Raw genomic sequence first — 55800 nt, forward strand, 5'->3', positions numbered from 1 at the left:
CATTCAAATCTGTCCCCTTTTCATGCAGAGGTTATCCGCAGCCAAAGCGACAAGCACGACAATGTTCAAAACTGCAAATCCATCAGCGCCGGCAAAATGCCCAGGACACAACGCCGGTACACAGCCCGCAAAGCAACGGCATGGCCAAGAGCTTCGTGAAGACTATCAAGCGTGATTACGTGGCCCATATGCCGCGGCCAACCCGTGAGACCGCATTACGCAATCTCGCGATTGCCTTCGAGCACTACAACGAGCAGCAACCACGCAGCGCCCTCAAGTACCGATCTCCTAGAGAGTTCAGACGCTTAAAAATGGCATCAAGTTAACGGGGGGCTGGTGCCCGGTTTTGTAGAGGCTAGTCCAGTGGGCTCCCCGTTTAAAAAGAGAGGCTTTACGCCCCCCTTTATTGTAGAGACCCGCTTAAATCGCTTCTATCTTGAATGCCTTATGATCCTCTCCCTAGTAATACTGAATATGAACAGGAGTATCCTCTGCTTATTAAGGAGTAACCCCCATGAGCTGCAGAGCAAAATGTTGAGTAAAATCACCAAAATTAGGTGTAGTAAGGATTGGTGTCCCGTCCGTTAGAGGAAGGCGAACGCGTAGATAGCTTCTGCCTTGTACTATATTGCATATATAATAAATCCCGCTACTAGAGGGATCTACGTCCGAAAAAAGCCACTTTTGATCATCGCTTCCGCTGTAAGTTCTAAGGAATACTTTTTCTTGGCTTGCTACATAAGTCATGTATAGGTGACTATCTGGGGAAGACCGAATGTGATAAAACTCGCTCCCCCCCTCCTTCTGGGGATGAAGCGTCCACAATGAGCGAGGAGGAGGACTGCTATCATGAGTCATAAAAATCTGGTCACCGGTTGGAGCGTAAGTATACATATAAAACTGCGTATCCACCATGGAGACTATTTTTACTATTATCTCCGCTTTTATTTCCGCCCGGCTTGATATAGTTTTAAGTGTTTGATCTGTAGTTGCAGGTTTAGGGGTGTCGGTACTTTTGTTCATGACAGTTCTCCTTGGCTTACTGATTCTTGCTGATTGAGGTAACAGCAATGAAGACAGCAATGGCGAAGAACTAAGGGGGCTTGCCAACGACTGGCTGACACATAATACCTACCCTCAAGTGTAGCCTCCTTGACGAAAGGCGCCAGAAAGCGCGAGCAAGGTTTTCGCTAATAGGTAACAGGGCTAGGATGGAGCATTCAGAACGAAAGGAATGTAGCGCCCCATAGCCCGGTTGCTTGGGGGAAGACCGAGAAACGTCTACGGATTCGCCTGCATGATGGCGAGTCTGCCTCCGAGCTCAGCCTATTCATCGATGCGCTTCTTGAAAGAAAGAATGCCGCCGGCATCAAGAACTCAGTCCTGATCACCAACCAATCCGGCCTGCGAATAAGCTACGCCATGCTGCTCAACAGGTGGGATGAGGCCCGTGAGAACGCGGCGGAAAAAGCAACAGCAGAAGGTGATACGGCCCTGGCGGCGACCATCCGCCAGTTTCAGTTCCGGGATATCCGTCCAAAAGCCGCCAGCGAAATCGACCATGCCAGCAGGTTGCTTGGACACTCGACCGAAGAGATGACGAAAAAGGTCTACCGTAGGGTTGGCGAGATCGTCAATCCGACAAAATGACGTCGAGTTGCGGAACTCCTACCAATAGTTGCGGAACTCTTTTCATTTTTCTGGCATTAAAAAAGCCCCATAAATCGTTGATTTACGGGGCTTTGAATAGTGGAGGCCGAGGTCGGAATCGAACCGGCGTAGATGGATTTGCAATCCACTGCATAACCATTTTGCTACTCGGCCTCAGGTCGAATCGAGCGCCCTTGCAAGACTGGCTTGCCGCAACTCCTTGATTCTTCAGCGTTCGATACGTTGCCGTCCGTGCTGATGGCGCGCATTATGTCCTAGTTGAATGACACTGGCAACCCCCTGAATTCTAATAATTTTTAGGTCAGCCTCGGTATTTCTGCGCGGCGCTCAATTGCACCAGACGCGCCGCCAGTGCCTTCGCTTGGCTGGCCACATCCGTCACCGCCGTGCTCTCCCACCACATGCCCCGTAACGGCGGGCCCATGGCGAACAAGCGGGTGGAGATATCGCCCTCGGCATCCACCACCGCGCCACCGACATCCGCCGCAATCCCCAACGCCAGCGGCCCTGGCCGAATCAGTCGCCGCGCCAGCAATTGCTGGGGCAATGGGCGGTCTACCCGGCGCCAGTCATATTCAATGCCGGTGGAGTTGATCAAGGCTGCGCCCGTAACCGTACGTGTCTGCGCCTCTCCCCGTGGCCGGATGGAAATACTCACCTGCCCCTCCCGTGGCTCATCCAGCCCCTTGAGCGACGCCGCCTCGATGGTCAACCGCCCTTCCTTATAAAGACGCTCCACCAACTCGGCACTCAAGGGTGGCGAACGGTGATGATGGCTCTCCCACCACGGCCGCACATGCCGCACGAACTGCCGACGCTGAACATCGCTGGCCTGGCTCCAGAGCCGACCGATATGCGCCCGCACCGTGTCCAGCGGCGCCTGCCAGTCAATCCCGGTCTCCAACGCGAAGGTGCATTGGCGACGGACCTCACGCAGCAACTGCAGTGGGCTGCGAATACTGTGATCGGCCGCCAGGAAATCCACCCAGCTCGGCGGCTGACGTCGCACATGGGGCAACAGCCCATGCCGGGAAATAACCCGGATCGGCCCACGATGCCCAGCCTGCTCCAGGGAAACCACGGCATCGACCATGGTCAGGCCGGAACCGATGATCAGCACCGTCCCTTGTGGATCGAGTCGTGACATGGTCGCCACATCCCAAGGGTCCACCGCCGCCGCATTCAAACCGCTGGATTGCTTCTGCCGCGTACGCGCCGCCGGGAACATGCCGGTTGCCAACACCGCGCTGGCACCTTGCAGTTGCCGGCCATCGGCCAGCGTCAGCACCACTGCGCTACTGCCGGTTTGCAGATCGACCACTTCGCCCCGCACATGCTCGGCTGTCGATCCCCAGGTCGCACCCCGCTCCCGGGCTTCGGCCAGGCGCTGCTGGACGTAAAGACCAAAGATCCCCCGGGGCATGAACAGCTCGCTGACCGGCACATGCTGCTGATCCGACTCAGGCCAACCACCGTCCGCTATATAAGCCTGCAACCATTGCGTCAGGTCATCGGCATTGTCCGGGTCGACGCTCATCCTTGCCGCATTGCCGTTCAACGTATGCCCCAGCTCCGTGGCGCTGTAGGCCTCACCCCGTCCCAATTCGGCACGCGGCTCGACGATCAGGATCCGTCGCCGGCCTTCCAGGCGCAGCAACTGCACCGCCAGCATCGCGCCACTCAGGCCCCCGCCGATGATCAACACATCGGCAGCCGGGATGGCGTCTGTCGCCTGTCCGCTCAGGGTTTCACTCATTCTTCACTCTCTTGTCAGTGCTTGCCCAGGTAGAAGTCGTGCAGGTCGCCCCTGGCCAGCAATTCATCCGCCGTACCGCTGAGCACTACCCGACCGGTGTCCAGCACATGGGCCTGGGTCGCGTATTTGAGCGCTACATTAATGTTTTGCTCGGCAATCAGAAAGCTGACCTGCTGCTCACGATTGAGCTGAGCCACGATCTCGTAGATTTCCTGAACGATAATAGGCGCCAGTCCCATGGATGGCTCGTCGAGCAAGACTAAAGTGGGTCGCGTCATCAAGGCCCGACCAATGGCGACCATCTGTTGCTCGCCCCCGGAAGTCAGCCCGGCCTGGGTCTTGCGCTTGGTTTTCAGGCGCGGGAACCAGGCATAGATCCGCTCCAGGTCTTCCAGCATCTGCCGTCGACTCAGCCCGCGGACAAACCCGCCACTGCGCAGGTTGTCCTCCACCGTCAGTTGCCCAAATACATGCCGCCCCTCCAGCACATGCACCAGGCCGTCACGCACGCGCTGGCTAGGGTCGACCGCCAGGCTGTCACGCCCCTGGAAGTGGATGCTGCCGCGCGTGACCTGCGCCCGCTCAGCCCGCACCAGCCCGGAGATCGCCTTGAGGGTGGTGCTTTTGCCCGCACCGTTGGCCCCGAGCAAGGCGACGATGCCGCCTTTGGGCACATTCAGGGAAACCCCGGACACTGCCAGGATCGTCCGGTCATAGATCACCTCGATGTCCGAAACCTGCAACAGCGGCGCACCACTTGCTTCAAGCGCGGGCTGGCCCATGGTTTATTCGCCCGCCGCGCAGGTGCGCGGGGTCAGGTGTTTTTCTGCCGCGAAGGCTGCCGATTTCTCGTCGATCAAAGGCCGCAACAACGCCCGATCCGCCGCGATCCAGTCGCTGACCAGGCTCCAGTGGCTGCCGTCCCATTGCTGGACCCGCGCCGAACCGCCGCCTTCATGGTCGCTGCAGGACAGTTTCAGGTTCTGCATCAGGCCGTAGAAGCCCATGGCCTTGAGTCGCGCATCGTCGATATCCAGGTGTTCCAGGCCCCAGCGGCCTTCTTCGCCATGCAGCGGCCGCTTGCCGAACTTGGCCTGCCCGGTGCGAATGGCTTCCACCGCAATCGCCGCGTTCACCAACCCGGAGTTGTAGTAGACGCTGCCGAAGTTGCTCTTGTCCTTGAGGTCACTCTTGCCCTTGTCGAGGATGTATTGCTTGATCCGCTTGTGGATCTCGAAGTCCGCGCCCGCCGGGTAAGGCGTCAACGCCAGGTAACCCTTGGCCGCCGCACCTGCCGGCAACACATCTTCGCTGGAGCTGGCCCAGATATCACCGACGATATGGTCCACCGGGAAGCCAAAGCGCGCAGCGGTCTTCACGGCCACCGGCGTCGATACACCCCAGGTCCGCAGGAACACCCAGTCCGGATTGAGCTGGCGAATCTGCCGCCATTGCGCCGACTGTTCGTTGCCCGGATCGGCAACCGGAATCTGGATATTCTCGAAACCGTATTTTTCCGCCAGCAGTTTCAGCGGCCCGAGGGTTTCGCGGCCATAGGCCGAGTCGTGGTAGACGGTGGCGATCTTCTTGCCCTTGAGCTTGTCGAAACCGCCTTCGCGCTGGGCGATGTAGTTCACCAGGGTCGAGGCTTCGCTGTAGAAGGTCAGCATCACCGGGAAGTTATAGGGAAAGACCTTGCCGTCGGTGGCCTCGGTGCGGCCGTAACCGAGGGTGATCAGCGGGATCTTGTCGACTTCCGCGCGCTCGCTCAAGGCGTAGGCCGCGGGTGCGCCGTTAGGCTGATAGACCGCCACCGGCGCACCATCCAATCCATTTTTGAAGCGCTCGTAGCACTCGATGCCCTTCTCCGCCGTCCATTCGGTTTCACACTCCTGCCAGACCAGCTTGACGCCGTTGATCCCGCCTTCCACCTCGTTGATGTAGTTGAGGTAGTCGATCATCCCGGCCCAGACCTGCACGCCGCTGGAGGCATAGGCGCCAACCCGGTAGGTGGCCAGGGGAAAGAATTGCTGGTCGGGCGAGGCCTGGGCCATCGGCGCCGCAGTGCCGAGAACCGTCAGGGCCAGGGCCGCAGCCGTCAGTGAACGTTTAAAAAGTGCACGCATGGTGGAATCGTTCTCCAGGGATGGGAAGTCGGGAAGTCAGAAGCGCAACGGCCAGTGCAGGAGCCGTTCGCGGGTGTTGCTCAGCAGGCGGATCAGCCCGTCCGGCTCCTTGATCAGGAACAGGATGATCAGCACGCCAAAGATGATTTTTTGCAGGTTCTGCAACTGCCCGGCATCCACCGCACCGCCGAGCAAGGCCTGGCCGAGGTGGCTGAGGAGGATCGGCAGCAGGCAGATAAAGGCCGCGCCGACAAAGTTGCCGGCGATGCTGCCCATGCCGCCGATAATGATGATGAAGAGGATCTGGAACGACCGATTGATATCGAAACTGCCGGCGCTCGCGGTGCCCAGGTAGGCGAACGCCCACAGCGCACCGGCAATGCCCAGGTAGAACGAACTAACGGCAAAGGCCAGGCGCTTGTAGCGCGCCACCGGAATGCCGATCACCGCCGCGGCCGTATCCATATCGCGGATCGCCATCCAGTTGCGCCCGGTCTGGCTGTTCACCAGATTGCGCGCCACCCAGGTCAGCAGCAGTACCGTGACCAGGGTCAGCAGGTAGCGGCCTACCGGGGTATTCAGGTCATGTCCGAGCAACGACAGGCTCGGCGCGGAAATGGTCCCGGACGAGCCGTAGTTGTAGAACCAGGGAAACTTGACGAACAACCACTCGAGGAAAAACTGCGCGGCCAGGGTGGTGACCATCAGGTAGAAACCCTTGATCCGCGAACTGGGCAGGCCGAACAGCAAGCCCACCAGGCCGCTGATAATGCCGCCGCCCAGCAGCGCCACGGGCAGGCCCAGTTCCGGCAGGCGCAACAGAAAGCCATAGGTGGCAAAGGCCCCCACCGCCATGAAACCCGCCGCGCCGACCGAGGTCTGCCCGGTGTAGCCGGTCAGCAGGTTGAGCCCCAGTCCTGCCAGGGACAGCACCAGGAACGGGATCAGGATCGCACTCAGCCAATAGTCGTTGCCCACCAGCGGCACGACGCCGAACGCCAGCACCAGCAGGCCGAGCAATGACCATGGCAGGCGCCGCTCAATCAGCACCCAGGGTGCGGTTTCACTCATTACGGGAACGGACATGCTTCACACTCGCTCGATGGCCCGCTCGCCGAACAGGCCGGCCGGGCGGATATACAGGAAGGCCAACGCCAGGACATAGGCGAACCAGGGCGTGATGCCGCCGCCGATCAGCGGCCCGATATAGACTTCGGCGAGGTTCTCGGAGGCGCCGACGATCAACCCGCCGACAATCGCCCCGCCGATCGAGGTGAAGCCGCCGACGATCAACACCGGCAAGGCCTTGAGCACCACCAGCGACAGGGAAAACTGCACCCCCTGGCGTGCGCCCCAGAGCAGGCCCGCCACCAGGCCGACACAGCCGGCCACCGCCCAGACGATCTGCCAGATGCGATTGAGGTTGATGCCGATGGACAGCGCCGCCGTGGTGTCGTCGGCCACCGCCCGCAGCGATACGCCGATCCGGGTCTTGTTGAACAGCAGCGCCAGGACCACCACCAGGACCACCGCGGCAGCGGCGGCAATCAGGTCGAACTGGCTGAGCATCACCCCGTGGACAAACAGCGGCACGTCGTCGATGCCCAGGTCCAGCGCGCGGACCTGGGAGCCCATCAGCCCTTGGGCCAGGCCTTCGATAATGAACGACAGGCCCAGGGTCGCCATGAACAGGGTGATCTGCGAACGGTTGACCAAAGGCCGCAATACCAGGCGCTCGATCAGCAGCGCGCCGATCACCATCACTCCGACCGTCAGCAGCAACGCCAGGGCGAACGGCACGCCTTGGTCGTGAAGACTGACAAAGGTCAGCGCGGCAAACAACAGCATCGAGCCCTGGGCAAAATTGAACACGCCACTGGCCTTGTAGATCAGCACGAAACCGATGGCGACCAGCGAATAAAGGGTACCGGCGAGTAACCCGCCGATCAGGGTTTCAAGGAAAAACGTCATCAGTGCACCGCTCCCAGGTAGGCCGCGATCACCTCGGGATTGCCTTGCACTTCGGCCGGCGTACCGTCGCCGACCTTGCGCCCGTAGTCGAGCACTACCACATGATCGGACAAGCCCATCACCACCCCCATGTCATGTTCGATCAGCACCACGGTGGTACCGAGGTCGCGATTGACGTCGGCGATAAACCGCGCCATTTCCTGCTTTTCTTCGGCGTTCATGCCGGCCATGGGCTCGTCCAGCAGCAACAGCGTGGGGCCGGCGATCAATGCCCTGCCCAACTCCACGCGTTTTTGCCGGCCATAGGACAAGGTGCCCACCGGCACATCGCGCACGGCCTGCAGTTCAAGCAACTGGAGAATGTGTTGGGCCTTGAGGCGAAAGGCCTCGGCTTCCCGCCGCGCCCGGGGCAGGCCCAGGGCCTGCTCGAGAAAGTGGCTGCGCATATGCCGCGACAGCCCGGTCAGGAGGTTGTCGATCACACTCATCTTCTTGAACAGCGCATTGTTCTGGAAGGTCCGGCCAATACCGCGACGGGCCGCGTCCAGGGGATCGATGCGACGAAAGCGCTGCTGCTCGAAGACGATCTCGCCGCTGTCGAAGCGGTAGACCCCATTCAACAGGTTGAGCAACGAACTCTTGCCCGCGCCGTTGGGCCCGATCAGGGCGCAGATCTCACCGCGCCGCACTTCGAATGACAGTTCGTTGATAGCCTTCACGCCCTTGAACGACAGCGACACGTCACGCACTTGCAAAATCGGTTCGAGCGTACTCATGCGCTTTTCCGTCCAGGGGCATCGACCCGCCATTGATTGAAGGCCGCCGGGACGTTCGAGGGCGTCGCCGGTTGCCAGATGTATTGCAGGCGCTGAAAGCCCAGCAGGCGCCGCACACGTTGCTTGAGCAGGCGGGCCACGAGTCGTTCGGGATGGGCCAGGGCCCATTCGCACAGGCGCCGGCGCCAACTGCCTGCAGGCGCCAGGCGTTGTTCGATTTCGTCGGCCAGCACTTGCAGGCGCTCCGCTGACAGCAACAGGCCGGACGGCGCGAGTTCACGTCGATCACGGCTGGCGCTGTCGCGGCTTTCCGGGAAGGCCAGGCTGTGGCCGGTGTTCAGCCATTGCTCCAGCACCACACTCAAGCCGCCCTGCCATTGGCTATCTTCTTCACTCCACAGCTGAGGTTGAGCGCTTGTTGCACGCCACAGCACCAGCGGGCGCGGCTCCTGGTTGTCGCCACTGAGGCTGGCGAAGGCGAGTACGCTTTGCCTCGGAGAACCCGGCTGGCGTCCCGGCAACTGATTGGCGACCAGCACCGCGGGGGCAGCGCTTGAATCACCGGCCGCGAGCCATTCGAGCAGTTGCTGGCGGCTGTCGACAAAGCCGTGGCTGGGGTGCAGGCGCCAGAAAGCCTGACCGAGGGCTTCGGCGCTCAGGTCCGGGGCCAGGCTGAAGACCTGACCGCCGATGGAGTGGGCCGCCAGCGCCAGCAGCAACAGGTTCGGCTCCAGGGCGCCGCTGACGACCAGGCGCGAGTCGGCAGTCAAGCCGTGCTGGCGCAGGCCGTCGGCCAGGCGCTCGACTTCGCGCAAGGCATCGATCCAGCGCCAGCTGTGCCAATGCCCGTGGCGCTTGTGGCGCAAGGCGCTCTGCAATGGGCTGACCTGGGCCCAGTGGCGCAGTTGCTCAAGGGCACCCGTAAAGATCGAAACCGTTTCAGGGTGCGGCGGATGGATGACGGGCGGACGTTTCAGTTCATGCACGCTCATGGCGGAACCTCGTTCAGTCGTTTGGCGTGCGGTGGTCCGCTGGCGGTTGTGAAATACAGGTTTGTCGGCCGGGAATCAGGCCGAACGCAGGCTCTTCTCCCGCAACGCCGCCAGATCCCGATACCCCGCCCCCGGATGGATATCCGCCAGCTTCGGTCCCGCGCCGAACAGCTTCTCGCGCAAGGTCCCCGGTGCGTATTCGGTCTTGTACACACCACGCTTCTGCAACTCCGGCACCAGCAAGTCCACCGCGTCGACAAAGGTCTCGTGGGTCAGCGCATAAGCCAGGTTGAAACCGTCGACATCGGTCTCTTCAACCCACTCCTGCAACAGGTCCGCCACGGTTTCCGGGCTGCCGACAAACAGCGGCCCAAACCCACCGATCCCGACCCAGTCAGCCAACTCATTGGGCGTCCAGATCCGATTCGGGTCTGCCGTGGAAAAGGTCTCCACCGCCGACTGGATGGCATTGGTGTGCACATGCCGCAGCGGTTCATCAGGCTTGAACTGGCTGAAGTCGATCCCGGTCCAGCCCGAGATCAGCGCCATGGCGCCCTCGTAGCTGACATAGGATTTGTATTCCTCGAACTTGGCCTTGGCCTTGGCATCGGTCTCGCCAAGGATCACCGTCTGCAGGTTGAAGATCAGGATGCTTTTCGGGTCCCGACCCGCCTCGGCCGCACGCCGACGGATATCGGCCACGACTTTTTTCAGCAGCACCTTGGACGGTGCGGCGACAAACACGCACTCGGCATGCTCGGCGGCGAACTGCTTGCCCCGGCTGGACGCGCCGGCCTGATACAGAACCGGCGTGCGTTGCGGCGACGGTTCACACAGGTGGATACCCGGCACCTGGAAGTGTTTGCCGACATGCTGGATCTCGTGGATCTTGCTCGGGTCGCTGAACACCTTGCGCGCCCGGTCGCGCAGGATCGCGCCGTCTTCCCAGCTGCCTTCCCAGAGTTTGTAGCAGACCTCCAGATACTCCTCGGCATAGTCGTATCGGGCATCGTGTTCGGTCTGGGCGCGTTGGCCGAGGTTCTTCGCACCGCTTTCCAGGTACGAAGTGACGATGTTCCAGCCGGCGCGGCCCTTGGTCAGGTGATCGAGGGTGGAAAGACGTCGGGCAAAGGGATACGGGTGCTCGAAGGACAGCGAAGCGGTGAGACCGAAGCCCAGGTGCTCGGTCACCAGCGCCATGGGTGGGATCAACTGCAAGGGATCGTTCACCGGCACCTGGGCCGCCTGGCGAATCGCCGCGTCGCCATTGCCGTTGTAGACGTCATAGATGCCCAGCACATCGGCGATAAACAGGCCGTCAAACTTGCCACGCTCAAGGATCTTCGCCAGGTCGGTCCAGTATTCCAGGTCCTTGTACTGCCAGGAGCGGTCACGTGGGTGAGCCCACAGGCCGGGCGACTGATGGCCGACGCAGTTCATGTCGAAGGCATTGAGGCGGATTTCACGGGACATCGACAGCACTCCTGGCACTCGGTGGAACCACGCCATTGAGGCGCAAGTCACCGATCAATCGGTATTTGAGATGCAACGGATCCTGGAGCGGATCATGGCTGGGCGACCAGTCGGGGCGTTGGCCGGTCAGTTCCAGTTCGACCTGGCCGACCTGCGCCAGGGCTTCGGCGATGGCGATGCTGGCTTCAGCGACGGCGATGGTCTTTTCAGCCTCGTCCTGGGTGCCAGCGGCAATGCGTTCGGCGCGCTCCAGCAGGGCCGCCGCCACGTCGATGCGAATCTGCAGGTCGCCGAACTTGCCGATGACCTGGTGATCGGCGGCCAGTTGGGCATGGGCGCGCACGACGCCGAGGGTCCGTTCCAGGGATTGGCGGGCGTTGTGCAGGTCGCTCGCCACCCGTGCCAGGGCGGGCTGGTGGCTGGCGGGATGAGTCAATGCGTTCATCGTGAGCTCCTAGTTCCAGGCGTGCCGGGCCGGCTTGACGCCGTTGAGCAGGTAGTTGCCGATCAGGTGGTATTTCCAGCGCGCCGGGTCATGCAGGGTGTGGGTGCGGGCGTTGCGCCAATGGCGATCGAGGTTGTGCCTGGCCAGTACCGAACGGGTACCGGCCAGCTCGAAAATCTTGCTGCTGGCCAGCAACGCGATTTCGGCGGACAGCACCTTGGCCTGGGCCACCACCACGGAGGCCAGGGCAACGCTGTCTTCGCTGGGTTGCGCCAGGGCGTGGTCGACCGCCAGTCCGGCCTTTTCCAGGATGGCTTCGGTGCCGTGCACCCGCCATTCCAGATCGCCGATCGCGGCCTGGGTGAACGGGTCCTGCCAGCCGTGTTCCTGCTGGCTGTCGATCCACGGCCGGGCCTGGCGGGCATGACGCTTGGCTTCTTCGAGGGCACCGACGGCAATGCCGGTGTCGACCGCCGCCTGGATGATCTGGGAAATCGGGCCGTTGGCGGTGGGCAGGTCAAAGGCCTTGTGCGCCGGAATCACGCTGCTGCGCGGCACCTTCACGTCGTTGAACAAGGCATTGCCGCTGGCGGTGGTGCGCTGGCCGAAGCCATCCCAATTGTCGACGATGGTCAGGCCCGGGGAGCCCTGCTCGACAAAGGCGATCTGCGCATTGCCGGCCTCATCGAGGCCGACCACCGGGACGATATGGGCGAACAAGGCGCCGGTGCAGTAGAACTTTTCACCGTCGATATGTGCGCTGTCACCGTCGAAACGGATACGGGTGTCGAAGGTGCCGGCGTTCTTGCTCTTGGCTTCGGAGAAGGCATTGCCGAAGCGATAGCCTTGCAGCACCTTGGTGAAGTAGTAGTGCTTTTGTTCCTCGCTGGCGGTTTGCAGGAGGATATCCAGCACACCGAGATGGTTCTGCGGGATCTGGCCGAGGGATGAATCGGCAGCGGAAATGATCTTGATGACTTCCGCCACCGTCACATAGGAAACGCCGGCACCGCCGTAGGCTTTGGGAACCGTGATGCCCCACAGGCCACTGGCGGCGAATTCATTGAGCTCGGCGGCGGGCAGGCGGCGCTCGCGGTCACGGACGCCGGCTTCGACGGCAAAACGTGCAGCGAGGGTTCTGGCCGCGGCAATGGCCTCTTCATCCGAGCGGATGATATGGGCGGTGTAAGCAGGTTTGGCGACAGTTGTCATAGACCGACTCCAGAGTCCTTGAAAATGCAAAACGCATATCAAGGACATAGCAGGAGTCGTGCCTAAAAATAAAAACCATTATTTTCAGGTAGTTAAGACAAAAACCTAGAATTTATCACAGCTGTAAAACAGCAAACTGTCCAGACACTGTTGCCCTGGCAACAGTCGGTACGGGGTTTACCATGCCAGCCAGAGATTGAAATGAAAACCTGGGAACACCGCAAACCTGTAGGAGCTTGGCTTGCCAGCGAAGAGGCCCTTGAGGTCGCCAAAAGCTTCGCGGGCAAGCCCTGCTCCTACAGGTCCGTGCGGCCCTGCCTACAACACCACATTGCGGATAAACCGCACGGCCACTTCGCCATCGTTGCGATAGCCATGGGGCTGGTTGCTGGGAAACATGAAGAACTCCCCCGCCGCTACCACCCGCGGCAGTTCCCCGAGCATCACCGTCAGGCAACCTTCGAAGACGTAGATCTGCTCGCTCCAACCATCGTAGTCCGGCTCCGAGTCATACCGTTCGCCCGGTTCCAGGCGCCACTCCCAGAGTTCGACTTCACGACTCGCCATGGCCTTGGCCAGCAGCACCGCCTTGCTCCCCGGAATCACCCCGGCCCAGGCCACCTCGTTGATCCGACTCGGGTCGCGGGCATCCGGTGCCTGGATCAGGTCGCTGAAGGCCACACCCAAGGCCTCGGCCACCCGATCCAACGTGGTCAGGCTGACATTCTTTTCCCCCGCCTCGATCGCCACCAGCATACGGCGGCTGACCCCGGACTTTTCCGATAACGCGGTCTGACTCAACTGAGCCTCATGACGCAGGCGACGCACGTTCAAGCTGACGTGTTGCAGCACCGAAGCCCGTTGCGAAGTTTCTTTGTGCACTATATTGCTCACTTGGTTGGTTTGCGCAGTATACTGCCCAGCTTCGGCGCATTGTGCGTCTCACCCGGATAGTGTGCAAGGCCATGACTGCGGCGAACTCCAACACCTCGTTTGCCTCGACCCTGCGGTTCAGCAAGGCCGAGTGCGTGCTGATCCTGATCACCATGGTCTGGGGCGGCACCTTCCTGCTGGTGCAGAACGCCATGACCGTCAGCGGCCCGATGTTTTTCGTCGGCCTGCGTTTTGCCGCGGCGGCGTGCATCGTTGCCTTGTTCTCAGCCCGCAGCCTGCGGGGCATCACGGCTTTCGAACTGAAAGCGGGGTTCTTTATCGGCACCGCGATCATGCTCGGCTACGGGCTGCAGACCGTGGGCCTGCAAAGCATTCCCAGCAGCCAGTCGGCGTTTATTACCGCGTTGTACGTGCCCTTTGTGCCACTGCTGCAATGGCTGGTGCTGGGCAAGCGTCCGGGGCTGATGCCGAGTATCGGGATCATGCTGGCCTTTACCGGCTTGATGCTGTTGTCCGGGCCCAACGGCGCGAAGCTGAATTTCAGTTCCGGGGAAATCGCCACGGTGATCAGCGCCATCGCGATTGCCGCAGAAATCATCCTGATCAGCAACTATGCCGGCAGGGTCGATGTGCGGCGGGTGACCGTGGTTCAATTGGGCACGGCGTCGATCCTGGCGTTTCTGATGATCGTCCCGACCCAGGAGGCATTGCCGGAGTTTTCCTGGCTGCTGCTGGCCAGCGCCGTCGGCCTCGGGGCCGCCAGCGCGGCGATCCAGGTAGCGATGAACTGGGCGCAGAAAAGTGTTTCGCCGACGCGCGCCACCTTGATCTATGCCGGGGAGCCGGTCTGGGCGGGGATTGCCGGGCGTCTGGCGGGTGAGCGATTGCCGGGGATTGCGTTGCTGGGAGCGGCGTTGATTGTCGCGGCAGTGATCGTCAGTGAGTTGAAGACCAAGGGCAAACAGCGCGCCGAGGCGGTCGAAGAAACCACGGAAGCCGAAGGGCTGGATCCGAACAAATAAACAGGGCACATCAGGTATTTACCACCTACCTTGTAGGATTCTGCCACAGGTTCCTAGTTGGTGATCTCCAGCGCGCCACGTATGATCCTTCGCAAACTCCTGCAGATTAGAAGCCTATGTCCCTGATAGTTCTACTGCTTCTGCCTTTTATCGGCAGCTGTCTGGCGGCCTTGCTGCCGCATAATGCACGTAATAGCGAATCCATCCTGGCCGGTGTCATCGCCCTGGCCGGCACCCTGCAGATGGCGCTGCTGTACCCGCAGATCGCCCATGGCGGCGTGATTCACGAGACCATCAACTGGCTGCCCAGCCTGGGGCTGAACTTCGTCCTGCGCCTGGACGGCTTCGCCTGGCTGTTCTCCATGCTGGTGCTGGGTATCGGCACCCTGGTGTCGCTGTACGCCCGCTATTACATGTCGCCGGAAGACCCGGTGCCACGCTTTTTCGCATTTTTCCTGGCCTTTATGGGCGCCATGCTCGGCCTGGTGCTGTCCGGCAACCTGATCCAGATCGTGTTCTTCTGGGAACTGACCAGCCTGTTCTCGTTCCTGCTGATCGGCTACTGGCACCACCGCAGCGACGCCCGTCGCGGTGCCTATATGGCTCTGACGGTCACCGGCGCCGGCGGCCTGTGCCTACTGGCGGGAGTCTTGATTCTCGGCCATGTGGTCGGCAGCTATGACCTGGACACCGTGCTGGCGGCCGGCGATAAAATCCGCGCCCACGTCCTCTACCCGGTCCTGCTGCCGCTGATCCTGATCGGCGCCCTGAGCAAGAGCGCGCAGTTCCCCTTCCACTTCTGGCTGCCCCACGCCATGGCCGCGCCGACCCCGGTCTCGGCCTATCTGCACTCGGCGACCATGGTCAAGGCCGGGGTGTTTCTCCTCGCCCGACTGTGGCCGTCGCTCTCCGGCAGCGATGAATGGTTCTGGATCGTCGGTGGCGCGGGCGCCGCAACCCTGATGCTCGGCGCCTATTGCGCCATGTTCCAGAACGACCTCAAGGGCCTGCTGGCCTACTCGACCATCAGCCACCTGGGCCTGATCACCCTGCTGCTGGGCCTGAACAGCCCGCTGGCCGCCGTGGCCGCGGTGTTCCACATTCTCAACCATGCGACCTTCAAGGCCTCGCTGTTCATGGCCGCCGGTATCATCGACCATGAAAGCGGCACCCGCGATATCCGCAAGCTCAGCGGTCTGATCAAGCTGATTCCGTTCACTGCGACCCTGGCGATGGTCGCCAGTGCCTCCATGGCCGGGGTGCCGCTGCTCAACGGCTTCCTCTCCAAGGAAATGTTCTTCGCCGAAACGGTGTTCATCAATTCCACGGCCTGGGTCGAAACGGCCCTGCCGGTCATCGCCACCGTCGCCGGCACCTTCAGCGTCGCTTACTCGCTGCGTTTTACCGTCGATGTGTTCTTCGGCCCCAAGGCCACCGACCTGCCCCACACGCCCCACGAGCCACCACGCTGGATGCGCGCGCCGGTGGAGCTGCTGGTGTTCACCTGCCTGCTGGTGGGGATTTTCCCGGCCCAGGTGGTCGGCTCGATCCTCGCCACCGCGGCCCTGCCGGTGGTCGGCGGGGTCTTGCCCGAGTACAGCCTGGCGATCTGGCACGGCCTGAACGCACCGATGATCATGAGTCTGATCGCCATGTCCGGCGGCGTGCTGCTCTACCTGTTGCTACGCAAACAACTCAAGCGTGGCCGTTTCAGTCGTCCGCCGCTGATCGGTCGCCTCAATGGCAAGCGCCTGTTCGAGCGCTGCCTGGTGATCATCATGCGCTACGCCCGGCGTATCGAACGCCGGGTCAGCACCCAGCGCCTGCAAACCCAGTTGTTCCTGCTGGTGCTGGCGGCAGTGGTCGCCGGCCTGATCCCGATGCTGCACAGCAGCCTGTCCTGGGGCGACCGGCCGAAGATCCCAGGCTCCATCGTCTTCGTCACCCTCTGGTTGCTGGCCATCGCCTGCGCCCTGGGCGCCGCCTGGCAAGCCAAGTACCACCGGCTGGCGGCCATGATCATGGTCAGTGTCTGCGGCCTGATGACCTGCATCACCTTTGTCTGGTTCTCCGCGCCGGACCTGGCCTTGACCCAACTGGTGGTCGAGGTGGTGACCACGGTGCTGATCCTGCTGGGGCTGCGCTGGCTGCCTCGGCGTATCGAAGAAGTCTCGCCATTGCCGAGCAGCCTGCGCAAGGCGCGGATTCGCCGCCTGCGCGACCTGTTGCTGTCGGTCGGGGTCGGTGGCGGCATGGCACTGCTGTCCTACGCCATGCTGACCCGCCAGACGCCCAACGATATCTCCTCGTTCTACCTCAGTCGCGCCCTGCCCGATGGCGGCGGCAGCAATGTGGTGAACGTGATGCTGGTGGACTTCCGCGGCTTCGACACCCTCGGTGAAATCACCGTGCTGATGGCCACCGCCCTGACCGTGTTCGCCCTGCTGCGACGCTTCCGTCCGCCGAAGGAAAGCCTGGAGCTGCCCAACCAGCAGCGCCAACTGGCCCCGGACGTGGTCACCGATCTGGTCAACCCGCGCAGCGCCAGCGATACCGCCCTGGGCTTCATGATGGTGCCGGCGGTGCTGGTGCGCCTGCTGCTGCCGATCGCCTTCGTGGTCTCGATGTACCTGTTCATGCGCGGCCATAACCAACCGGGCGGTGGTTTTGTCGCCGGCCTGGTGATGTCTGTGGCCTTTATCCTGCAATACATGGTCGCCGGCACCCAGTGGGTCGAGGCGCAGATGAGCCTGCGGCCGTTGCGCTGGATGGGCACCGGGCTGCTGTTCGCCACGGTCACGGGCCTGGGGGCGATGGCTTTCGGTTATCCGTTCCTGACCACCCACACCGCGCACCTGCACCTGCCGCTGCTGGGGGATATCCATGTCGCCAGCGCGCTGTTCTTCGATATCGGCGTGTATGCGGTGGTGGTCGGTTCGACCCTGCTGATCCTCACCGCCCTGGCGCACCAGTCGGTCCGCGCCCATCGGCCGAGCCAGCAACTCGCAGCCCAACCCAAGCCAGGAGCCGCCTGATGGAAGAAGTCATTGCAATTGCCATCGGCGTCCTCGCGGCCTCCGGCGTCTGGCTGGTGCTGCGCCCGCGGACCTTCCAGGTGGTGATGGGCCTCTGCCTGCTGTCCTACGGGGTCAATCTGTTTATCTTCAGCATGGGCAGCCTGTTTATCGGCAAGGAGCCGATGATCAAGGACGGCGTGCCCCAGGACCTGCTCAACTACACCGACCCGCTGCCCCAGGCCCTGGTGCTTACCGCCATTGTCATCAGCTTTGCCATGACCGCGCTGTTCCTGGTGGTGCTGCTGGCCTCGCGCGGCCTGACCGGTACTGACCATGTCGATGGCCGGGAGCCCAAGGAATGAACCCGATGTCGCACCTGATCATCGCCCCGATCCTGCTGCCGCTGCTCACGGCGGCGCTGATGCTGATGCTCGGCGAGAAACACCGGCCGCTCAAGGCCCGCCTCAATCTGGGCTCGAGCCTGATCGGCCTGGGCATCTCGGTACTCTTGCTGATCGGCACCCAGGCCGGCGAAACCGGCTCCATCGGCGTCTATCTGCCGAGCAACTGGCAGGTGCCGTTCGGCATCGTGCTGGTGGTTGATCGACTCTCGGCGCTGATGCTGGTGCTGACCGGGATCATCGGCGTCAGCGCCCTGCTGTTCGCCATGGCCCGCTGGGACCGTGCCGGCGCCAGCTTCCACGCGCTGTTCCAGATCCAGTTGATGGGGTTGTACGGCGCTTTCCTGACCGCCGACCTGTTCAACCTGTTCGTGTTCTTCGAGGTGCTGCTGGCCGCTTCCTATGGGTTGGTCCTGCACGGCTCGGGACGCTCGCGGGTGTCGGCGGGCTTGCATTACATCGCGATCAACCTGCTGGCCTCGTCGCTGTTCCTGATCGGCGCGGCGCTGATCTATGGCGTCACCGGGACCCTGAACATGGCCGACCTGGCCCTGAAGATCCCGCTGGTGCCGGAAGCCGATCGCGGCCTGCTGCATGCCGGCGCGGCGATTCTCGCCGTGGCCTTCCTGGCCAAGGCCGGGATGTGGCCGCTGAACTTCTGGCTGGTGCCCGCCTACTCCTCGGCCAGCGCCCCGGTGGCGGCGATGTTCGCGATCATGACCAAGGTCGGGATCTACACGCTGCTGCGGCTGTGGACCTTGCTGTTTTCCGACGAGGCCGGCGCTTCGGCGCATTTCGGCGGTGACTGGCTGATCTACGGCGGCATGGCGACCATTGCCTGCGCCGCCGTGGCGATCCTCGCCGCCCAGCGCCTGGAACGCATGGCCAGCCTGAGCATCCTGGTGTCGGCGGGCATCCTGCTCTCGGCCATCGGCTTTGCCCAGCCAAACCTCACGGCCGGCGCGCTGTTCTACCTGGTCAGCTCGACCCTGGCCCTGAGCGCGCTGTTCCTGTTGGCCGAACTGATCGAACGCTCGCGCTCGGCCAACGAACTGCCGCTGGACGAGGACATCGACCCGCTGCCACGGCCGCTGGAGTCCTTGCACCCACGGCCCGGCACCAACCTCGACGATGAACAGAAAGCCGTGGTCGGCCAGGTGATTCCCTGGACCATGGCCTTTCTCGGTTTGAGCTTTATCGCTTGCGCCCTGCTGATCATCGGCATGCCGCCGCTGTCCGGCTTTATCGGCAAGCTGACCTTGCTCAGCGCCCTGCTCAATCCGAAAGGTCTGGGCATCGACGCGCCGATCTCCCCGGCGGCCTGGGCCCTGTTGGCGCTGCTGGTGCTGTCCGGGCTGGCTTCGTTGCTGGCCTTCTCGCGGATGGGCATCTCGCGTTTCTGGACGCCCCAGGAGCGTCCTTCACCGGCGCTACGGCGTTTCGAATGCCTGCCCATCGTCGCCCTGCTGGGGCTGTGCATCCTGCTGACCGTCAAGGCCGAGCCACTGTTGCGTTACACCCAGGCGGCGGCTGAATCCCTCGACACCCCCGGGCGGTACATCAGCGCCGTGCAGGCCACCCGTCCGGTAGCGAACCCGTCCGCCGCCGTGGAGGTGCAGCCATGAAGCGCCTGTTCCCCGCACCCTGGCTGTCCCTGGCGCTGTGGCTGTTGTGGCTGGTGCTCAACCTCTCGGTCAGCCCCGGCAACCTGCTGCTGGGGGCGGCCCTCGCGATCTTCGCCCCGGTGATGATGGCGCCGCTGCGCCCACGGCCGATCCGTATCCGCCGTCCCGGGGTGATGCTGCGCCTGTTTTTCCGGGTCGGTGCCGACGTGGTGCTGTCCAACCTCGCCGTCGCCTGGGGCGTGCTCAACGCCGTACGCCGTGCGCCGCGCTCGGCCTTCGTCAAGGTGCCCCTGGACCTGCGCGATGCCAATGGCCTGGCGGTGCTGTCGATGATCTGTACGGTGGTTCCCGGCACAGTCTGGTCGGAACTGGCCCTGGACCGCAGCATCCTGTTGCTGCACGTCTTCGACCTGGACGACGAAAGCGGCTTTATCCAGCACTTCAAGACGACCTACGAACGTCCTCTGATGGAGATCTTCGAATGAGCGCACTGCTCGCCAATGCGATCCTGCTGAGCCTGTTCATCTTCAGCGTGGCGCTGGTGCTGACCGTGGTCCGGCTGTTCAAGGGCCCGTCGGCGCAAGACCGGGTCCTGGCCCTGGACTACCTGTACCTGATTGCCATGCTGATGATGCTGGTGCTGGGTATCCGCTACGCCAGTGACACTTACTTCGAAGCGGCGCTGCTGATTGCGCTGTTCGGCTTTGTCGGCTCGTTTGCCCTGGCCAAATTCCTTCTGCGCGGCGAGGTGATCGAATGAACGCATTATCCCTCTGGATCGAAATTCCGGTGGCTTTTCTGTTGGTGGCCGCCAGCCTGCTCGCCTTGTGTGGTGCCATCGGTCTGTTGCGCATGAAGGACTTCTTCCAACGCATGCACCCGCCGGCACTGGCCTCGACCCTCGGCGCCTGGTGCGTGGCGCTGGCCTCGATCCTGTACTTTTCGGCACTCAAGTCAGAGCCGGTGATCCATGCCTGGCTGATCCCGATCCTGCTGTCGATCACCGTACCGGTGACCACCCTGCTGCTGGCCCGCACAGGGTTGTTTCGCAAGCGCATGGCTGGGGATGATGTACCGGCGGAAGTCAGTAGTGGGCGTACCGAGGGCAGGGGCTGAGCGATTTGAAGGAGAGGTCAATAGGCATTGCAGGTCAATTGGAAAATATAGCGTTGGTCGTAAAACCGTCTACCAGCCAATGCTTCAACAGCATCCAACTGTGAGGCGCTAAGATCGTAGCCTTCATCACCACGTTGAGGAGCGGACCAAGCCATGACTGCTGATAATTTCTCCTCGCAGTCGTCAGGAAGCTCAATTTCAAAAACTAGCAATTCGGTTTTTTTATCGAATGCTTCGATTATGTATCTCAAGGTTCTACCTCACGTGTTTTGTCGGCTGGCTTTGTCTGCTCACCTGTTTCCGAATTGAACTCTCCGAGATGTTTTCCACGCCTGTTGTACTTCTCGACATGCACCATGTTTTGTCGTGCCTTTCGAAAAAATCATAGCACCACCCTTGCGAAGCCGATCGGGGGTAAAAACGCCGATCGCCTTTACCCCCGGCAAACAACATATGCTTATCACTTAACGATATTTAAAACTTTTCGCTTATATCGATAAAATCATTTTCAGATTCTGTCAGTCGAGGCTGAACACCCCCTCGGGCCAGACTGGACAAGCGACAAGCGGACTTGTCGCCGATGCCGGTCAGTTAAGGAAATGGGATCTCAAGAACGCCCACAAAACCTGTAGGAGCCGGCTTGCTGGCGATGGCGATATCACATTCAGCACCGCTATCGCCAGCAAGCCGGCGCCTACAGGCAATGTATTCGGCTTAACTGTCTGGCACCCTTTCCATTCTCTCCAGGTCCTCCATGAACGCTATCAAGTCCCTGTCGTTGTCGGCCGCGCTGTGTACCAGCGTGCTGTTGAACCTTGCCCCGTCCTCGGCCGTGGCCGCGGGCCTGCTGGAAAAGGGTCGTAGCGAAGGCCTCAGCGCCGGTATCGCCAATGAACAGCCGTACGCCTACATCGGCACCGACGGCAAGGTCACCGGTGCCTATGTCGATGTGCTCAAGGCCATCCTCGGCCCGCTGGGCATCCACAAGCTGGAGACCCCGATCACCGACTTCGGCTCCCTGGTCCCCGGCGTCACCGCCAAGCGTTTCGATCTGATCGGCGAAGGCCTGTTCATCAACGCCAACCGCTGCAAGGTCATCGGTTTCTCCAACCCGATCACCCGCTCCGGCGGCGCCTTTATCGTCAAGGCCGGCAACCCGCTGAACCTGCACAGCCTCAAGGACGTTGCCAGCAACGGCAAGGCACGCCTGGCCACCCAGGCCGGGACCAATCAGGTCCAGGAAGCCCGTGACAGCGGCGTTCCAGCGGCCAACCTGGTGCTGTTCGACAAGGACACCGAAGCCCTCTCCGCCCTTGAGGCCGGGCGCATCGACGTGGTGTATTTCCCCGACGCGGAAATCATCGGCCTGCTCAAGAAAGCCGCCAACCCGGCTATCGAACGGGCCCTGCCTTTCGAGCAGATCCCTGACGCCCAGGGCAAGCCGAGCTGGAACTACCAGTCCTATGGCCTGCCGAAAAACGACCCGGCCTTCACCCAGGCCTTCAACGAACAGTTGGCCAAGCTGCGGGCGTCCGGCGAGTTGCTGAAGATCCTGCAGAAATACGACTACACCGAAAACGAGCTGCCCGACCTGGACGTCACCGCCGCCCAACGTTGCAGCCAGTAACCACACGCTGAAACGGCCTCAAACCCACACGAGTACAGGCCATGTCCCTCGATACCCCGGCCGTGGAAACGGCCCTGTTCATCGCGCGCCAGTTGGCCCATGGCGCGTGGGTGACGGTGCAAATCACTTTCCTCGCGGAACTGCTGGTACTGGTGCTGTCGCTGGTGATCGCGCTGATGCGTCTGTCGCCCTGGCGCGCGCTGCGCTGGTTCGCCACCGCCTATGTCGAGCTGCTGCGCGGCATTTCGGCCCTGGTGCTGCTGTTCTATCTGTTCTTTATCCTGCCGCTGTTCGGCATCAGCCTGTCGCCGATGGCCACCGGGGTGATCGGCCTGGGCCTGACCTTCTCGGCCTACGGCTCGGAGATCGTCCGTGCGGCGCTGGTGAATGTCAGCGCCGGGCAACGTGACGCCTTGCGCGCCCTGGACTTCGGGCCGCTGGCGGCCTTTCGGCGGATCATCCTGCCCCAGGCCCTGCCGTTTATGCTGCCGCCGCTGGGCAACCAGTTGGTCGAGTTGATGAAGACCACTTCGCTGGTGTCGCTGATCACCTTGAGCGACCTGACCTTCGCCGGCAATCAGCTGGTGACCACGTTGGGGCAACAGACGCTGATCTGGAGCATCGTTCTGGTCTGCTATTTCGTCATGGCCTGGCCGCTGACCTGGCTGGTGCGGCGTTATGAACACCACAGTTCGGCCTGGCGCCGGGAGTAACCATGGAATTCGACTTCGAGTTTGCCTGGTCGATCCTGCCCGACCTGCTGCGTGGCCTGCTGGTCACCGTGCAGGTGGTGGTGCTCGGCTTCCTGCTGGCGGTGCTGCTCGGGCTGGTCCTGGCGATTGCCCAACGCTCATCGATCAGCGCAATACGGCGCGGCTGCCAGGGCTACCTGAGCTTCTTTCGCAACACGCCACTGATGGTCCAGCTCTATGTGCTGTTCTTTGCCCTGCCCTCGGCCGGGATCACCCTGCCGGCGATCTCCACGGGAGTGATCGGCCTCGGGCTCTACTACAGCGCCTATATTGCCGAAGCCTATCGCGGAGCCATCGACGGTGTACCGGCGGGCCAGTGGCAAGCCGCCCGGGCGCTGGACTTCGACACGGCCACCACCTGGCGCCGGATCATCCTGCCCCAGGCCCTGAAACCGATGCTGCCGGTGCTCGGCAACTACCTGATCGGCATGTTCAAGGAAACCCCGCTGCTGGCGGTGATCACCATTCCGGAGCTGTTCCAGGCCGCCAAGCAGGTGGCGGGCATGAGCTATCGCTATACCGAACCCTATACGCTGATGGCCGTGCTGTTCCTGATCATCAGCGTGCCGACCTCCCTGTTGTTCAAGTACCTGGAAAGGCGCAGCCATGTCTGACGTTGCATACCTCGCGGCCACGGCGCCGACACAGATCCGCCTCACCCAGGTGGTCAAGCACTTCGGCGCGACCCGGGTCATCGACCACCTCGACCTGAGCATTCCCCAAGGGCAGAAGGTCGCGCTGATCGGCCCCAGCGGTTCAGGGAAATCCACCGTGTTGCGCCTGATCAAGGGCCTGGAAAGCTACGAGCAGGGCCGCATTGAAGTCGACGGCGTGGCGGTCACCGCCAAGAGCAGCGGCTGGCGCTGGCCCGGTTCGAAAAAAGCCCCGGTGGAACATCGGGTCGGCATGGTCTTCCAGCAGTTCAACCTGTTCCCGCACCTGACCGTGCAGGAAAATATCACCGAGGCGCCGTTGCAGGTGCTCAAGGTCAGTCACGAAGAAGCCCTGGACCGCGCCCATGCCTACCTGGCGATGGTCGGCCTGAGCCACAAGGCCGATGCCTACCCCGCCCAGTTGTCCGGCGGCCAGCAGCAGCGGGTGGCCATCGCCCGGGCCCTGGCGATGCGTCCGAAGGTGATGCTGTTCGATGAAGTGACCTCGGCCCTCGACCCGGAACTGGTCGGCGAAGTGCTGGAGGTGATTCGCACGATTGCCCATGAGCAACAGGTGACCATGTTGCTGGTGACCCACGAAATGAAGTTCGCCCAGGACATCGCCGACCGGGTGCTGTTCATGGAAGCCGGGCGCATTGTCGCCGACGGCACGCCCCGGCAGATCCTGGTGGAGCCGGACAACGAGCGCACCCGGCGTTTTCTCAATCGGGTCGAGCATCGGTAACGGCCACAGCCCCGTTCCAGACTCAACGCGCGCTGAAAAACGCCCGGCCGTGGCGCTTGAGCAGGTCGAGCATGGTCTGGGCCGCCGGGGACAGGTAGGCGCCGGCCCGCACGGAGACCACCAGGGTGCGCTTCATGGTGGTTTCCTTCAGCCGCACTTCGCGCAGGTGCGTCGCGCCTTTCACATCCTCCAGGGTTTCCCGCGCCAGGAAGCTCAACAAGCGGGTCTGGCCGATCAGCCGCGGCAACAGCGAAATGGTGTTGGTCTCGATCTGCACCGAGGGCAACGGCAGGTCATGGGCCAGGAACACATTGTCGATCCAGCGCCGCGACGACACCCCGGTTGCCGGCAGCACCCAGCGATAACGCCCCAGTTCGCTCAGGCGAATCGGCGCGTCGAAGATCGGGTGATTGCGACTGGCGACCACCACCGCTTCGTCATCGAACAACGGATGCGACAACAATTGCGGGTCATCGTCGAACAGCGGGCAGATCACCATGTCCAGACGCCCGGAGCGCAGGGACTCGCGCAACATATCGTCCTGGCCGATCGCCAGGCTCAAGGTGATCTCCGGCGCCCGCTCGAGCAAGGCCGCAGTCAGTTGCGGCAGCAGGTATTCAGCCATGCTCGCCGCACAGCCCAGGCGGATATTGCCCAGCACGCCGCTGGCGAAGTCGCGGATTTCACGGTGGGTCTCGGCAATACTCTGCTGCAATTGTCGACCACGCTGCTGCAACAGCTCGCCCACCGGCGTCAGCTTGATCCGCCGACCCTCGCGCTCGAACAGCTTGGTACCGAATGACTCTTCCAGGCGCTGAATGCTCTTGGTCAGCGCCGGTTGGCTGCGATTGAGCTTCTGCGCCGCGCGACCCAGATGGCCCAGCTCGGCAATGGTTTCAAAATAGGTGAGATCTCGCAGGTCCATATCAATCAACCAAAGTTATCGTTTCATCACAATTAGAAACTGGACTTGATCGATTGCGCTATCAATAATTTACCCACTGCGCCGCTTTCAACGCCCTGCAACAGGAGCGTCCAGCGCTTTGGAGAGTGTTCTTGTCCACATTATCGTCCGCATCCTCCCGATTTTCCCTCACCACCTGGCCGCGCTCTCTGCAATGGCTGGCCCTGGTGTTACTGGCCGGCGGCAGCGGCCAACTGCTCAAATACGCCGAGTTGCCCGCCGGGCAATTTATCGGCCCGATGCTGGTGGCGATCGCCTTCGGTGTCAGCGGTGCCAGCATCCGCATTCACCGCCAGGCGTTCCGCCTGGGCCAGGGCTGTATCGGCCTGCTCGCCGCCCACTCCATAACCCTGGCGGTACTGACGTCGATGGCCGACTCCTGGCACCTGATGCTGTTCGCCACGGTACTGACGGTATGCCTGAGCGCCCTGGTGGGCCTGGCGATGGTCCGTTTCGGCGGGATCCAGGCCAGCACCGCCGCCTGGGGCACCTCTCCCGGCGCCGCCTCGGCGATGGTCGCCATGGCCGATGATTTCGGCGCCGATGGCCGGGTCGTGGCGACCATGCAGTATGTGCGGGTCGTCTGCGTGGTCATGATCGGCGCACTGGTCAGCCATGTGCTCGAAGCCCCGGTCAACGGCACCGCCCCCCATGTCGCCGATGCGGCGCTGCACAGCTTCAGCCTGATCAACCTGGGGCTGACACTGGCTACCGTGGTGTTCGGCGTGGTCCTGGGCGCGCGGGTGCCGGCGGGTGCCTTGCTGGTGCCGCTGCTGATCGGCGCGGTCCTGCAACTGTCCGGGCTGCTGCATATCACCCTGCCCGCCGGACTGCTGGCGGTCGCCTACGGTGCCATCGGCTGCTACGTCGGCCTGCGGTTCGACCGCCCTACCGTGTTCTATGTCTGGAAACGCCTGCCGACGATGATCCTCGGCTCCATCAGCCTGATCGCCTTGTGCGCCGCCTCGGCCTGGGTCCTGGCAAAGTGGCTCGGCCTGGACTTCCTCTCGGTCTACCTGGCCACCAGCCCCGGCGGGCTCGACACCATGGCGATCATCGCGGTCGACACCCACTCGGATGTCGGTCTGGTCCTGGCCATGCAGACCTTGCGCCTGCTGGCGGTGATCTTCACCGGTGCGTTCTTTGCCCGGCTGGTAATTCGCCTCTGCGCACAAATCAAAACCTAGTCTCGACAAGACTCCCCAATGACGAAACATTCATGACACAATCTCCAACCTTGCCTTAGTCAAAATACGAACGACATTGATTAAGATTTGTTTGAAAGTCATGCCTGTTTTGACGTTTTTTTCTCATTTCACCCACTAAATTGCCGCCCAGACAAAACATGCGAATGATTCCCATTGTTTAACTGGACCGGCGAACCGGGTGCAGATGCACCGCAAGTCGCCAGCCACCTCGATTATCAAAAGACCGCAGGAGCTACCCACGCAATGATTCCCCGTCTTCCTTCGTTTCTGAAAACCGCCCTGTTGGCCACCGCCATGCTCAGCGCCGGCCACGTTTACGCCGCGCCAAGCGCCGACGGCATCGTGGTCTACAACGCCCAGCATGAAAGCCTGACCAAGGCCTGGATCGATGGCTTCACCAAGGAAACCGGGATCAAGGTGACCCTGCGCAACGGCGACGATACCGAGATGGGCAACCAGATCATCCAGGAAGGCGACAAGTCTCCGGCGGATGTGTTCCTGACCGAGAACTCCCCGGCCATGGTCCTGGTGGACAATGCCAAGCTGTTCGCCCCGGTGGCACCGACCACCCTGGAACAGGTCGGCGCTGCCTACCGTCCGGCCCACGGCAACTGGGTCGGCATCGCCGCCCGCTCCACCGTGTTCGTCTACAACAAGAGCAAGCTGACCGAAGCGCAACTGCCCAAGTCGCTGCTCGACCTCGCCTCGCCTGAGTGGAAAGGCCGCTGGGCCGCTTCTCCATCGGGTGCCGACTTCCAGGCCATCGTCGCCGCCGTGCTGGAACTCAAGGGCGAAGCCGCGACCCTGGACTGGCTCAAGGCAATGAAAACCAACGCTTCGGTCTATCGCGGCAACAGCTCGGTGCTCAAGGCGGTCAATGCCGGGCAAGTAGAAGGCGGCGTGATCTACCACTACTACAGCTTCGGCGACCAGGCCAAGACCGGCGAGAACAGCAACAACACCGCCCTGCACTACTTCAAGCACAAGGACCCGGGCGCCTTTGTCAGCACCTCCGGCGGTGGCGTACTGAAGTCGAGCAAACACCCGGAAGAAGCCCAGGCGTTCCTCAAGTGGATCACCGGCAAAGGTGGCCAGGCGGTGCTCAAGGACGGTACCTCGTTTGAATACGCCGTCGGCGTGGGCGCCGAGTCCAATGCCAAGCTGGTGCCACTCAAGGACCTCGACGCTCCCAAGGTCGATGCCTCGAAACTCGACAGCAAGAAGGCCGTGGATTTGATGACCCAGGCCGGAATCCTGTAATTGATCCCAGAGTCCATTTCTCCTCTGGACCCCGCCGCAGTCGCTCACGCGCCTGCGGCGCTTTCGCGTAAGCGATCCAGACATTTCTTCGGGCGCCAGGGCAATGCCTGGATCATCGGGCTGTCAGTGCTGGTGTCTCTGCTGGCGTTGCTACCGATCGCCTTCGTGATCCTCTCTTCCTGGCAAACCGGTTGGACCACCCTTGAAGCCCTGGTCTGGCGCCCTCGGGTGGGCGAGCTGCTGGTCAACACCCTGTTGCTGATGGTCATCACCATTCCGCTGTGCGTGACACTGGGGCTGGCATTGGCCTGGCTGACCGAACGCACCGACCTGCCCGGCCGACGCGCCTGGTCGTTGCTGGCTACCGCGCCGCTGGCCGTACCGGCGTTCGTCCACAGCTACGCCTGGGTCAGCCTGATACCACCAATCCACGGGCTGTTCGCCGGGGTGCTGGTCTCGGTGATCGCCTATTTCCCGTTTCTCTATTTGCCGATTGCCGCGACCCTGCGGCGCCTCGACCCGGCCATCGAGGATGTCGGCGAGTCCCTGGGGCTCAAACCCCGGGCGGTATTTTTCCGTATTGTCCTGCCGCAACTGCGCCTGGCGATCTGCGGCGGCGCCCTGCTGGTGGGCCTGCATCTGCTGGCCGAATACGGCCTCTACGCGATGATCCGCTTCGACACCTTCACCACCGCGATCTTCGACCAGTTCAAGTCGACCTTCAGCGGCCCGGCGGCCCATACCCTGGCGGGGATCCTGGCGCTGTGCTGCCTGGGTCTGCTGACCGTCGAGTCGGCCGCCCGGGGCAAGGCCCGTTATGCCCGGGTCGGCTCCGGCAGCGCGCGGCAGCAACGCACGGTACGCCTGAGCCGCACCACCAAGCTGCTGGCGCTGAGCATCCCGATCATCAGCAGCGTGCTGGCCCTCGGTGTGCCATTGGTCACCCTGGGTAACTGGTTGATCGCCGGAGGCCGTGAGGTCTGGGCAATGGATGATTTGCTGCCGGCGCTGGAACAGACGCTGCTGCTCGGTGCCGCCGGCGCCTTGCTGACCACCTGCGCGGCGGTGCCCGTGGCCTGGTTGTCGATCCGCTCGCCCGGACGCCTGCACCGTCTGCTGGAAAGCTGCAACTACATCACCAGCTCCCTGCCCGGCATCGTCGTCGCCCTGGCCCTGGTCACGGTCACCATCAACTTCGCCCGGCCGATCTACCAGACCTCGATCACCGTGCTGCTGGCCTACCTGTTGATGTTCATGCCCCGCGCCCTGGTCAGCTTGCGCGCGGGTATCGCCCAGGCGCCGGTGGAACTGGAAAACATCGCCCGCAGCCTCGGGCGCTCACCGGTCCGGGCGCTCTGGTCGATCACCCTGCGCCTGGCCGCGCCGGGGGCCGCCGCCGGTGCCGCGCTGGTGTTCCTGGCCATTACCAACGAACTGACCGCCACCCTGCTGCTCGCGCCCAACGGCACACGGACCCTGGCCACCGGCTTCTGGGCCATGACCAGTGAAATCGACTATGCCGGCGCCGCGCCCTACGCGCTGCTCATGATCCTGTTGTCGCTGCCGCTGACCGGGCTTCTCTATCATCAATCCAAACGCACGGCTGGCCGATGAACGCTCTTGAAATCAACGCGCTGTACAAGTCCTTCGGTTCGCAAGCGGCCCTGGAAGACATCACTCTGTCGATTGCCACCGGTAGCCGCACGGCCATCGTCGGCCCTTCCGGCTCAGGCAAGACCACCCTGCTGCGGATGATCGCCGGTTTCGAATTTCCCGACGCCGGGCGTATCACCCTCGACGGCCAGCCGCTGGTGGATGCCCACACCCAGGTTCCGGCCCACCAGCGCCTGATCGGTTATGTGCCGCAGGACGGCGCGCTGTTTCCGCATATGACCGTGGCCGATAACATCGCCTTCGGCATTGTCGACAAGGCCACCCGGCAACAACGGGTCGCCGAGTTGATGGACAGCGTGGCCCTGGAGCCGCAGATGGGCAAACGCTGGCCCCATGAACTGTCCGGTGGCCAGCAACAGCGGGTGGCGCTGGCCCGTGCCCTGGCGCAACGCCCACGCCTGATGCTGCTGGACGAGCCCTTCTCGGCCCTCGACACCGGCCTGCGGGCGTCCATGCGCAAGATGGTCGCGCGGCTGCTATCTGAAGCCGGGGTGACCACTATCCTGGTCACCCATGACCAGTCCGAAGCCCTGTCCTTCGCCGATCAGTTGGCGGTGATGCGCAAGGGCCGACTGGTCCAGGCCGGTCACCCGATGGACCTGTACCTGCGGCCGGACGATGAAGACACCGCGCTGTTCCTCGGCGATGCGGTGATCCTGCCGGCCCTGATCGAAAACGGCTGGGCGCAGTGCGACCTGGGTCGGCTGCCCGTCAACGACGAGGGCCGTCACGGGCCGGCGCAGATCATGTTGCGCCCCGAACAGTTGCAACTCGCGGCCCACCTGCCGGGACCAACCGACGGCAACGGCAGCCCGGCCGTAGTCACCGAATGCGACTTCGGCGGCAACAACTGCACCTTGACCGTGGAGCTGAAGGCCCAGGCTGCCGACGGACAGAAACGTTCATTGCTGGTGCGCAGCTCCGGCATGCACGCCCCGCGGGTCGGCAGTGAAGTGCGGGTTTCGGCCGAGGGCCATGCCCATGTGCTGGGACGGCAAAGCGCCGGCTAGCCGCTGACCACCTCGGCGCTGTTCGCCCAGGGCGCAACCAGTCGCCGAGGTGTCCCGCAGGTCCGCTGCTTGAACACGAAGTGCCGGCACTTGTCAGCAAATCCATGGCGGTCCTCGACCATATCCAGGCGCATCTGGGCCAACTCTTCGTCGCGGCAGCGCTCCATGTCTTCCACATCGCGGGAGCGGTGGCGCTCGCGCACCGCCTCATAAAGGGGATCGTGGGCCACGCGCTGCGCCTGGGCCATCAACCAGTCGCCAAAGGCCTGCGGACAACGCGGCCCGATATCCTGGACCAGGCCGATTTCCCGCGCCAGGGCGACGCTGATCGGCAGGCAGTCCTCACTGAGTTGTAGCGCGCGCTCGTAGCCCACCGCACGGGGCAGGCTGTAGGTCCAGTATTCGGAGCCATAGAGGCCCATGCTCTTGTAGTGAGGATTGAGCACCACGCCGCTGCGGGCGAACACCCCGTCGGCGGCCAGGGCCAGCATCACCCCACCGGCCCCGGCACTGCCGGTCAGGCCGCTGACCACCAGTTGCCGGGCGGTCAGCAGCTCACGGCAGACATCGTTGATCGCGCGAATATTGGCCCAGGCCTCAAGCCCGGGCACCGCCGCCGCCTGGATCACGTTGAGGTGCACGCCATTGGAAAAACTCCCGCGCCCAGCGCGGAACAGCAGCACCTCGGTGTCCTGGGCCTTGGCCCAGCGCAGGGCGCTGACCAGCCGCCGGCATTGCTCGGTACTCATGGCGCCGTTGTAGAACTCGAAGGTCAGCTCGCCCACACCGCCCAGTTCACGGTAACGAATCGGCTGGTAGGACTCCTTGCAATACGGGTGGCTGGCGACGGACCAGTTCAAGGTCGGCACCTTGTCGAGCCGACCGGCCAGCACATGCCGCGCCGGGCGCTTGAAAGTCTCCTCCCCCGGCCGGGGTTTGCGCCGCAACGAGCCGATCCACAGGCTGCGATCCCCGGTCGCCACCAGCACCGCATCGTCATGCACGGCCAGCAGTTGGCCCGGCGTGCCGCGACGGCTGTCGAGGTGGGCGTCATGGAGATAGTAGGATTCGCCCAGCAGCTCGGCGAGCACACCGGGCTGGCCATCGGCGGCGTCGATGCGGCGCTGGATCAGTTCGGCGTCATCCTGCCAACTGAAGGCGCGATCGCTCTGCTTCATGTTCGGTTGCAGACGACCGCGCACCTGCGGCAAACGGTAATCCAGGGGTTGGGGCACGAAGTCGCTGCCGAGCCGGGCCACCACCTCATGGATGCAGGTCATGGCCGCGTCGGCCACCGGGCCATTGTAGAGTTCGGACTTGCGCATGCCCGCCGGCATCTCGAATTCGCAGGTGGCCCAGATCGCCCCGCTGTCCATTTCCTCGGCGGCCTGCAAGGCGGTCACGCCCCAGTTGGACACCTGCCGGGTGATCGCCCAGTCCAGCGCACTGGCGCCGCGATCACCGACAATCCCCGGATGAATGATCACCACCGGGCGCTGCGGGTCCTGCCACAACCGGGCCGGCACGCGGTCCTTGAGGAAGGGGCAGATCACCAGGGCGGCCTGGCTGTTTTCAATCTGTTGGCAGACCGCGTCTTCGTCGCTGAACAGCACCACACTTGGCACATGCCCTGCTTCGCGCAGCTCCAACCAGGCGCGCTGGGTCAAGCCGTTGAATGCCGATGCCAGCAGAATGATTTTCAATGAGCGCATGACGGAACTCCTCCTTGAGCAATACGCCGGGCTCCTGCTGCAACGAGCAATCCATGGCCCGACCGGAGCCGCTACAGTAAAGCGCCACGCCAGCGACACCTTGACCGAAGTCAACAGACAACCGTACGGCGGGTGCGGTAGCGGACCGCTGGTTTCTCGGCTAGGATTTTTGGCTCATGGAGTCGCCCGACTATTCAGCGGGCTTTTGAACAAGGAGAGAGAAATGACCGCAGTTCGTCTTGCAGAACGTGCCTATCGCAGTTGGTCCAGCCCCATCCTGCTGGAACTCAAGGAACGGGAACATCAGTTGGACCCGTCCGCCCGTGTTGCCCTGATCAATGTCTTGCAAGAGCGCCGCCTGCTTGAGCGCGACCAACCTTCAGCCGTGGTGCAACCCATCCGGCCAGGCATCGAGTGAAGGCAAGGCGCCCAGTCCGCGCAACCAGCCGTGTTCGGCAAACGCCAGCATTTCCTGGTCGCCGCGACTGTCGCCATAGGCAAACAGTACCCGCCCGCGCGCATCGCCCAGCCAGTGCTGCAACTGCCGGACCTTTTCCGGTCCCCAGCAGTTGGGCGACGCCAGGCGTCCGGTAAAACGTCCGTCGCGAAACTCCAGTTGCGTGGCCAGTACTGCCGCAAAACCGGCTGATTGGGCCCAGTGTCCGAGGTAGAGCGTGGGGGATGCGCTGACCAGCACCAGGCGGTGCCCCAGGCGTTTGTGCTCTTCGATCCGTTCGAGCATTTCCGGACGGATCAGCATCGGCAGGCGCTCGGCGACGTAGCGCGCCGCCGCCTCTTCCAATTCGACCTGACTCCTGCCGCGCAGGGTGAGCGCCAGGAACCGCGCCTTGGCCTCGGCCCGCTTGCACAGCCCCGTATACATGCCCACCAGCCAGGGCAAGACCAGCAGGCCACCGATCAGGAAGCGCCGATTACCAACCTGGTAACGCACGAAATCCCGCAGGCTGTCGGTGGTGGTAATGGTTCCGTCAAAGTCGAAGGCCACGCAGGTTCCCGCTTGCGGCGCGGTACTGTCTGAAATCGTCATTGCTGTTTCACGCTCATGAACCGAACGGGCACAGTGTCTCACTCCTGCACGACAATTGCCTGAACGGCAGATGTCGCCAATGCCCTTCCCTCACGAGCCAGCTCGCTCCCGCAGATGACCGCCTGGCTGCGGGAGCGGGTTTATCTCAGGGCTTAGTGGCCCGTCTCGCAATTGATCATCCAGCTCACGCCAAAACGGTCTTCGAACATCGCGAAGTACTCGGCCCAGAAGGTCTTGGCCGGAGCCATATGAATGTTGCCGCCATTGCTAAGGCCAGCGAACAGTCGCTTGGCCTCGTCAACGCGGTCGACATTGAGCGACACCGAAATGCCCTGCATCTTGCTGAACGGCTGATGCGGCGGACAATCGGACGCCATCAGGCTGAAATCCCCCACCGTCAGGCGGGTGTGCAGGATCTTGTCCTTGTTCGGTGAATCCTTGGGTACGCAGGCCTCTTCCGGCGCATCGGCGAACGACAGGGAGAACAACTCGCCACCGAGCACCTGCTTGTACAAGGCAAAGGCTTCCTTGCAGTTACCGTTGAAGGTCAGGTAAGGAATGATTTTCAGGCTCATGATAAAACTCCGTTCTGGCAGGTTTTCAGGATTGACCGGACATCTTCGCGCGCAGGTGTTCTTCCTGCTCGCGCAACTCGGGAGTGAAGTTCTCGCCAAAGTCTTCGGCCTCGAAGACCTGGCGGATTTCGATTTCAGAGTCGCTGACCATCGGGTTCGGGCAACGCTTGACCCAGTCGATGGCTTCTTGCAGCGATTGCACATTGAAGATCCAGAAACCGGCGATCAGTTCCTTGGTCTCCATAAAGGGTCCGTCGATCACGGTCCGCTGTTTGCCGCTGAACTGCACGCGGACACCCCGGGAACTCGGATGCAGCCCCTCGGCGGCCAGGATTACACCGGCCTTGGCCAGCTCTTCGTTATAGGCGCCCATGGCCGCCAGCAATTCGTTACTGGGCATTTCACCGGCTTCCGATTCCGGGCTGGCTTTGACGATCACCATAAATCGCATGGTCGTTTCTCCTGAGGGTGGTGGTAGACAAAATCGACAAGCCGGCAGGCGGCTGTGTCGACTAATCGAACGGGCGAGCGCGAAATCGACAACACGCGAGATCTTTTTCCCTGATCGCCGTTGGTCCGTTTCCGAGCGCGCAGAAGATCGGCGGTCGATATCGCCACCCCTCATTCGACTAAGCCTAAGCATAGAAGTAGATCTTTCGCGCCCCGGCAAACCCGTCCGGCGGCCCTGACCCGGAGGAGTCATCGACATGAATGAGCACGTTGAACAACATCCCGTGGTTTCGCGCGAGCAGTGGCTGGCCGCGCGCCGACAACATCTGGTTCACGAAAAGGCCTTCACCCGGCAACGCGACCAGCTCAGTGCCGAGCGGCGTGCCCTGCCCTGGGTCAAGGTCGACAAGGACTATCGCTTCGAAGGGCCCCACGGGCAAAAGCACCTGGCCGACCTGTTCGGCGACAACAGCCAGCTGATCGTCTATCACTTCATGTTCGGTAACGGCTGGCAGGAAGGCTGTCCGGGCTGTTCCTTCCTCGCGGACCACTTCGACGGCGCAAACCTGCACCTGGCTCACCATGACGTGTCGTTCGTCGCGGTCTCCCACGCCCCCTGGGCGCAGTTCCAGGCGTTCAAGCAACGCATGGGCTGGTATTTCCCCTGGTTCTCATCGGCGGGTAGCGACTTCAACGCGGACTTCCATGTCAGCGCCTCGCCCGAGGAGCGACGTGCCGGCAAGGCCGAGTACAACTACCAACCCCTCGACAGCGCCTCGGAAGAACTGCCGGGGCTCAGCGTGTTCTATCGCAACGCCGAGGGAGAGATCTTCCACACCTACTCCACCTATGCCAGGGGCCTGGACATGCTGGTGGGCACCTATCATTTCCTCGACCTGATGCCCAAGGGCCGCAACGAAAGCGGGACCATGGATTGGGTCCGGCACCATGATCGTTATGCCACCGCACCGGCACACAGCTGCTGCCAATCCCACTCCGACAAGGCATAGATCATTCGCCAGCCGCTAGAAGCTTCGCCGCGGTGCGGCGATCCGACAAGCCCTGCTCCTACAGTTCAGCGTCGAATACAAATCCTGTGTACGACATATATCTGTAGGAGCAGGGCTTGCCCGCGAATAGGCCCTCAAGATCGCTAAAAGATTCGCTGACCAGCCAAGCTCCACAAGCCCACACTGCTTACCTGACTGATATGGCGTCGGGGCTCTATGCCGCGCTCCTAGAACGCACTAACATCGAAAAACCATTGCGTACGACAATTCCCACCAGAGAGGAAACATGGAGTCTCCTGCAGTCTCGATTGGCCAGCGTTCAGATTTTGCCCTTGCGCTCTCCGGCGGCGGCGTCCGAGCCATGACGTTTCACCTCGGCATGCTCAAATACCTCGCCGAACAACAGGCCCTGGAACGGGTCACGCAGATTTCCACGGTGTCCGGCGGCAGCTTGCTGGTGGGCCTGATGTTCCACGAAAACCACGGCCAATGGCCCGACTCCGCGACCTTCCTGCAGCGTACCTATCCCGCCCTGCAAGCCAAGCTGTGCTCGCGCAGCCTGCTCTGGAGTGCCTTGCGCCAGCTGTGCAACCCGCTGAACTGGCGCTTCCTGCTGTCCCGGGCGAACCTGCTGGCCCTGGCCCTGCAAAAGGAATGGGGGGTGACCGCCCTGCTGCCGGAGATCGCCGCCACACCCGACTGGTCGATCAACGGCACCACGGCGGAAAACGGCAAGCGCTTTCGCTTCAAACGCAACAATATGGGCGACTACTCCATCGGTTACGCCGCCACCACCGGCTTTCCCCTGGCCCAGGCCCTGGCGGTGTCGGCGGCATTCCCTGGCGGTATCGGTCCGTTGTCCCTCAAGACCCGCCGTTTCAAATGGATGCAGCGCGAGTGGGAAGCTCCACTGAACAGCGCCGTCGAAGCGCGCCTGCCGTTCAAGAAGCTGCGGCTCTACGATGGCGGCGTCTACGACAACCTCGGCCTGGAACCTTTTTTCGACGCGGCGACCGGACAGACCAAGCGCTACGAGTATCCGATCATTGTCTCGGACGCGGGTGCACCGCTAAAGCCGGGGTTTGACGCCGGGGTGCTGAGTCCCTGGCGACTCAAGCGCCTGGCCGACATCATGTCCGACCAGACCCGGGCATTGCGCAGCCGGACCTTTGTCGAATACCTGAAGAAAGCCCCGGGGCGTGGCGGCTACCTGAGTATCGCCAGTTCCCTGATCGAACCGGTCAAAGGCAGCGATGCGGCCTTTGCCGCTGGTTTCCCCACCACCCTGAATCGCCTCAAGCCCGAGGTCTTCGAACGGATCGCCCGGCACGGCTATGCCGTGGCGCAAGCGGCCGACCGGGAGTATCCACTGCTGCCCGTGGCCCCGAAAACGCCGGAGCCCCTCGTGCTCTCCTGAACCCGCGACAGTCAGGGCAACGCCAGCACGCCGAGGCTGGCACTGATCACCAAGGCAGTGCCGACAAACTGCATCGGGATCATCGGCTGGGCCAGCACCACATAACCGGCCAGGGCGCCCACGGCCGGTTCGGCGCTCATCAGGATGCCGAACGAAGACGCCGGCATCCGCCGCAAGGCAACCATCTCCAGGCCATAAGGCAGCAGCGGCACGAACAAGGCCAATCCCGCGCAACTGGCGATCTGCAACAACGGCGGGTGGCCGCCGCTCTGCCAAAGTCCCAGGGGCGTGGCAATCAGGGCCGCGGCCAACAACGATACCGACAATCCTTCAAAGCCCTGGAACAGTCGCCCGACCTTTTTCATCATCAGGATATAAGCGGCCCAGCCCGCCGCCGAACCAAACGCCAGCAACCCCCCCAGCGGTTCACCGATCCAGCCCCCTTCGTTGCGCGCCAACAGCAACACCCCGGTCACCGCCAGCAACGGCCAGATCAACGCCCGCCAGCTGCGCACCCCGAGGCTGGCCACCAGCAATGGACCGAGAAACTCGATGGCGATCGCCAGCCCCAGTGGAATACGCTGGATCGCCGCGAAAAAGCAGGTGGTCATCACGGCCATCGCCAGGCCAAGACTCCCGGCGGCCAGCCAGCGTGACAGCGAAAACCTGTGCAACCGTGGTCGCACCAACAGCGCAAGAATCGCCGCCGCCCAGCACAAGCGCAGCCAGGTGGTGCTGAACGTGCCGTAAGTCTCCATGGTCGGCGTTGACAGCGCTGCGCCGAACTGGACAAAGAGCATGGACAGCACGCAGAGCATGGCCGCCCACAACAGTGTGCTGCGATGTGCCCTGCCGGTATCGGAGAGCGGTAGGCCGGTGGCATTTTCCTGCATGCTGAAGTCTCCTGTGAATGTCGAGCCATCCTAGCCAGTCACGCAGACTTCAAATAAGCTGATATTTCTTATCCTGACTTCACGAATATTGATAATGCGCGATCTCGACAGCAGTCTGTTGCGAACCTTCGTCACCGTCGCCGAAACCGGTGCGGTGGGCACCGCCGCCCAACGCCTGGCGCGCACCCAGGCCGCGGTCAGCATGCAATTGCGGCGCCTGGAAGAGGACCTCGAACGCCGTCTGTTCGACCGCTCGCCACGGGGCTTGCGCCTGACCGAAGCCGGCCACCTGCTGCTGCCTTACGCCCACAGCATCCTCGGCGCCGGGACCGATGCCCGACGCGCCTTGTCCGCCAGCCAGATCGCCGGCACCGTGCGCCTGGGGTTGCTCGAGGACATCGCGGTGGGCAGCCTGCCCCGGGCGCTGCGGCGCTTTTCCGCGGCCTATCCGCATATTTCCCTGGAGATCGTGATCGACAGTAGCGTGGCCATGTCCGCCAAGCTCGCGGACGGCACCCTGGATGTCATCATCGGCGACGCCTCGGCGATCAATGCCCAACCCCAGGCCTGCTGGACCCAGTCGCTGTTCTGGGTCGGCGCCCGCGGCCTGACCCTACCCGCCGACCTGGGCGCCCAGAGCCTGCCCCTGGTGACCTTTGGCGGTGGCTGCCTGTGGCATGGCCAGGTGGTGAAAATCCTCAAGCGGGCGAACATCCCCTGGCGCGTGGTCTGCAGCAGCACCAGTCTGCCGGCGGTGCAGTCGGCGGTCGAGGCAGGCCTGGGCATCACGGTGTTGCTGGAAGGCAATATCCGCAACGAAAGCATGCGCGTGCTGGGCCCGGCCGATGGCCTGCCGGCGCCGCCCATCGTCGACTTCGCCCTCTATGTCCGCCGGGTACCGGCGGTCCAGGCCGCAGCGGTGCAGGCGTTGCAAAGCTTTCTTGGGGAAGAACTGAATATCATCATGCCGCGCACCCGTACCATACAAACAGCAGGTGCCCTCCTGGAAACCCAATGAATGCCCGCCTGGGGGAAGTCATCCGAGGTGCAGGAAAGAACAGATAGATGTTTACAACAATCTATAACCTGAAGGATGCTACACCAATCACCGTATCCCTTCAGGAGCCCATCATGCCCCGCGTCTCGCGCAAACAGGCCGAACTCAACCGCGAAAGCATCACCGACGCCGCTGCCCGGCTGTTCCGTGAGCGTGGACTGAAAGGCCTCAGCCTGGTCGAGGTGATGGGCGCCGCGGGCCTGACCCATGGCGGTTTCTATGGGCATTTCGAGTCCAAGGAAGCCCTGGCGGCCGAAGCCTGCAGCCGCAGTTTCAAGCAGTCGGCCGAGCGCTGGCGGCAGAGGGCCGAGACCCTGGGTCACGGCGAAGCGGCACGCAAGTCCATCGTCGAACACTACCTCAGCACGGAACATCGCGACACGCCGGGCGAAGGCTGCCCGGTGGCGGCGTTCTGCGGCGACCTGGCCCATGAGGACCCCGAGAGCGCGCTGCATCGCAACTACGTCAAGGGCCTGGAGACACTGCTCGACACCTACGGCTCACTGCTGGGTGCCGACGATCCGCAGGTCCGGCAAAAAGCCCTGGTCCAGCAGGCGCTGCTGGTCGGCGCCCTGACCCTGGCCCGCTCGACCCGGGGCCAGGCGCTATCGGATGAGTTCCTGACGGCGGCCAGGGACTTCCTGTTGGCCGACGCCTGAAGATCAGCCCACCGCCGTCAGCTCGAAATAGAACACCGCGCCCTTGCCGGGAATCGACAACAGGCGAATCTGGCTGTCGTGCAATTGCAGGATGCGCCGCACAATCAGCAACCCCAAGCCACCGGAACGCCGGTCGCCGTCCTGGTTGAACGGCCGGCGGAACAGGTTTTCCAGCAAGGTCAGGGCAATCCCCGGCCCGGTGTCGCTGACCGTGACCTGGAGCTTGCCGCGCCCATGGGCCAGCGCCACCTCGATGGTGCCGCCTTCGGGGGTATGGCGCAGGGCATTGTCGATCAGGTTGGTCAGGACCCGCTCGATCATCCCCAGGTCCGCGCTGACCATCGACGCCCCACGGGGCAAGGCCGCCAGCAGCTTCGACTGGCGCGTCTCGGCCATCAGTTCGAACTTCTGGAACACGTCCTGGATCAGGTCGCTGAGGGAGAAATCCTCGACCTGCAGCCGCACCGCGCCATGCTCCAGGCGCGCCAGTTCGAACAGCGCCTGGGCCAGTTGCCCGACCTTGCTGCTCTGGGCCAGGGCGATCCCCAGGTAACGTCGGCGCTCGTCCGGCGCCAGCACCGCGTCCTTGAGGGACAGCGTCTCCAGATAACCGTGCAACGACGCCAGGGGGGTGCGCAAATCATGGGAAATATTCGCCACCAGTTCGCGGCGGTCCTGATCGAGCTGGGTCAGGCTGCGCCACTGTTCGCCGATGCGCGTGGCCATCTGCGCAAAACTGGCTTCCAGCACTTCGATTTCATCGCGACGCCCGGCCCCGGCCCGCGACAACACCGGCAACTGCGCCGGCGCGGCGTCGGTATCGAAATCGCGCATGGTCTCGGTCAGGCGGCGCAGCGGGCGGGTAATCAGGCGAAAGGCGATCAGGCCGGCGATCAGCCCCAGCAGGGCCACCAGGCTCATGGCCCACAAGGTGGTGCGCAGCACCGAACTGGCCGAGACCTGGGCCGCCAGCCGATCATGTTCTTCGCCCTGGAGGACCACGTACAGATAACCCAGCTCCTTGCCGCCACCACGCAGCGCGGCGGCGCTGAAGACCTTGCGCCCGTCGTCGCTGCGCGGGTCGTCACCGAGGATCGGCAACGGCTGGCCATCGAGCAGCCGGCGGATCGGCGCCAGGTCGACGTGATCGCGGTGCAGGTGGCCTTGCGGCGCGGCATCACCGGTGATCTTGCCGCTGGGTGAGAGCAGATAGACTTCCACGCTCGGGTTGACGTTCATCAACTGGCCGAACAGCGCACGGACGCCCTCCATGGTCAGGCCTTCGGTGCCCACCAGCCGGTTGTCCAGGGCAATGCTCTGGGCCAGATCCCGGGACAGGCCCTGGACCACTTCCTTTTCATGCATGTCGCTGGCCCGCACCTGCAGCCACACCGAGGCCCCGCAACAGGCCAGCAGCAGGATGGAAAAGGCCAGGGACAGACGCTGGGACAGGGTCAGGTTCATGACGGGCGACTCACCGGCGAGAAACGATAGCCGCGGCCCCAGACCGTGAGAATCCGCTCGGGTTGCGCCGGGTCGACTTCGATCTTGGCCCGCAGGCGATTGATATGGGTGTTGACCGTGTGCTCATAGCCGTCGTGCTGGTAGCCCCAGACGTGGTTCAGCAGGTCCATGCGTGAATACACGGTACCGGGGTTTTTCATGAAGAAATGCAGCAGGTCGAACTCCCGTGGCGTCAGGTCCAGCAGCTTGCCGTCGACCTGGGCTTCACGGGTCAGCGGATCGAGGCTCAGGCCGCCCTGCTCCAGGGTCCCCGCCTCGATTTTCAGGCTCTTGGCCAGGGCATCGACCCGCCGTAGCAAGGCCTTGACCCGCGCCGCCAGTTCCAGCATCGAGAACGGCTTGGCCAGGTAATCGTCGGCACCCAGTTCCAGCCCGAGCACCCGGTGCATCTCGCTGGAACGGGCGCTGGTGATGATGATCGGCGTGTAGCGCGCCATGGCCCGCGCCTGCCGGCAGATCTCCAGGCCATCGACGCCCGGCAGCATCAGGTCGAGGATCAGCGCATCCCAGGAGCCCTTGCTCAATTGCGCCAGGCCCAGGTTGCCGTCAGCGCAGTGGGTGACGTCATAACCCTCGTCCCGCAGGTGCAGGCTCAGCAAGCCCGCCAGGTGCAGGTCATCTTCGACGATCAGAATGCGTTTGGGTGAATCCATGAGAAGCCTTCGTGCTGGTAATCGCCGGGAGCGACGCCTGGATCATTGTGCCGGATCGCCACTTAGCAATGTTCACAAATAAGTTAAGTTTACGGGAGGATTTGGCGACCCTCGCCGTCCAACAATGAAAGCCTGATCAATCACCGTGGACGCGACGCCATGTCCTCCAGAAGACGCTTTCTTGTTTCCAGTGCCGCCACCCTGCTCGCCGCCGGCCTGTTCGACTGGCGCGCCGTCGGCGCCACCTTCGGCAGCGGCAGCCGTTCGGCCGAGAGCGGCGAAACCTTCGAAGTCAGCCACACCGACGCCGAATGGAAATCGATGCTCAGCGACGAGCAGTACGAAGTGCTGCGCCACGAAGGCACCGAACGCCCCTACACCAGCCCCCTCAACGACGAGCACCGTGACGGCGTGTTCGCCTGTGCCGGTTGCAGCCTGGCGCTGTTTTCGTCGGCCGCCAAATATGACAGCCGCACCGGCTGGCCGAGCTTCACCGCACCATTGGAAAGCGCCGTGGCCACCCGCCGCGACACCTCCTTCGGCGTCTCCCGGACCGAAGTGCATTGCCACCGTTGCGGCGGCCACCTGGGCCATGTGTTCCCCGACGGACCGCAGCCCACCGGCCTGCGTTACTGCATGAACGGTGTCGCCATGACCTTCGCCCCCGGCGCGGCCTGATTCCCACGTTTCGACAAGGATTCCATCATGTTCCTGCTTATCCTGGCCTACCTCGGCGGTCTTCTGACCATCCTCAGTCCCTGCATCCTGCCGGTGCTGCCGTTCGTCTTCGCCCGTTCCGGCGAGCCGTTCCGGCGCAGCGGCCTGCCCTTGCTCTGCGGCATGGCCCTGACCTTCGCCCTGGTGGCCACCCTGGCGGCGGTCGGCGGTGGCTGGGTGGTGCAGGCCAACCAGTACGGCCGTTGGCTGGCCATGGCGCTGATGGCATTTTTTGCCATTACCCTGCTGTTCCCGCATCTGGCCGAGCGCCTGACCCAACCCTTGGTGGCCGCCGGTGACCGGCTGTCGCGCTCGGCGCAAAGCCATGATGGCTCACCCAGCGCCCGCTCGTCCTTTGTACTGGGCGTCGCCACTGGCCTGTTGTGGGCGCCCTGCGCCGGGCCGATCCTCGGTCTGATCCTCACCGGTGCCGCCCTGCAAGGCGCGAACATCGGCACCACGCTGTTGCTGCTGGCCTACGCCGCCGGTGCCGCGACCTCCCTGGCCGGCGCGCTGCTGATCGGTGGCAAGCTGTTCAGCGCGATGAAGCGCAACCTCGGCACCGGCCAATGGCTGCGTCGCGGTTTGGGTGCGGCCATGCTGATCGGCGTGGTTGCCATCGCCCTGGGCCTGGACACCGGCATCCTGACCCAGGTGTCCACGGTCGCCACCTCGGGACTCGAACAGAAGCTGCTCGACAACCTGACGCCGAAGAAAGCCCCGGAACAGGGCGGTGCCATGATGGCGGCGGTCAACAGTGACGCCGGCCAACCCTCCGGCAGCATGATGGCGATGGCGGCCAAGACCACTGGCGCGGAACGTGCGCTGCCGGTGGAAGGCCCCCTGCCGGATCTCTCGGGCGCCGTGCAGTGGCTCAACTCCGCACCGCTGAGCGCCGCCGATCTCAAGGGCAAGGTGGTGCTGATCGACTTCTGGACCTACTCCTGCATCAACTGCCTGCGCAGCCTGCCTTACGTCAATGCCTGGGCGCAGAAGTACCACGACCAGGGCCTGGTGGTGATCGGCGTGCATGCGCCGGAGTTCGCCTTCGAACGCGATATCGACAACGTCCGTCAGGCCGTGACCAAGCTGGGCATTCATTACCCGGTGGCCATCGACAACAACTATGCGATCTGGCGCGGCTTCAATAACCAGTACTGGCCAGCCCACTACTTCGTCGATGCCCAGGGCCGTGTGCGTTATCACCACTTCGGTGAAGGCGACTACGAAGGTTCCGAGCAGGTGATCCAGCAGTTGCTGAAAGAAGCCGGCCAGCAGAACGTCTCCGGCGGCATGGTCAGCACCCAGGCCCAGGGCGTGATGCAGGCCGCCGACGAAGCTGAAGTGAAATCGCCGGAAACCTACCTGGGTTATGACCGTGCCGAGAATTTCGCCTCGCCGGGCGACCAGGTGGCGGACAAATCGAAAAACTACGCGGCGCCAAAACAGCCGGCCTTGAACCAGTGGGGCCTGGACGGCCAATGGACCGCCCATGCCGAACAGGTGACCCTCAACCAGGCCCCGGGCCAGGTGGTCTACCGCTTCCATGCCCGTGACCTGCACCTGGTGCTGGGCCCGGGCGCGGACGGCAAGCCGGTGCGCTTCAAGGTACGTATTGACGGTGCCATGCCCGGCGCCAACCACGGCACCGATACCGACGCCAACGGCGAAGGCACGGTGACCGAGCAGCGCCTGTACCAGCTGGTCCGCCAGGCCGGGGACATCGGCGAGCACACCTTCTCCATCGAATTTCTCGATCCCGGCGTACAAGCCTACGCCTTTACCTTCGGTTGATCGCCAAGAGGATGAACACGATGAAAACGCCAGTGATGCAACAAAAACCCCGGTCGCCGCTGTTGATACTCGCCGGGATCGCCACCCTGTCCCTGTCGGTGCTGATGTTCCAGCGCCTGGCCTGGTCGGCGGAAGATGCGGTACAGATCGCCCCGCCAGCGCTGGACCAGGCGGCCGGCGCCAGCGGCAAGGCCACGGCGGTATTCGCCGGTGGCTGTTTCTGGGGCGTCCAGGGGGTATTCCAGCATGTGCGCGGAGTCGAGAACGCGGTGTCGGGTTATACCGGCGGCGCGGCAAATACCGCCCAATACGAATCGGTAGGCGAAGGTTCGACCGGACATGCCGAGTCGGTGCAGGTGACCTATGACCCGAGCAAGGTCAGTTATGGGCAGTTGTTGCAGGTGTTTTTCTCGGTGGCCCATAACCCGACGGAGCTTAACCGTCAGGGGCCGGACAGTGGCACGCAGTACCGTTCGGCGATTTTCCCGATGAATGCCGAGCAGGAAACCATCGCCAAGGCCTATATCGCCCAGCTCGATGCCGCCAAGGCGTTTCCGGCGGCGATCGTCACCCGGATCGAGGACGGCAAGGTCTTCTATCCGGCCGAGGGTTACCACCAGAACTACCTGACGCTGCACCCGACCGCGCCGTATATCGCCGTCAACGATTTGCCGAAGGTGGAAAACCTCAAGCGCATGGAGCCGCAGCTGTACCGGGCGGATCCGGTGCTGGTGCCGAACGTCAACTGACCGCGGGCAAGATCCCCCTGTCGGACAGGGGGATCGGTTTTCAGGCATAGCGCCGCTTGTCCGCAGCCGGCGGGAAGTACTGGTACAACCAGGTTTCGCTCAAGGTCCGGTCATGGGTGCGAATAAACAGGCGCAATTCCACCGGGTCGACCTGATCGTCGCTCGGGTACCAGTCGAACGTCACCCGGTAGCCATTGATTTCGTCCAGTTTGAGGACATCGATATCCTTCACCTGACCGCGGGACGTCGTCACCACCGGCTCGATCTCGGCCTCCAGGGACAGACGCTCCACCCCTCCGCCGGTAAAGTCCACGGCAAAGCGCCGGGCCCAGACCCCGGGGTAATGCTCCCCCGGTGCCCAACCTTCGACAAACCCACCCATGCCCGAACGGGTCGCGTGCACCCGAGCCAACGGGGTGCCTACCGGCGGCATCGCGCTCCAGTAGAGCTTGTAGCCGTAATTCAGCGAAGCGCCCGCCGCCACCGGTTCCTTGGGCGTCCAGAACGCCACGATATTGTCCAGGGTCTCGCCCGTGGTGGGGATTTCCAGCAGGTCGACGGAGCCCTCGCCCCAGGCCGTGGTCGGTTCGACCCACAGGCTCGGACGCCGGCTGTACCAGTCCACGGTGTCCTGGTAGCTGGCGAACTCATGGTCGGTCTGCACCAGGCCGAACCCTTTCGGGTCCTTGTCGGCAAAGGCGTTGAACTGCAAGGTCGCCGGGTTGTTCAGCGGCCGGCAGATCCACTCGCCATTGCCGCGCCACATGGCCAGGCGGTCGGAGTCGTGGATCTGCGGGTGGAGGGTGTCGCACATCCGCCGCTCATGGGTGCCGCAACTGAACATACTGGTCATCGGTGCGATGCCCAACTGCTCGATGGCGGTACGCGCATTGATATGGGCGTCGACCGCCATCACCACCTGCTCGGCCTGGCAATCGATGTCGAAACGGTAGGCGCCGGTGGCACTCGGCGAATCGAGCAAGGCATAGACCACGAAGCGGGTGCTGTCCTTGTCCGGGGTTTCGAACCAGAAATGGGTGAAGTCGGGAAACTCCTCGCGTTTTTTCGCATAAGTATCGATCGCCAGCCCGCGCGCCGACAGGCCGTATTGCCCGGTCTTGTCCACTGCGCGGAAGTAACTGGCACCGAGGAACGAGACAATGTCGTGCCGGTCGATTTCCGGGGCCTTGAACAGCTTGAAGCCGGAAAACCCCAGGTCGCCCTTGAGCCGCGACGGGTCGATGCCGCTGCGGGCATAGTTGAACAACGCCGGACGGAAATGCACCTCGCGGGACTGGCGCGTCTGCGCGTCAACGCTGTACATGCGCACCGGTTGCTTGAACCCCATGCCGACATGGAAGAACTGCATGTCCAACTGGCCCTTGAGCTCATTCCACAACGAGTGCCGGGCATCGTATTGAATGGCGTTGAACTGCTGCGGGGTCATCTCTGCCAGGGACTGCGGCAGCACCTGGCGGGTGCTGACGTAGTCCTTCGCGGCGAGTTTTTGCGCGTGGGCCTGCAATGTCTCGAAGTCGAAGTGTTCGATCTCGCCATCCGCGGTGGCGGCAAGCGCCCGGGCCGCGAACAGACCGCTGGCCGACAGGCCGGTGTAGGCCGCCAGGGCCATGGAAGCTTTCAGAAGATTACGGCGATGCATAAAAAGACCTGTACGGGAACTGCCGGACATCCGGAACCGCTGGGTACCGAATCAAAAGAGGCGCTCGTTCAAGACTGCGAACGAATGCGGCTACAGGTAACAGATAACAAATACCCGTGACGGTTCGCAATATCCTACAGAAAACTTACTGACAGCCTTTATTCAGCCAAGGTGTGGCTATATGTTTCCAGCCTCTCTGGTAGACCCGAGGCACCTTGTTAATGGCTGCCCAAGGCGCGTGAAGATTTGTTCAGAATGTTTTCATGCGCTTCTTGGCACACTTGCCCACTTGTTTTGAAGGTCCGTCGAGGCAACCCATGACCCGCATCCTGACCATCGAAGATGATGCTGTAACCGCCAAGGAAATCGTGGCTGAACTGAGCAGCCACGGGCTCGAAGTTGACTGGGTCGACAATGGCCGCGAAGGCCTGGTCCGCGCAGTCAGCGGCGACTATGACCTGATTACCCTGGATCGCATGCTGCCGGAGCTCGATGGCCTGGCCATCGTCACCACGCTGCGGACCATCGGGGTGGCCACGCCGATCCTGATGATCAGCGCCCTCTCCGATGTCGACGAACGCGTGCGCGGCCTGCGCGCCGGCGGCGACGATTACCTGACCAAGCCCTTCGCCTCGGACGAAATGGCTGCTCGGGTCGAAGTGCTGCTGCGACGCAAGAGCCCGGCACGGGAATTCGAAACCTCGTTGCGGGTGGCCGATCTCGAGCTCAATCTGATGACCCGCGAAGCCTCCCGGGCCGATCAGCTGTTAAGCTTGCTGCCCACCGAATACAAGCTGCTGGAATTCCTGATGCGCAACACGGGGCAGATCCTCTCGCGAATGATGATTTTCGAGGAAGTCTGGGGTTATCACTTCGACCCCGGCACCAACCTGATCGACGTACATATCGGTCGCCTGCGCAAGAAAATCGACAGTCAGGGCCTGGCACCGCTGATCCGTACCGTGCGAGGCTCGGGTTATGTCATTGCCGAACCCCTCTAGAGGTTGGCGCTCCTCCACCAGCAGGCTGCTGGCGCTCTACAGCTTTCTGTTCGTGGCGTGGAGCTGCAGCCTGATGGGGGTGCTGTACTACGAGGTTTCCGGTTACCTGAGTACCCTGGCCCGTCACTCGTTGATGCAACGCCAGCACCTGTTTTCGCGCTTCCAGGGCCAACCCCTGATGGAAGCGCTGACCACCAGCATGACCTTCGACATGCGCGGGGTGGACGCCTACGGTCTGTTCAACGAGCAGAAACTGCACCTGAGCGGGCCGATCCAGGAAATCCCGGCCGAGTTGCCCATGGACGGCCGGATCCATGAGCTGGCCAACTGCATCGACTCCGACGACCCCAACCTGCCCCAGGACAGTTGCGACGCGGTAGCCACCCAGACCCACGACGGGCGCTGGCTGGTGCTGGTGCGCGACAACGGCTCGTTGTTCGGCGTGACCCGGATCATTCTCCACGCCCTGTTCTGGGCGGTATCACTGACCATCCTGCCCGGCGTTGCCGGCTGGCACCTGTTGCGCCGTCGACCGATCCGACGGATACGGGCGATCCAGGCCAGCGCCGAATCGATCATCGCCGGCGACCTGGGCCATCGCCTTCCACTGTCGAACCGCCGCGACGAGCTGGATATGCTGGCGGCGATCGTCAATGCCATGCTCGACCGGATCGAGAAGCTGATGCACGAGGTCAAGGGCGTCTGCGACAACATCGCCCATGACCTGCGTACACCGCTGACCCGTTTGCGCGCCCAGCTGTACCGGATCCAGCAACAGACCGTCGACGGTTCGCCCGAGTCCTTGCAACTGGATGGGGTGATTGCCGAGACCGATACCCTGATGGCGCGTTTTCGTGGCTTGTTGCGCATCTCCGAGCTGGAAGACCACCAGCGGCGCTCCGGTTTCCTGGTGCTGGACCCCTTGCCGTTGCTGCACGAGCTGCATGACTTCTACCTGCCGTTGGCCGAGGAAGCGGAGATCCACCTGCGCCTCGATGCACCCCAGACACTGCCGACGATCACCGGCGACCGGGCCTTGTTGTTCGAAGCCCTGGCCAACCTGCTGAGTAACTCGATCAAATTCACGCCACCGGGCGGTGAAGTGGTGATGATGGCGGTCAACGATGCGGGCAGTACCCGCATCGAAGTCCTCGATTCCGGCCCCGGAATCCCGGTGTCCGAGCGCGAAGCGGTGTTCCAGCGCTTCTATCGCTGCGACGAAGGCGCCCAGCATGGCGGCTTCGGCCTTGGTCTGTCGATTGTCGCCGCCATCGTCAACCTGCACGGCTTCACCCTCGACATCGACAGCCGCGAGCAAGCCGGCGCGCGCTTGATCCTCAATTGCCGGGACAGCCTGATTACCGTGGGCTGAAGCCCAGGGCCAAGCCTTGGGTTCAGCCCGGGAAATTGGCCTTCAAGGCGGCAAGACCGTCGGCATAGATGCTGTGAAACAGCTCCACCGCCTCCTCTTCGCTGACGCCCGTCGGGGTGAAGATCCCCGCCCACTCGACGATCGAGGTGTGCGGATCGTTGCCTTCGCGGACCTGCATCGTGGCCAGGTAGTCGGCCACCGGGAACGGTTGCTCGATAAAGGAATAGCTGTAGCGCCGGGCACGATTGTCGAACGCTTCCAGGCGCTCAACGATCAGCACGCCGTCCGCCGTGTGCAAGCTGCGCACACGCCCGCCTTCGCTGAGGCTGCTTTGGCGAATGAACGGCAGCCAGTCAGGCAGGGAGTCGAACCCGCCCATCAGTTGCCAGACCTGCTCCGGTGGCGCACCGATTTCGAGGGTTACGGATGTTGCGGCCATGAATAATCTCCAGGGATAGGTGGGGTAGCCGATCCGATCCCGGCGCTGGAAGCACGGGTGCCAGCGACGTTATCGGACCGTTTGATGCATTTAAGGCCTTTCTCGCTTCAGACCAGCGGCAACGGCGCATTGCCCGCTACCAGCCCTTCGTCACGCAACACCTGCCAGAACGCCGGCGGAATCTGCTCGCGCAAGGCCGCCACATCTTCGGCGATCCGCTCTGGCCGGCTGGCGCCGGGAATCACCGCCGCCACGGCCGGGTTGGCCAGGGAAAACTGCAAGGCCGCCGCCTTGAGACTCACCCCGAAGCGTTGCGCGATGGTCTTTATCCGTTCAACTCTAGCCATAATTTGTGACGATGCCGGTTGATATTCGAAATGCGTGCCGCCGGCCAGTACACCGGAACTGTAAGGACCTCCGACGACGATATCGACTCGCTGGGCCAGCGCCTCGGGCATCAGGCGTTGCAGGGCCCGCTCATGGTCCAGCAGGGTGTAGCGCCCGGCCAGCAGGAAGCCGTCGGGCTGTGCTTCGTCCAGTTGCAGGGTCAGTTCGCACGGCTCGACCTTGTTCACCCCCAGCCCCCAGGCCTTGATCACGCCCTCCTCGCGCAGGCGGCTGAGTACCCGGAACGCGCCTTTGCGTGCCTGGTTGAAATACTCCAGCCATTCGTCACCGTAGAAGTCCTGGGCAATGTCGTGCACCCAGACGATGTCCAGTCGATCGGTCTTCAAGCGTTCGAGGCTGCCCTCGATGGAGCGCAGCGTGGCGTCGGCGGAGTAGTCGTTGACCATCTTGTTCGGACGGCCATGCTCGAAGACCCCGGCCTTCTCGCCCAGGTCGCGGGCGGTGACGTCTTCCACTTCATCCAGCACCAGCCGGCCGACCTTGGTGCTGAGCACGTATTGGTCCCGTGGGTGCTTGGCCAGGGCCTCGCCCAGGCGGATTTCCGAAAGCCCCGAGCCGTAGAACGGCGCCGTGTCGAAGTAACGCACGCCCTGGTCCCAGACCGCATCGACGGTGGCCATGGCCTCTTCCTCGGGAATGGCGCGGAACATGTTGCCCAACGGGGCGGTACCGAAACCCATGGTGCCCTGCAGTTTGTCTCTGATGCTCATCGTAATGATCCTTTGAATGAAAATGACGAGTGCACCTCACCCACAGGGGTGACGCGGGTCTCGCTGTCGGGATCAATACTAGGTTGCAGACTTTTGACCGTCCAAGACATAATTTGCACAACTTGAGTCCCGGAAGGTCTGACATGATTGATTTACGCCAACTGCGCTATTTCGTGGTGGTCGCCGAAGAAGAGCACGTCGGGCGTGCCGCCGAGCGCCTGCATATTTCCCAATCGCCCCTGAGCCGGCAGATCGCCCAGTTGGAGGAACGCCTGGGCCTGACCCTGTTCGAGCGCAGCCTGCAACGCATCCGCCTGACCGCCGACGGCCAGACCTTTCTCGCCGAGACCAGGGCCTTCCTGACCCATGCCAATCGGCTGGAGTCCCTTGGACGGCGGCTGGGCCGTGGCGAAGAAGGCGGCCTGTGCATCGGCTACATCGAGAACGCCATGCATTCGGGCGTGTTGCCCCAGGCCCTGCGCAGCTTGCGCGTCGATCGGCCGGATGTGCATATCGCGCTCTACAGCCTGAATTCGGCGCAGCAGCTGGAAGGCTTGCGCCAGCGCAGTCTCGATATCGCCCTGGTCAGCGAGCCTCCGGCGGCGGATGACCCTGACCTGAGTAGCGCCCGGGTGCTCAACGACCCCATGCTGCTGGCCCTGCCCGAACGCCATCCGTTGGCGCAATTGAGCGAGTTGAATCCAACGGACTTTCTGGAGCAGGAATGGATTTCCGTGCAGCACCCCCAGCGCACCGGCAAACAGGACGATTTCGTCCAGGCCTGTATCAAGGCCGGATTCAATCCCAATGTCCGCCTGCAAGCCAATGAACCGCTGACGGCGCTGGGACTGGTGGCGGCAGGACTGGGCTTGACCATGATCCAGCAAAGCCTGCGACATAACGCACCCCAGGGCGTGGTGCTGCGGGAACTACCCTGGATGATCTACACCACGCCCTTGTGGGCGGCCTGGCATCGGATCAACCTGCGACCCTTGGTGGCGACCTTCAGGGAAGTGCTGGTGCAGGACGCGCTCCGGATCGACCTGCCGGCGACGGGCTAGATATCCATGATCTTGGCGGCAAAGGCATTCCAACCGGCCGGCTCCTGGATCAATGCCTGATAGTTGTGCGAAAAGCCGCCCATCACACCACGTCGGGTCATGAGTTCGCGGACGATGGCGGTTGCCGGTCCGCTGCCACTGCCTTTCAACAGGCTCTGTTCCTGATAGGCGCGCCAGTGCAGCTCCATCGCAATGATCTTGCACAGCGCCGACTCCTGGGCCAGCACACCGGCATTTTTAGCCAGCAGACAGAGCTTGATCGGGACACTGACGGCCAAGGATACCCCGCCAGGAATGGCTGCCAGCCCGAACCCGACACCGCGGTTGAACAACTTGTGGCTTTTCATGAGTTTCAACAGTTCAAACCACTGGCTCAAGGTTTTACTTTGCCGACAGTTCCTGGCCATCTCGGCAAAACGATACAAGTGCACGATTGAAGCACCGGCGGAACTACCGTCGCGAATCAGCGCATAAGGGTTGACCGGCAAGGCCATGCTCCCGAGCGATGCCGCCGTCCCGGTAAAAGACTGCACGTAATTACGCACCTTGCGATGGCGCAACAAGTGTTTGGTCTTGGGCGAAGGCCGCCCGACACCGTTCACCGTGAAATAGGGATTATCCACCAGGGCCGAAGACGGTTGCCCCATTTTGTAAGAGCCCACCAGGGGCGCCACCGTGGCCCCCGCGCCATGGGGGACGAGCCCGGACAATGCGAGGGCAGTGTCCATGATCAAGCTATCCACCTTGAAACTGTATTGGGAAAGTTCTTTCAAGCTGGCGGCAAAGTTATCCTGTTCCACACCCATATCGGCCTACCTCTCGTGTTTGAAAATCCGGGGAGTTTTCAATTAAAATATCAGTCCCGAACGCCATTCAACGAGGTAAAAAAAGGCCAATGTATTACTTGAATTTGCCGTTTATTTAAAAACGGGGAAAACAATAAGAAAGGTCCTAGATATCCTGCACGCCGTTGTAAAAAGCCAACTATTTTCCGAGCAGTCTGAACAACATTTCCAGGCTTTGGCGAAGGGGCCCGGAGTTATCCAGCAAGCTCAGCGATGGATCGTCCGCCGCTAACAGCGAGTCAGTGAATTCGGCATTGCGCGCCAGCCGCGCCTCGATCTGCGGCAAGCTCTCCCGCCCTCGCGCCAGCAGCCGCTCACGCAAGACCGCCTGGTCGACGGTGAGCAGGATCACCTGCAAATCCGGATAACGCGCGCGGGCCTGGGGCAGATAGCCCCGTGAGCCGTTGACCAGCACATCCATGCCGGCGGCCAGCCAGTCGTCGATCAGGCGCGGGATGCCATAGCACAGGCCGTTGGCCTCCCAGCTCATGGCAAAGGCGCCCTGGTCCTGCATCGTCGCGAATTGCTCAGCACTGACCGACTGCGCCGCCTCGCCCAGCGCCTCGGCCGAGCGGGTGATGACCCGCCGGGCAATCCGGCAGCCACGCGCGACCAGGGGTTCGCGGGCGGCGTCGAGCAAACTGTCCTTGCCCGAGCCCGAAGGCCCGATGAGATAGATCAAGCGGCCAGCCATCCACAGTCCCTCATACGTTGTCGCGCGCACAGTACAACACTCGCGGCAATCATGGCACTGGCCACCAGCGTGTTCGAGGGCGGAAGGGGGACAAGGCAGGCGCGTCTATAACCGCTCGACAAGCCGCAACGCCCAGCCTGAGCCGGGCGGTTGCGCCTGCCTCAGGCCGGGTTGCGCGCCGCCAGCCGGGAGAAGCTCGCCAGGCAAGCCACGGCGGCAAAACCGGCACCGATATACAGCGCCAGGATCGGTCCGGAGTGGCTCGACAAACCGAAACTCAGGGCCACCAGCGCAGCCCCCGTGGACTGGCCGAGCAAGCGCGCGGTGGCGATCATCCCACTGGCGCCGCTGCTGCGCTCACGGGGGGCGCTGGTCATCAGTGCCTTCTGGTTCGGCGACTGGAAGAAGCCGAAGCCCAGGCCACAGATCACCATGCGCACGCCGATCTCCAGGGCGCTCGGGTCCGCTGGCAACATCGCCAGGGACAACATGCCCAGCGACAGCACACCCAGGCCAATGCCGCCGAGCAAGCCCGGCGGGTAACGATCCGACAGACGTCCGGCAAAAGGTGCAATCAGGGCCACCACCACCGACCAGGGCGTCATCAGATAACCGGTCTGCACCGGATCACGGCCCAATACCGTCTCGAAGAAAAACGGCAGCGAGACAAAGGCCAGGCCCTGGGTGGCGAAAGAGCAAATGGCGGTGAGGACCGACAGCGCAAACATCGGGCGCTTGAGCAGATCGATCGGAAACATCGGCGCCGGATGCCCGGCCTCGCGGCGCAGCATCAGGCTACCGGCGCAGACACAGACCAGCAGCGCCAGGCAGATCGGCAGCGTACCGGCAAACTGTGCGCCCTCCCCCAGTGCATAGATCAGCGAGCCAAAGGTCACGACACTCAGGCCGGCCGTGCGCCAGGCAAAGCGCTGGCCGTTGGGCGGTGTATGGGGCAACGAGGGAATGGCCATGGCCAGGGCGATCAGGCCAATCGGAATATTCACCCCGAACAGCCAGGGCCAGGTGGCCACGGACAGGATCAGCGAGGCCACGGTCGGCCCGGCGGCGAACGACATGCCCACCACCAGGGCATTGAGGCCCATGCCCTTGCCGAGCTTTTCCGGGGGGAACAGGCTGAAGATCAGCGCCGCGTTGACGCTCATGATCGCGCTCGCCCCCACGCCCTGGAGGACCCGGGCCAGGGTCAACTCGATCAGGGTGCTCGACATCGCACACAGAGCCGACGACACGGTGAACAACACCAGGCCGAACAGATAGATCTTGCGATGGCCGATCACGCCGCCGAATGAGGCAAAGGCCAGGATGGTCGCCACCGCCGACAGCTGGTAGGCGTTGATGATCCACACCGATGCGGCCGGGGTGGTGTGCAGGCTGGTGGCGATGGCCGGCAGCGCCGTGTTGGCGATAGCGGTGTCCAGCGAGGCCAGGGCAATGGAGATCAGGATCGCCAACATGCCACTGACCTGACGCGATAAACGCGGCCTGAAAATTCCCGATAACCCGCTGATCGCACACCCCCGAAACCCGCTGTACAGAGCGGATCATAGCTTTTTGCCAAATATCGATGACGGCGCTTGGCTGAACCGTGGCTGTACGCGGGTTCAGTCGGCGCCTGCGCCCATGGTGATCTCCTGCCCTCACTTGATAAACTAGCGCTTTCTTGGATCACTCCCAATAAAAGGTTGGCAATGGACGTTCTGGCAAGCATGAAGGTCTTCGTCAAGGTGGTCGATCACGGCAGCTTCAGCGCCGCGGCACAGTCCATCGGAGTTTCCTCGACCATGGTCGGCAACCATGTCCAGGGCCTGGAGAAGCACCTGGGCACACGCCTGCTCCACCGCACCACCCGCCGCCAGAGCCTGACCGAGATCGGCCAGGGCTATTACACCCAGTGCCTGGCGATCCTCGGGCAGATCGAGCAAGCCGAACTGATTGCCCGGGAACAGCGCGCCCATCCCCGGGGCAGATTGCGCGTCAGTGCTTCGCCGACCCTGGCCTCGGATCGGTTGATCCCGGCCATAGCCGACTACCTCAAGGCCTACCCGGAAGTGGACATCGAGTTGAAATTCAACGATCGGGTGGTGGATCTGGTGGAGGACGGTTTCGACCTGGTGTTTCGCTACGGCGAGCTGCCCAGCAGTGGGCTGGTGGGACGCCTGCTGAGCAAGAACCGACGCATCGCCTGTGCCTCGCCGGCGTACCTGAAGGCCCACGGTACGCCGCGGGTGCCGGCGGATCTGGTGCAGCATAACTGTCTGGTGTTTCTGCGGGCCACGCCGCAACGTGACTGGTTGTTCCACGGTGTGAGCAGCGAAAGCGTCCGGGTCCAGGGGCAATTCTCGGCCAACAACGGCACGGCGTTGATGAATGCCGCGCTGGAAGGCATCGGCATCGTCCTGCTGCCCCATACGCTGGTGGAAGACGCCCTGAAGGACGGGCGCCTGATCCATCTGCTGCCCGACCATGAGACCCTGGATCGGCCACTGCATCTGGTCTATCTGCCGGACAAGCAGATGACGCCGAAGTTGAGCAGCTTTATCGAGTTTATGGTCAGGCGGTTTGCCTAGGACTACCTCACAGCCGAGCCCGCTCGCCACATTGCTGAGCACACGTCACATGGAAACATTCAGTATTAATTCGCCGTACGCATCAATCCATTCTAAAAATGCACTTATCAAATCTATAGCGCTGCTCCAGTATCCCGGCCAATAAAAATCTGCACTGCGATGCAGGCCATAAAAATGCTGGAGACCTACACGATGCACGCCACAACACCGACCGCCAGTTCCGCCCGTGCCAAGGCGGGCGCGGTATTTCGCGTTACCTCGGGCAACTTCCTCGAACAGTTCGACTTCTTCCTGTTCGGCTTCTACGCCACCTATATCGCCGCCGCCTTCTTCCCCGCCAGCAGTGAGTTCGCCTCGCTGATGATGACCTTCGC

Annotated in this window: 56 protein-coding genes, 1 tRNA gene and 2 pseudogenes (1 of these 59 only partly in view); 30 read left to right on the forward strand and 29 right to left on the reverse strand. The window is 62.8% G+C overall.

What is annotated here, in order from left to right; genetic code table 11:
• A partial coding sequence (locus tag CWE01_RS25345) for an integrase core domain-containing protein (protein WP_256579412.1) occupies positions 1-326 on the forward strand: 326 nt, incomplete at its 5' end.
• A 172-nt stretch (positions 327-498) separates the two neighbouring features.
• Here CWE01_RS25345 and CWE01_RS33395 read toward each other — a convergent pair.
• Complete coding sequence (locus CWE01_RS33395) at positions 499-1023, reverse strand: hypothetical protein (protein WP_157815275.1); 525 nt, start codon at positions 1021-1023, stop codon at positions 499-501.
• 399 nt (positions 1024-1422) lie between these two features.
• On the opposite strand from CWE01_RS33395, the gene CWE01_RS34390 reads away from it, so the two are divergent.
• Positions 1423-1650 carry an integrase gene (locus tag CWE01_RS34390; protein ID WP_315975364.1) on the forward strand — a complete coding sequence of 76 codons (228 nt, stop codon included), beginning with the start codon at positions 1423-1425 and terminating at the stop codon, positions 1648-1650.
• 100 nt (positions 1651-1750) lie between these two features.
• On the opposite strand, the gene CWE01_RS25355 is transcribed toward CWE01_RS34390, so the two are convergent.
• The 12 genes from CWE01_RS25355 to CWE01_RS25410 all read right to left on the reverse strand — a co-directional run bounded on the left by CWE01_RS25355 (position 1751) and on the right by CWE01_RS25410 (position 13304).
• Positions 1751-1824 (reverse strand) — tRNA-Cys (locus CWE01_RS25355).
• Positions 1825-1972: 148 nt separating this feature from the next.
• A complete protein-coding gene (locus CWE01_RS25360; RefSeq protein ID WP_100943289.1) occupies positions 1973-3427 on the reverse strand; it encodes an FAD/NAD(P)-binding protein in 1455 nt (484 codons plus the stop codon).
• A gap of 14 nt (positions 3428-3441) precedes the next feature.
• On the reverse strand, positions 3442-4209 hold the full coding sequence (locus CWE01_RS25365; protein ID WP_100943290.1) for an ABC transporter ATP-binding protein: 768 nt from the start codon (positions 4207-4209) through the stop codon (positions 3442-3444).
• A gap of 3 nt (positions 4210-4212) precedes the next feature.
• Positions 4213-5553: an ABC transporter substrate-binding protein gene (locus CWE01_RS25370; RefSeq protein ID WP_100943291.1), complete on the reverse strand. Its 1341-nt coding sequence runs from the start codon at positions 5551-5553 to the stop codon at positions 4213-4215.
• A 36-nt stretch (positions 5554-5589) separates the two neighbouring features.
• Complete coding sequence (locus tag CWE01_RS25375; protein ID WP_100943292.1) at positions 5590-6639, reverse strand: branched-chain amino acid ABC transporter permease; 1050 nt, start codon at positions 6637-6639, stop codon at positions 5590-5592.
• A gap of 3 nt (positions 6640-6642) precedes the next feature.
• Positions 6643-7524: a branched-chain amino acid ABC transporter permease gene (locus CWE01_RS25380; protein ID WP_100943293.1), complete on the reverse strand. Its 882-nt coding sequence runs from the start codon at positions 7522-7524 to the stop codon at positions 6643-6645.
• On the reverse strand, positions 7524-8300 hold the full coding sequence (locus CWE01_RS25385) for an ABC transporter ATP-binding protein (protein WP_100943294.1): 777 nt from the start codon (positions 8298-8300) through the stop codon (positions 7524-7526). The genes CWE01_RS25380 and CWE01_RS25385 overlap by 1 nt, the downstream gene beginning before the upstream one ends.
• On the reverse strand, positions 8297-9292 hold the full coding sequence (locus tag CWE01_RS25390; protein ID WP_100943295.1) for an AMP-binding protein: 996 nt from the start codon (positions 9290-9292) through the stop codon (positions 8297-8299). The genes CWE01_RS25385 and CWE01_RS25390 overlap by 4 nt, the downstream gene beginning before the upstream one ends.
• A gap of 75 nt (positions 9293-9367) precedes the next feature.
• Positions 9368-10765 carry an LLM class flavin-dependent oxidoreductase gene (locus tag CWE01_RS25395; protein ID WP_100943296.1) on the reverse strand — a complete coding sequence of 466 codons (1398 nt, stop codon included), beginning with the start codon at positions 10763-10765 and terminating at the stop codon, positions 9368-9370.
• Positions 10755-11210, reverse strand: coding sequence for a hypothetical protein (locus tag CWE01_RS25400; protein WP_100943297.1), 456 nt, complete (start codon positions 11208-11210; stop codon positions 10755-10757). Before CWE01_RS25400 ends, CWE01_RS25395 begins: the two co-directional genes overlap by 11 nt.
• A gap of 9 nt (positions 11211-11219) precedes the next feature.
• Positions 11220-12422 (reverse strand): SfnB family sulfur acquisition oxidoreductase, encoded by a 1203-nt coding sequence (locus tag CWE01_RS25405; RefSeq protein WP_100943298.1) that lies wholly within the window; start codon positions 12420-12422, stop codon positions 11220-11222.
• Positions 12423-12740: 318 nt separating this feature from the next.
• Positions 12741-13304, reverse strand: coding sequence for a helix-turn-helix domain-containing protein (locus CWE01_RS25410; protein WP_100943299.1), 564 nt, complete (start codon positions 13302-13304; stop codon positions 12741-12743).
• Here CWE01_RS25410 and CWE01_RS25415 point away from each other — a divergent pair.
• The 7 genes and pseudogenes from CWE01_RS25415 (at position 13299) to CWE01_RS25445 (ending at position 20497) form a co-directional block, all read left to right on the forward strand.
• Positions 13299-14338, forward strand: a pseudogene (locus tag CWE01_RS25415) (DMT family transporter). The gene CWE01_RS25410 and the pseudogene CWE01_RS25415 sit on opposite strands and share 6 nt — an antisense overlap.
• A 116-nt stretch (positions 14339-14454) precedes the next feature.
• Positions 14455-17373, forward strand: coding sequence for a monovalent cation/H+ antiporter subunit A (locus CWE01_RS25420; protein WP_100943301.1), 2919 nt, complete (start codon positions 14455-14457; stop codon positions 17371-17373).
• Complete coding sequence (locus CWE01_RS25425) at positions 17373-17717, forward strand: Na+/H+ antiporter subunit C (protein ID WP_100943302.1); 345 nt, start codon at positions 17373-17375, stop codon at positions 17715-17717. The genes CWE01_RS25420 and CWE01_RS25425 overlap by 1 nt, the downstream gene beginning before the upstream one ends.
• A complete protein-coding gene (locus CWE01_RS25430) occupies positions 17714-19381 on the forward strand; it encodes a monovalent cation/H+ antiporter subunit D (protein WP_100943303.1) in 1668 nt (555 codons plus the stop codon). Before CWE01_RS25425 ends, CWE01_RS25430 begins: the two co-directional genes overlap by 4 nt.
• On the forward strand, positions 19378-19866 hold the full coding sequence (locus CWE01_RS25435; protein WP_100943304.1) for a Na+/H+ antiporter subunit E: 489 nt from the start codon (positions 19378-19380) through the stop codon (positions 19864-19866). The genes CWE01_RS25430 and CWE01_RS25435 overlap by 4 nt, the downstream gene beginning before the upstream one ends.
• Complete coding sequence (locus tag CWE01_RS25440) at positions 19863-20141, forward strand: K+/H+ antiporter subunit F (protein ID WP_100943305.1); 279 nt, start codon at positions 19863-19865, stop codon at positions 20139-20141. Before CWE01_RS25435 ends, CWE01_RS25440 begins: the two co-directional genes overlap by 4 nt.
• Complete coding sequence (locus CWE01_RS25445) at positions 20138-20497, forward strand: Na+/H+ antiporter subunit G (RefSeq protein ID WP_100943306.1); 360 nt, start codon at positions 20138-20140, stop codon at positions 20495-20497. The genes CWE01_RS25440 and CWE01_RS25445 overlap by 4 nt, the downstream gene beginning before the upstream one ends.
• 17 nt (positions 20498-20514) lie before the next feature.
• On the opposite strand, the gene CWE01_RS25450 is transcribed toward CWE01_RS25445, so the two are convergent.
• Together CWE01_RS25450 and CWE01_RS25455 are read right to left on the reverse strand one after the other, a co-directional pair.
• The gene (locus CWE01_RS25450; protein WP_100943307.1) at positions 20515-20748 is read right to left on the reverse strand and encodes a hypothetical protein; all 234 of its coding nucleotides are present in this window, start codon (positions 20746-20748) and stop codon (positions 20515-20517) included.
• Positions 20745-20846 (reverse strand): annotated as a pseudogene (locus CWE01_RS25455) (colicin E3/pyocin S6 family cytotoxin); the annotation flags it as partial. The pseudogene CWE01_RS25455 and the gene CWE01_RS25450, both read right to left, overlap by 4 nt.
• Before the next feature lie 405 nt (positions 20847-21251).
• Here CWE01_RS25455 and ehuB point away from each other — a divergent pair.
• Genes ehuB through CWE01_RS25475 form a run of 4 tightly spaced genes read left to right on the forward strand, consistent with a single transcriptional unit; the run spans position 21252 to position 24274 of the window.
• Positions 21252-22124, forward strand: a complete 873-nt coding sequence (gene ehuB / locus CWE01_RS25460) for an ectoine/hydroxyectoine ABC transporter substrate-binding protein EhuB (RefSeq protein ID WP_100943308.1) — start codon at positions 21252-21254, stop codon at positions 22122-22124.
• A 41-nt stretch (positions 22125-22165) separates the two neighbouring features.
• Positions 22166-22837 (forward strand): ectoine/hydroxyectoine ABC transporter permease subunit EhuC, encoded by a 672-nt coding sequence (gene ehuC / locus CWE01_RS25465; RefSeq protein WP_100943309.1) that lies wholly within the window; start codon positions 22166-22168, stop codon positions 22835-22837.
• A 2-nt stretch (positions 22838-22839) separates the two neighbouring features.
• On the forward strand, positions 22840-23490 hold the full coding sequence (ehuD, locus tag CWE01_RS25470) for an ectoine/hydroxyectoine ABC transporter permease subunit EhuD (RefSeq protein ID WP_100943310.1): 651 nt from the start codon (positions 22840-22842) through the stop codon (positions 23488-23490).
• Positions 23483-24274 (forward strand): amino acid ABC transporter ATP-binding protein, encoded by a 792-nt coding sequence (locus CWE01_RS25475; RefSeq protein WP_100943311.1) that lies wholly within the window; start codon positions 23483-23485, stop codon positions 24272-24274. Before ehuD ends, CWE01_RS25475 begins: the two co-directional genes overlap by 8 nt.
• Before the next feature lie 22 nt (positions 24275-24296).
• Here CWE01_RS25475 and CWE01_RS25480 read toward each other — a convergent pair whose 3' ends face one another.
• Complete coding sequence (locus CWE01_RS25480; RefSeq protein ID WP_100943312.1) at positions 24297-25199, reverse strand: LysR family transcriptional regulator; 903 nt, start codon at positions 25197-25199, stop codon at positions 24297-24299.
• Positions 25200-25330: 131 nt separating this feature from the next.
• On the opposite strand from CWE01_RS25480, the gene CWE01_RS25485 reads away from it, so the two are divergent.
• From CWE01_RS25485 to CWE01_RS25500, 4 genes are all read left to right on the forward strand, one after another.
• A complete protein-coding gene (locus CWE01_RS25485) occupies positions 25331-26425 on the forward strand; it encodes an AbrB family transcriptional regulator (protein WP_100943476.1) in 1095 nt (364 codons plus the stop codon).
• 264 nt (positions 26426-26689) lie between these two features.
• The gene (locus tag CWE01_RS25490; protein WP_100943313.1) at positions 26690-27706 is read left to right on the forward strand and encodes an iron ABC transporter substrate-binding protein; all 1017 of its coding nucleotides are present in this window, start codon (positions 26690-26692) and stop codon (positions 27704-27706) included.
• A 120-nt stretch (positions 27707-27826) separates the two neighbouring features.
• A complete protein-coding gene (locus CWE01_RS25495) occupies positions 27827-29320 on the forward strand; it encodes an ABC transporter permease (RefSeq protein WP_371315475.1) in 1494 nt (497 codons plus the stop codon).
• A complete protein-coding gene (locus tag CWE01_RS25500; RefSeq protein ID WP_100943314.1) occupies positions 29317-30390 on the forward strand; it encodes an ABC transporter ATP-binding protein in 1074 nt (357 codons plus the stop codon). Before CWE01_RS25495 ends, CWE01_RS25500 begins: the two co-directional genes overlap by 4 nt.
• On the opposite strand, the gene CWE01_RS25505 is transcribed toward CWE01_RS25500, so the two are convergent.
• Complete coding sequence (locus CWE01_RS25505) at positions 30387-32102, reverse strand: hydrogenase maturation protein (protein ID WP_100943315.1); 1716 nt, start codon at positions 32100-32102, stop codon at positions 30387-30389. The genes CWE01_RS25500 and CWE01_RS25505 overlap by 4 nt on opposite strands.
• 223 nt (positions 32103-32325) lie before the next feature.
• Here CWE01_RS25505 and CWE01_RS25510 point away from each other — a divergent pair, with 223 nt between their 5' ends.
• Positions 32326-32520: a hypothetical protein gene (locus CWE01_RS25510; RefSeq protein WP_100943316.1), complete on the forward strand. Its 195-nt coding sequence runs from the start codon at positions 32326-32328 to the stop codon at positions 32518-32520.
• Here the strand turns inward: CWE01_RS25510 and CWE01_RS25515 are convergent.
• The 3 genes from CWE01_RS25515 to CWE01_RS25525 all read right to left on the reverse strand — a co-directional run bounded on the left by CWE01_RS25515 (position 32482) and on the right by CWE01_RS25525 (position 34176).
• Positions 32482-33150 (reverse strand): HAD family hydrolase, encoded by a 669-nt coding sequence (locus CWE01_RS25515; RefSeq protein ID WP_100943317.1) that lies wholly within the window; start codon positions 33148-33150, stop codon positions 32482-32484. The genes CWE01_RS25510 and CWE01_RS25515 overlap by 39 nt on opposite strands.
• Before the next feature lie 152 nt (positions 33151-33302).
• On the reverse strand, positions 33303-33719 hold the full coding sequence (locus tag CWE01_RS25520; protein ID WP_100943478.1) for a VOC family protein: 417 nt from the start codon (positions 33717-33719) through the stop codon (positions 33303-33305).
• Positions 33720-33750: 31 nt separating this feature from the next.
• On the reverse strand, positions 33751-34176 hold the full coding sequence (locus CWE01_RS25525; RefSeq protein ID WP_100943318.1) for a YciI family protein: 426 nt from the start codon (positions 34174-34176) through the stop codon (positions 33751-33753).
• Positions 34177-34432: 256 nt separating this feature from the next.
• Here CWE01_RS25525 and CWE01_RS25530 point away from each other — a divergent pair, with 256 nt between their 5' ends.
• Both CWE01_RS25530 and CWE01_RS25535 read left to right on the forward strand, forming a co-directional pair.
• On the forward strand, positions 34433-35185 hold the full coding sequence (locus CWE01_RS25530) for a thioredoxin family protein (RefSeq protein ID WP_100943319.1): 753 nt from the start codon (positions 34433-34435) through the stop codon (positions 35183-35185).
• 286 nt (positions 35186-35471) lie between these two features.
• Complete coding sequence (locus tag CWE01_RS25535) at positions 35472-36602, forward strand: patatin-like phospholipase family protein (RefSeq protein ID WP_100943320.1); 1131 nt, start codon at positions 35472-35474, stop codon at positions 36600-36602.
• An 11-nt stretch (positions 36603-36613) separates the two neighbouring features.
• On the opposite strand, the gene CWE01_RS25540 is transcribed toward CWE01_RS25535, so the two are convergent.
• Positions 36614-37495 carry a DMT family transporter gene (locus CWE01_RS25540; RefSeq protein ID WP_100943321.1) on the reverse strand — a complete coding sequence of 294 codons (882 nt, stop codon included), beginning with the start codon at positions 37493-37495 and terminating at the stop codon, positions 36614-36616.
• A gap of 94 nt (positions 37496-37589) precedes the next feature.
• Between CWE01_RS25540 and CWE01_RS25545 the strand changes: the two genes are divergently transcribed.
• Positions 37590-38513, forward strand: coding sequence for a LysR substrate-binding domain-containing protein (locus tag CWE01_RS25545; protein ID WP_100943322.1), 924 nt, complete (start codon positions 37590-37592; stop codon positions 38511-38513).
• A gap of 113 nt (positions 38514-38626) precedes the next feature.
• Positions 38627-39211: a TetR/AcrR family transcriptional regulator gene (locus CWE01_RS25550; protein ID WP_100943323.1), complete on the forward strand. Its 585-nt coding sequence runs from the start codon at positions 38627-38629 to the stop codon at positions 39209-39211.
• Positions 39212-39214: 3 nt separating this feature from the next.
• Here the strand turns inward: CWE01_RS25550 and CWE01_RS25555 are convergent, their stop codons facing one another.
• Together CWE01_RS25555 and CWE01_RS25560 are read right to left on the reverse strand one after the other, a co-directional pair.
• Positions 39215-40675 carry a HAMP domain-containing sensor histidine kinase gene (locus CWE01_RS25555; protein ID WP_100943324.1) on the reverse strand — a complete coding sequence of 487 codons (1461 nt, stop codon included), beginning with the start codon at positions 40673-40675 and terminating at the stop codon, positions 39215-39217.
• The gene (locus tag CWE01_RS25560) at positions 40672-41388 is read right to left on the reverse strand and encodes a response regulator transcription factor (RefSeq protein WP_100943325.1); all 717 of its coding nucleotides are present in this window, start codon (positions 41386-41388) and stop codon (positions 40672-40674) included. Before CWE01_RS25560 ends, CWE01_RS25555 begins: the two co-directional genes overlap by 4 nt.
• 159 nt (positions 41389-41547) lie before the next feature.
• Between CWE01_RS25560 and msrB the strand changes: the two genes are divergently transcribed.
• Genes msrB through msrA form a run of 3 tightly spaced genes read left to right on the forward strand, consistent with a single transcriptional unit; the run spans position 41548 to position 44648 of the window.
• On the forward strand, positions 41548-42066 hold the full coding sequence (gene msrB / locus CWE01_RS25565) for a peptide-methionine (R)-S-oxide reductase MsrB (RefSeq protein WP_100943326.1): 519 nt from the start codon (positions 41548-41550) through the stop codon (positions 42064-42066).
• Positions 42067-42093: 27 nt separating this feature from the next.
• Positions 42094-43899, forward strand: coding sequence for a cytochrome c biogenesis protein DipZ (locus CWE01_RS25570; protein WP_100943327.1), 1806 nt, complete (start codon positions 42094-42096; stop codon positions 43897-43899).
• A 20-nt stretch (positions 43900-43919) separates the two neighbouring features.
• Positions 43920-44648: a peptide-methionine (S)-S-oxide reductase MsrA gene (msrA, locus tag CWE01_RS25575; RefSeq protein WP_100943328.1), complete on the forward strand. Its 729-nt coding sequence runs from the start codon at positions 43920-43922 to the stop codon at positions 44646-44648.
• 40 nt (positions 44649-44688) lie between these two features.
• Here msrA and CWE01_RS25580 read toward each other — a convergent pair whose 3' ends face one another.
• The gene (locus tag CWE01_RS25580; protein WP_100943329.1) at positions 44689-46308 is read right to left on the reverse strand and encodes a glucan biosynthesis protein D; all 1620 of its coding nucleotides are present in this window, start codon (positions 46306-46308) and stop codon (positions 44689-44691) included.
• 317 nt (positions 46309-46625) lie between these two features.
• Between CWE01_RS25580 and CWE01_RS25585 the strand changes: the two genes are divergently transcribed.
• Positions 46626-47309 (forward strand): response regulator transcription factor, encoded by a 684-nt coding sequence (locus tag CWE01_RS25585; protein ID WP_100943330.1) that lies wholly within the window; start codon positions 46626-46628, stop codon positions 47307-47309.
• A complete protein-coding gene (locus tag CWE01_RS25590; RefSeq protein ID WP_100943331.1) occupies positions 47287-48681 on the forward strand; it encodes a HAMP domain-containing sensor histidine kinase in 1395 nt (464 codons plus the stop codon). Before CWE01_RS25585 ends, CWE01_RS25590 begins: the two co-directional genes overlap by 23 nt.
• A gap of 22 nt (positions 48682-48703) precedes the next feature.
• Here the strand turns inward: CWE01_RS25590 and CWE01_RS25595 are convergent, their stop codons facing one another.
• Positions 48704-49120, reverse strand: a complete 417-nt coding sequence (locus CWE01_RS25595; RefSeq protein WP_100943332.1) for an SRPBCC family protein — start codon at positions 49118-49120, stop codon at positions 48704-48706.
• Positions 49121-49227: 107 nt separating this feature from the next.
• Positions 49228-50238 carry an aldo/keto reductase gene (locus CWE01_RS25600; protein WP_100943333.1) on the reverse strand — a complete coding sequence of 337 codons (1011 nt, stop codon included), beginning with the start codon at positions 50236-50238 and terminating at the stop codon, positions 49228-49230.
• Positions 50239-50381: 143 nt separating this feature from the next.
• Here CWE01_RS25600 and CWE01_RS25605 point away from each other — a divergent pair, with 143 nt between their 5' ends.
• Complete coding sequence (locus CWE01_RS25605; protein WP_100943334.1) at positions 50382-51299, forward strand: LysR substrate-binding domain-containing protein; 918 nt, start codon at positions 50382-50384, stop codon at positions 51297-51299.
• Here CWE01_RS25605 and CWE01_RS25610 read toward each other — a convergent pair.
• The 3 genes from CWE01_RS25610 to CWE01_RS25620 all read right to left on the reverse strand — a co-directional run bounded on the left by CWE01_RS25610 (position 51296) and on the right by CWE01_RS25620 (position 54313).
• Complete coding sequence (locus CWE01_RS25610; RefSeq protein ID WP_157815276.1) at positions 51296-52027, reverse strand: hypothetical protein; 732 nt, start codon at positions 52025-52027, stop codon at positions 51296-51298. The two genes, CWE01_RS25605 and CWE01_RS25610, sit on opposite strands and share 4 nt — an antisense overlap.
• Before the next feature lie 256 nt (positions 52028-52283).
• Positions 52284-52838, reverse strand: coding sequence for a phosphonate metabolism protein/1,5-bisphosphokinase (PRPP-forming) PhnN (phnN, locus tag CWE01_RS25615; protein WP_100943336.1), 555 nt, complete (start codon positions 52836-52838; stop codon positions 52284-52286).
• Positions 52839-52999: 161 nt separating this feature from the next.
• Positions 53000-54313, reverse strand: coding sequence for an MFS transporter (locus tag CWE01_RS25620; protein WP_100943337.1), 1314 nt, complete (start codon positions 54311-54313; stop codon positions 53000-53002).
• A 234-nt stretch (positions 54314-54547) separates the two neighbouring features.
• Here CWE01_RS25620 and CWE01_RS25625 point away from each other — a divergent pair, with 234 nt between their 5' ends.
• Both CWE01_RS25625 and CWE01_RS25630 read left to right on the forward strand, forming a co-directional pair.
• Positions 54548-55426 carry a LysR family transcriptional regulator gene (locus tag CWE01_RS25625; protein ID WP_100943338.1) on the forward strand — a complete coding sequence of 293 codons (879 nt, stop codon included), beginning with the start codon at positions 54548-54550 and terminating at the stop codon, positions 55424-55426.
• A 192-nt stretch (positions 55427-55618) separates the two neighbouring features.
• On the forward strand, positions 55619-55800 hold the 5' portion of the coding sequence (locus CWE01_RS25630; protein ID WP_100943479.1) for an MFS transporter. The gene runs 1117 nt beyond the window's last position; only the first 182 of its 1299 coding nucleotides appear in the window; it begins with the start codon at positions 55619-55621; its stop codon lies beyond the right edge, outside the window.

The organism is Pseudomonas sp. QS1027, assembly GCF_002814235.1.
GTDB lineage: Bacteria > Pseudomonadota > Gammaproteobacteria > Pseudomonadales > Pseudomonadaceae > Aquipseudomonas.

Bases quoted from the DNA above. Each gene is read 5' to 3' on its own strand.
- CWE01_RS33395 (WP_157815275.1), bottom strand. From the start codon at position 1,023: ATGAACAAAAGTACCGACACCCCTAAACCTGCAACTACAGATCAAACA.
- CWE01_RS25405 (WP_100943298.1), bottom strand. From the start codon at position 12,422: ATGACAACTGTCGCCAAACCTGCTTACACCGCCCATATCATCCGCTCG.
- CWE01_RS25425 (WP_100943302.1), top strand. From the start codon at position 17,373: ATGGAAGAAGTCATTGCAATTGCCATCGGCGTCCTCGCGGCCTCCGGC.
- msrA (WP_100943328.1), top strand. From the start codon at position 43,920: ATGAAAACGCCAGTGATGCAACAAAAACCCCGGTCGCCGCTGTTGATA.
- CWE01_RS25600 (WP_100943333.1), bottom strand. From the start codon at position 50,238: ATGAGCATCAGAGACAAACTGCAGGGCACCATGGGTTTCGGTACCGCC.
- msrB (WP_100943326.1), top strand. From the start codon at position 41,548: ATGTCCTCCAGAAGACGCTTTCTTGTTTCCAGTGCCGCCACCCTGCTC.
- CWE01_RS25395 (WP_100943296.1), bottom strand. From the start codon at position 10,765: ATGTCCCGTGAAATCCGCCTCAATGCCTTCGACATGAACTGCGTCGGC.
- CWE01_RS25540 (WP_100943321.1), bottom strand. From the start codon at position 37,495: ATGCAGGAAAATGCCACCGGCCTACCGCTCTCCGATACCGGCAGGGCA.
- CWE01_RS25525 (WP_100943318.1), bottom strand. From the start codon at position 34,176: ATGCGATTTATGGTGATCGTCAAAGCCAGCCCGGAATCGGAAGCCGGT.
- CWE01_RS25440 (WP_100943305.1), top strand. From the start codon at position 19,863: ATGAGCGCACTGCTCGCCAATGCGATCCTGCTGAGCCTGTTCATCTTC.
- CWE01_RS25445 (WP_100943306.1), top strand. From the start codon at position 20,138: ATGAACGCATTATCCCTCTGGATCGAAATTCCGGTGGCTTTTCTGTTG.
- CWE01_RS25585 (WP_100943330.1), top strand. From the start codon at position 46,626: ATGACCCGCATCCTGACCATCGAAGATGATGCTGTAACCGCCAAGGAA.
- CWE01_RS25560 (WP_100943325.1), bottom strand. From the start codon at position 41,388: ATGGATTCACCCAAACGCATTCTGATCGTCGAAGATGACCTGCACCTG.
- CWE01_RS25545 (WP_100943322.1), top strand. From the start codon at position 37,590: ATGCGCGATCTCGACAGCAGTCTGTTGCGAACCTTCGTCACCGTCGCC.
- CWE01_RS25530 (WP_100943319.1), top strand. From the start codon at position 34,433: ATGAATGAGCACGTTGAACAACATCCCGTGGTTTCGCGCGAGCAGTGG.
- CWE01_RS25555 (WP_100943324.1), bottom strand. From the start codon at position 40,675: ATGAACCTGACCCTGTCCCAGCGTCTGTCCCTGGCCTTTTCCATCCTG.
- CWE01_RS25420 (WP_100943301.1), top strand. From the start codon at position 14,455: ATGTCCCTGATAGTTCTACTGCTTCTGCCTTTTATCGGCAGCTGTCTG.
- phnN (WP_100943336.1), bottom strand. From the start codon at position 52,838: ATGGCTGGCCGCTTGATCTATCTCATCGGGCCTTCGGGCTCGGGCAAG.
- CWE01_RS25620 (WP_100943337.1), bottom strand. From the start codon at position 54,313: ATGTTGGCGATCCTGATCTCCATTGCCCTGGCCTCGCTGGACACCGCT.
- CWE01_RS25500 (WP_100943314.1), top strand. From the start codon at position 29,317: ATGAACGCTCTTGAAATCAACGCGCTGTACAAGTCCTTCGGTTCGCAA.
- CWE01_RS25430 (WP_100943303.1), top strand. From the start codon at position 17,714: ATGAACCCGATGTCGCACCTGATCATCGCCCCGATCCTGCTGCCGCTG.
- CWE01_RS25515 (WP_100943317.1), bottom strand. From the start codon at position 33,150: ATGACGATTTCAGACAGTACCGCGCCGCAAGCGGGAACCTGCGTGGCC.
- CWE01_RS25380 (WP_100943293.1), bottom strand. From the start codon at position 7,524: ATGACGTTTTTCCTTGAAACCCTGATCGGCGGGTTACTCGCCGGTACC.
- CWE01_RS25385 (WP_100943294.1), bottom strand. From the start codon at position 8,300: ATGAGTACGCTCGAACCGATTTTGCAAGTGCGTGACGTGTCGCTGTCG.
- CWE01_RS25605 (WP_100943334.1), top strand. From the start codon at position 50,382: ATGATTGATTTACGCCAACTGCGCTATTTCGTGGTGGTCGCCGAAGAA.
- CWE01_RS25570 (WP_100943327.1), top strand. From the start codon at position 42,094: ATGTTCCTGCTTATCCTGGCCTACCTCGGCGGTCTTCTGACCATCCTC.
- CWE01_RS34390 (WP_315975364.1), top strand. From the start codon at position 1,423: ATGCTGCTCAACAGGTGGGATGAGGCCCGTGAGAACGCGGCGGAAAAA.
- CWE01_RS25550 (WP_100943323.1), top strand. From the start codon at position 38,627: ATGCCCCGCGTCTCGCGCAAACAGGCCGAACTCAACCGCGAAAGCATC.
- ehuB (WP_100943308.1), top strand. From the start codon at position 21,252: ATGAACGCTATCAAGTCCCTGTCGTTGTCGGCCGCGCTGTGTACCAGC.
- CWE01_RS25590 (WP_100943331.1), top strand. From the start codon at position 47,287: ATGTCATTGCCGAACCCCTCTAGAGGTTGGCGCTCCTCCACCAGCAGG.
- CWE01_RS25580 (WP_100943329.1), bottom strand. From the start codon at position 46,308: ATGCATCGCCGTAATCTTCTGAAAGCTTCCATGGCCCTGGCGGCCTAC.
- CWE01_RS25595 (WP_100943332.1), bottom strand. From the start codon at position 49,120: ATGGCCGCAACATCCGTAACCCTCGAAATCGGTGCGCCACCGGAGCAG.
- CWE01_RS25625 (WP_100943338.1), top strand. From the start codon at position 54,548: ATGGACGTTCTGGCAAGCATGAAGGTCTTCGTCAAGGTGGTCGATCAC.
- CWE01_RS25490 (WP_100943313.1), top strand. From the start codon at position 26,690: ATGATTCCCCGTCTTCCTTCGTTTCTGAAAACCGCCCTGTTGGCCACC.
- CWE01_RS25370 (WP_100943291.1), bottom strand. From the start codon at position 5,553: ATGCGTGCACTTTTTAAACGTTCACTGACGGCTGCGGCCCTGGCCCTG.
- CWE01_RS25510 (WP_100943316.1), top strand. From the start codon at position 32,326: ATGACCGCAGTTCGTCTTGCAGAACGTGCCTATCGCAGTTGGTCCAGC.
- CWE01_RS25435 (WP_100943304.1), top strand. From the start codon at position 19,378: ATGAAGCGCCTGTTCCCCGCACCCTGGCTGTCCCTGGCGCTGTGGCTG.
- CWE01_RS25610 (WP_157815276.1), bottom strand. From the start codon at position 52,027: ATGGACACTGCCCTCGCATTGTCCGGGCTCGTCCCCCATGGCGCGGGG.
- CWE01_RS25360 (WP_100943289.1), bottom strand. From the start codon at position 3,427: ATGAGTGAAACCCTGAGCGGACAGGCGACAGACGCCATCCCGGCTGCC.
- CWE01_RS25505 (WP_100943315.1), bottom strand. From the start codon at position 32,102: ATGCGCTCATTGAAAATCATTCTGCTGGCATCGGCATTCAACGGCTTG.
- CWE01_RS25390 (WP_100943295.1), bottom strand. From the start codon at position 9,292: ATGAGCGTGCATGAACTGAAACGTCCGCCCGTCATCCATCCGCCGCAC.
- ehuC (WP_100943309.1), top strand. From the start codon at position 22,166: ATGTCCCTCGATACCCCGGCCGTGGAAACGGCCCTGTTCATCGCGCGC.
- CWE01_RS25400 (WP_100943297.1), bottom strand. From the start codon at position 11,210: ATGAACGCATTGACTCATCCCGCCAGCCACCAGCCCGCCCTGGCACGG.
- ehuD (WP_100943310.1), top strand. From the start codon at position 22,840: ATGGAATTCGACTTCGAGTTTGCCTGGTCGATCCTGCCCGACCTGCTG.
- CWE01_RS25480 (WP_100943312.1), bottom strand. From the start codon at position 25,199: ATGGACCTGCGAGATCTCACCTATTTTGAAACCATTGCCGAGCTGGGC.
- CWE01_RS25475 (WP_100943311.1), top strand. From the start codon at position 23,483: ATGTCTGACGTTGCATACCTCGCGGCCACGGCGCCGACACAGATCCGC.
- CWE01_RS25375 (WP_100943292.1), bottom strand. From the start codon at position 6,639: ATGTCCGTTCCCGTAATGAGTGAAACCGCACCCTGGGTGCTGATTGAG.
- CWE01_RS25365 (WP_100943290.1), bottom strand. From the start codon at position 4,209: ATGGGCCAGCCCGCGCTTGAAGCAAGTGGTGCGCCGCTGTTGCAGGTT.
- CWE01_RS25535 (WP_100943320.1), top strand. From the start codon at position 35,472: ATGGAGTCTCCTGCAGTCTCGATTGGCCAGCGTTCAGATTTTGCCCTT.